The sequence below is a fragment of the Pseudoxanthobacter sp. M-2 genome (assembly GCF_046156265.1).
In the GTDB taxonomy this organism is placed as follows: domain Bacteria; phylum Pseudomonadota; class Alphaproteobacteria; order Rhizobiales; family Segnochrobactraceae; genus CAMDHY01.
Map to the genome: position 1 here is coordinate 1 of NZ_JAWDIR010000003.1, position 57,671 is coordinate 57,671.

The 57,671-nt window shown below is 67.8% G+C and carries 45 protein-coding genes and 5 pseudogenes (1 of these 50 running past the window's edge); 21 read left to right on the forward strand and 29 right to left on the reverse strand.

All coding sequences use genetic code 11. The features are described 5' to 3' along the window. Positions 1–126 precede the first annotated feature (126 nt). The 7 genes from gmd to RUR49_RS01890 all read right to left on the reverse strand — a co-directional run bounded on the left by gmd (position 127) and on the right by RUR49_RS01890 (position 10,421). Positions 127–1,140, reverse strand: coding sequence for a GDP-mannose 4,6-dehydratase (gmd, locus tag RUR49_RS01860; RefSeq protein ID WP_409144638.1), 1,014 nt, complete (start codon positions 1,138–1,140; stop codon positions 127–129). 600 nt (positions 1,141–1,740) lie between these two features. After that, on the reverse strand, positions 1,741–3,171 hold the full coding sequence (locus tag RUR49_RS01865; protein WP_409144787.1) for a mannose-1-phosphate guanylyltransferase/mannose-6-phosphate isomerase: 1,431 nt from the start codon (positions 3,169–3,171) through the stop codon (positions 1,741–1,743). After that, entirely contained in the window at positions 3,168–4,205 is a 1,038-nt protein-coding gene (locus RUR49_RS01870) for a glycosyltransferase (protein WP_409144639.1), read from the reverse strand. Before RUR49_RS01870 ends, RUR49_RS01865 begins: the two co-directional genes overlap by 4 nt. Before the next feature lie 37 nt (positions 4,206–4,242). Then, a complete protein-coding gene (locus RUR49_RS01875) occupies positions 4,243–7,404 on the reverse strand; it encodes a glycosyltransferase (protein WP_409144640.1) in 3,162 nt (1,053 codons plus the stop codon). A 37-nt stretch (positions 7,405–7,441) separates the two neighbouring features. Next, complete coding sequence (locus RUR49_RS01880; protein ID WP_409144641.1) at positions 7,442–9,013, reverse strand: phosphomannomutase/phosphoglucomutase; 1,572 nt, start codon at positions 9,011–9,013, stop codon at positions 7,442–7,444. Positions 9,014–9,041: 28 nt separating this feature from the next. Next, positions 9,042–9,233, reverse strand: coding sequence for a hypothetical protein (locus RUR49_RS01885; protein ID WP_409144642.1), 192 nt, complete (start codon positions 9,231–9,233; stop codon positions 9,042–9,044). Between the two features lie 34 nt (positions 9,234–9,267). After that, positions 9,268–10,421, reverse strand: a protein-coding gene (locus tag RUR49_RS01890; protein ID WP_409144643.1) for an IS3 family transposase whose coding sequence is annotated in 2 segments (ribosomal slippage) — positions 9,268–10,175 and positions 10,175–10,421 — 1,155 coding nt in all. Because the reading frame shifts where the segments join, the coding sequence is not laid out codon by codon here. Positions 10,422–10,475: 54 nt separating this feature from the next. Here RUR49_RS01890 and RUR49_RS01895 point away from each other — a divergent pair. Continuing rightward, positions 10,476–11,103, forward strand: a pseudogene (locus RUR49_RS01895) (IS3 family transposase); the annotation flags it as partial. Positions 11,104–11,778: 675 nt separating this feature from the next. Here RUR49_RS01895 and RUR49_RS01900 read toward each other — a convergent pair. After that, positions 11,779–12,056: pseudogene (locus RUR49_RS01900) on the reverse strand (transposase domain-containing protein); the annotation flags it as partial. Between the two features lie 119 nt (positions 12,057–12,175). Here RUR49_RS01900 and RUR49_RS01905 point away from each other — a divergent pair. Continuing rightward, positions 12,176–12,535: a hypothetical protein gene (locus tag RUR49_RS01905; RefSeq protein ID WP_409144789.1), complete on the forward strand. Its 360-nt coding sequence runs from the start codon at positions 12,176–12,178 to the stop codon at positions 12,533–12,535. A 111-nt stretch (positions 12,536–12,646) separates the two neighbouring features. On the opposite strand, the gene RUR49_RS01910 is transcribed toward RUR49_RS01905, so the two are convergent. Further along, on the reverse strand, positions 12,647–13,057 hold the full coding sequence (locus tag RUR49_RS01910; RefSeq protein ID WP_409144644.1) for a hypothetical protein: 411 nt from the start codon (positions 13,055–13,057) through the stop codon (positions 12,647–12,649). A 104-nt stretch (positions 13,058–13,161) separates the two neighbouring features. Here RUR49_RS01910 and RUR49_RS01915 point away from each other — a divergent pair, with 104 nt between their 5' ends. Together RUR49_RS01915 and RUR49_RS01920 are read left to right on the forward strand one after the other, a co-directional pair. Then, complete coding sequence (locus RUR49_RS01915; protein WP_409144645.1) at positions 13,162–13,728, forward strand: alpha/beta family hydrolase; 567 nt, start codon at positions 13,162–13,164, stop codon at positions 13,726–13,728. Positions 13,729–13,978: 250 nt separating this feature from the next. After that, a complete protein-coding gene (locus RUR49_RS01920; RefSeq protein WP_409144646.1) occupies positions 13,979–14,269 on the forward strand; it encodes a hypothetical protein in 291 nt (96 codons plus the stop codon). A gap of 54 nt (positions 14,270–14,323) precedes the next feature. Here the strand turns inward: RUR49_RS01920 and RUR49_RS01925 are convergent. Together RUR49_RS01925 and RUR49_RS01930 are read right to left on the reverse strand one after the other, a co-directional pair. Next, a pseudogene (locus RUR49_RS01925) lies at positions 14,324–15,089 on the reverse strand (IS5 family transposase). A gap of 51 nt (positions 15,090–15,140) precedes the next feature. After that, positions 15,141–15,928, reverse strand: a protein-coding gene (locus tag RUR49_RS01930) for an IS5 family transposase (RefSeq protein ID WP_409144647.1) whose coding sequence is annotated in 2 segments (ribosomal slippage) — positions 15,141–15,592 and positions 15,592–15,928 — 789 coding nt in all. Because the reading frame shifts where the segments join, the coding sequence is not laid out codon by codon here. A 141-nt stretch (positions 15,929–16,069) separates the two neighbouring features. On the opposite strand from RUR49_RS01930, the pseudogene RUR49_RS01935 reads away from it, so the two are divergent. Further along, a pseudogene (locus tag RUR49_RS01935) lies at positions 16,070–16,543 on the forward strand (NAD(P)/FAD-dependent oxidoreductase); the annotation flags it as partial. Between the two features lie 409 nt (positions 16,544–16,952). Here the strand turns inward: RUR49_RS01935 and RUR49_RS01940 are convergent. The 7 genes and pseudogenes from RUR49_RS01940 to RUR49_RS01970 all read right to left on the reverse strand — a co-directional run bounded on the left by RUR49_RS01940 (position 16,953) and on the right by RUR49_RS01970 (position 23,698). Continuing rightward, on the reverse strand, positions 16,953–17,522 hold the full coding sequence (locus RUR49_RS01940) for a terminase small subunit (protein WP_409144648.1): 570 nt from the start codon (positions 17,520–17,522) through the stop codon (positions 16,953–16,955). A 475-nt stretch (positions 17,523–17,997) separates the two neighbouring features. Continuing rightward, positions 17,998–19,422 (reverse strand): ATP-binding protein, encoded by a 1,425-nt coding sequence (locus RUR49_RS01945; RefSeq protein WP_409144649.1) that lies wholly within the window; start codon positions 19,420–19,422, stop codon positions 17,998–18,000. Further along, complete coding sequence (locus RUR49_RS01950) at positions 19,409–20,320, reverse strand: toprim domain-containing protein (RefSeq protein WP_409144650.1); 912 nt, start codon at positions 20,318–20,320, stop codon at positions 19,409–19,411. The genes RUR49_RS01945 and RUR49_RS01950 overlap by 14 nt, the downstream gene beginning before the upstream one ends. Positions 20,321–20,355: 35 nt before the next feature. Continuing rightward, a complete protein-coding gene (locus tag RUR49_RS01955) occupies positions 20,356–20,613 on the reverse strand; it encodes a helix-turn-helix domain-containing protein (protein WP_409144651.1) in 258 nt (85 codons plus the stop codon). 173 nt (positions 20,614–20,786) lie between these two features. After that, positions 20,787–22,034 carry a hypothetical protein gene (locus RUR49_RS01960; RefSeq protein WP_409144652.1) on the reverse strand — a complete coding sequence of 416 codons (1,248 nt, stop codon included), beginning with the start codon at positions 22,032–22,034 and terminating at the stop codon, positions 20,787–20,789. A 119-nt stretch (positions 22,035–22,153) separates the two neighbouring features. Then, positions 22,154–22,347, reverse strand: a pseudogene (locus RUR49_RS01965) (transposase); the annotation flags it as partial. 151 nt (positions 22,348–22,498) lie between these two features. Beyond that, positions 22,499–23,698, reverse strand: a complete 1,200-nt coding sequence (locus RUR49_RS01970; protein WP_409144653.1) for a tyrosine-type recombinase/integrase — start codon at positions 23,696–23,698, stop codon at positions 22,499–22,501. A 276-nt stretch (positions 23,699–23,974) separates the two neighbouring features. Here RUR49_RS01970 and RUR49_RS01975 point away from each other — a divergent pair, with 276 nt between their 5' ends. Further along, on the forward strand, positions 23,975–24,409 hold the full coding sequence (locus tag RUR49_RS01975; protein ID WP_409144654.1) for a YqaA family protein: 435 nt from the start codon (positions 23,975–23,977) through the stop codon (positions 24,407–24,409). Between the two features lie 7 nt (positions 24,410–24,416). On the opposite strand, the gene RUR49_RS01980 is transcribed toward RUR49_RS01975, so the two are convergent. Next, on the reverse strand, positions 24,417–26,312 hold the full coding sequence (locus tag RUR49_RS01980) for an AI-2E family transporter (protein WP_409144655.1): 1,896 nt from the start codon (positions 26,310–26,312) through the stop codon (positions 24,417–24,419). Between the two features lie 565 nt (positions 26,313–26,877). On the opposite strand from RUR49_RS01980, the gene RUR49_RS01985 reads away from it, so the two are divergent. The 7 genes from RUR49_RS01985 to fabI all read left to right on the forward strand — a co-directional run bounded on the left by RUR49_RS01985 (position 26,878) and on the right by fabI (position 35,793). Further along, complete coding sequence (locus RUR49_RS01985; protein WP_409144656.1) at positions 26,878–27,312, forward strand: hypothetical protein; 435 nt, start codon at positions 26,878–26,880, stop codon at positions 27,310–27,312. 3 nt (positions 27,313–27,315) lie between these two features. Continuing rightward, entirely contained in the window at positions 27,316–28,548 is a 1,233-nt protein-coding gene (locus tag RUR49_RS01990) for an HlyD family secretion protein (protein ID WP_409144657.1), read from the forward strand. Between the two features lie 100 nt (positions 28,549–28,648). Next, positions 28,649–30,328 carry a SulP family inorganic anion transporter gene (locus RUR49_RS01995; RefSeq protein ID WP_409144658.1) on the forward strand — a complete coding sequence of 560 codons (1,680 nt, stop codon included), beginning with the start codon at positions 28,649–28,651 and terminating at the stop codon, positions 30,326–30,328. A gap of 194 nt (positions 30,329–30,522) precedes the next feature. Then, on the forward strand, positions 30,523–32,757 hold the full coding sequence (locus RUR49_RS02000; protein WP_409144659.1) for a DUF3141 domain-containing protein: 2,235 nt from the start codon (positions 30,523–30,525) through the stop codon (positions 32,755–32,757). Continuing rightward, entirely contained in the window at positions 32,754–33,761 is a 1,008-nt protein-coding gene (locus tag RUR49_RS02005) for a phosphate acetyltransferase (protein ID WP_409144660.1), read from the forward strand. The genes RUR49_RS02000 and RUR49_RS02005 overlap by 4 nt, the downstream gene beginning before the upstream one ends. 29 nt (positions 33,762–33,790) lie before the next feature. After that, the gene (locus RUR49_RS02010) at positions 33,791–34,975 is read left to right on the forward strand and encodes an acetate/propionate family kinase (RefSeq protein WP_409144661.1); all 1,185 of its coding nucleotides are present in this window, start codon (positions 33,791–33,793) and stop codon (positions 34,973–34,975) included. A 32-nt stretch (positions 34,976–35,007) separates the two neighbouring features. Next, complete coding sequence (gene fabI / locus RUR49_RS02015; protein WP_409144662.1) at positions 35,008–35,793, forward strand: enoyl-ACP reductase FabI; 786 nt, start codon at positions 35,008–35,010, stop codon at positions 35,791–35,793. A 24-nt stretch (positions 35,794–35,817) separates the two neighbouring features. Here fabI and RUR49_RS02020 read toward each other — a convergent pair whose 3' ends face one another. From RUR49_RS02020 to RUR49_RS02030, 3 genes are all read right to left on the reverse strand, one after another. Continuing rightward, the gene (locus RUR49_RS02020) at positions 35,818–36,291 is read right to left on the reverse strand and encodes a hypothetical protein (RefSeq protein WP_409144663.1); all 474 of its coding nucleotides are present in this window, start codon (positions 36,289–36,291) and stop codon (positions 35,818–35,820) included. Between the two features lie 45 nt (positions 36,292–36,336). Beyond that, positions 36,337–37,983 (reverse strand): hypothetical protein, encoded by a 1,647-nt coding sequence (locus tag RUR49_RS02025; protein ID WP_409144664.1) that lies wholly within the window; start codon positions 37,981–37,983, stop codon positions 36,337–36,339. Between the two features lie 190 nt (positions 37,984–38,173). Then, positions 38,174–39,421: a YcaO-like family protein gene (locus RUR49_RS02030; protein WP_409144665.1), complete on the reverse strand. Its 1,248-nt coding sequence runs from the start codon at positions 39,419–39,421 to the stop codon at positions 38,174–38,176. A 131-nt stretch (positions 39,422–39,552) separates the two neighbouring features. Between RUR49_RS02030 and RUR49_RS02035 the strand changes: the two genes are divergently transcribed. Both RUR49_RS02035 and RUR49_RS02040 read left to right on the forward strand, forming a co-directional pair. Further along, on the forward strand, positions 39,553–42,000 hold the full coding sequence (locus RUR49_RS02035; RefSeq protein ID WP_409144666.1) for an adenylate/guanylate cyclase domain-containing protein: 2,448 nt from the start codon (positions 39,553–39,555) through the stop codon (positions 41,998–42,000). A 98-nt stretch (positions 42,001–42,098) separates the two neighbouring features. Next, the gene (locus RUR49_RS02040; protein WP_409144667.1) at positions 42,099–42,731 is read left to right on the forward strand and encodes a DJ-1/PfpI family protein; all 633 of its coding nucleotides are present in this window, start codon (positions 42,099–42,101) and stop codon (positions 42,729–42,731) included. Here RUR49_RS02040 and RUR49_RS02045 read toward each other — a convergent pair. The 3 genes from RUR49_RS02045 to RUR49_RS02055 form a co-directional block, all read right to left on the reverse strand. After that, on the reverse strand, positions 42,713–43,195 hold the full coding sequence (locus RUR49_RS02045; protein ID WP_409144668.1) for a nuclear transport factor 2 family protein: 483 nt from the start codon (positions 43,193–43,195) through the stop codon (positions 42,713–42,715). The two genes, RUR49_RS02040 and RUR49_RS02045, sit on opposite strands and share 19 nt — an antisense overlap. Before the next feature lie 313 nt (positions 43,196–43,508). Then, positions 43,509–43,979 carry a nuclear transport factor 2 family protein gene (locus tag RUR49_RS02050; protein WP_409144669.1) on the reverse strand — a complete coding sequence of 157 codons (471 nt, stop codon included), beginning with the start codon at positions 43,977–43,979 and terminating at the stop codon, positions 43,509–43,511. 91 nt (positions 43,980–44,070) lie between these two features. Continuing rightward, on the reverse strand, positions 44,071–44,463 hold the full coding sequence (locus tag RUR49_RS02055; protein WP_409144670.1) for a hypothetical protein: 393 nt from the start codon (positions 44,461–44,463) through the stop codon (positions 44,071–44,073). Positions 44,464–44,472: 9 nt separating this feature from the next. Between RUR49_RS02055 and RUR49_RS02060 the strand changes: the two genes are divergently transcribed. Beyond that, on the forward strand, positions 44,473–45,696 hold the full coding sequence (locus RUR49_RS02060) for an RluA family pseudouridine synthase (RefSeq protein ID WP_409144671.1): 1,224 nt from the start codon (positions 44,473–44,475) through the stop codon (positions 45,694–45,696). A 130-nt stretch (positions 45,697–45,826) separates the two neighbouring features. Then, positions 45,827–46,726 carry an RNA polymerase sigma factor RpoH gene (gene rpoH, locus RUR49_RS02065; protein ID WP_409144672.1) on the forward strand — a complete coding sequence of 300 codons (900 nt, stop codon included), beginning with the start codon at positions 45,827–45,829 and terminating at the stop codon, positions 46,724–46,726. 75 nt (positions 46,727–46,801) lie between these two features. Here the strand turns inward: rpoH and RUR49_RS02070 are convergent, their stop codons facing one another. The 4 genes from RUR49_RS02070 to RUR49_RS02085 form a co-directional block, all read right to left on the reverse strand. Continuing rightward, positions 46,802–47,314, reverse strand: a complete 513-nt coding sequence (locus tag RUR49_RS02070; protein WP_409144673.1) for an MGMT family protein — start codon at positions 47,312–47,314, stop codon at positions 46,802–46,804. Positions 47,315–47,508: 194 nt separating this feature from the next. Continuing rightward, positions 47,509–49,770: a sulfatase-like hydrolase/transferase gene (locus RUR49_RS02075; protein WP_409144674.1), complete on the reverse strand. Its 2,262-nt coding sequence runs from the start codon at positions 49,768–49,770 to the stop codon at positions 47,509–47,511. A 178-nt stretch (positions 49,771–49,948) separates the two neighbouring features. Continuing rightward, complete coding sequence (locus tag RUR49_RS02080; protein WP_409144675.1) at positions 49,949–52,210, reverse strand: sulfatase-like hydrolase/transferase; 2,262 nt, start codon at positions 52,208–52,210, stop codon at positions 49,949–49,951. Between the two features lie 152 nt (positions 52,211–52,362). After that, on the reverse strand, positions 52,363–53,664 hold the full coding sequence (locus tag RUR49_RS02085; RefSeq protein WP_409144676.1) for a DUF3422 family protein: 1,302 nt from the start codon (positions 53,662–53,664) through the stop codon (positions 52,363–52,365). Positions 53,665–53,898: 234 nt separating this feature from the next. Here RUR49_RS02085 and RUR49_RS02090 point away from each other — a divergent pair, with 234 nt between their 5' ends. The 4 genes from RUR49_RS02090 to RUR49_RS02105 all read left to right on the forward strand — a co-directional run. Then, positions 53,899–54,771 (forward strand): Hint domain-containing protein, encoded by an 873-nt coding sequence (locus RUR49_RS02090; RefSeq protein ID WP_409144677.1) that lies wholly within the window; start codon positions 53,899–53,901, stop codon positions 54,769–54,771. A 72-nt stretch (positions 54,772–54,843) separates the two neighbouring features. After that, positions 54,844–55,992: a Hint domain-containing protein gene (locus RUR49_RS02095; RefSeq protein ID WP_409144678.1), complete on the forward strand. Its 1,149-nt coding sequence runs from the start codon at positions 54,844–54,846 to the stop codon at positions 55,990–55,992. A 334-nt stretch (positions 55,993–56,326) separates the two neighbouring features. Beyond that, complete coding sequence (locus tag RUR49_RS02100) at positions 56,327–56,941, forward strand: Hint domain-containing protein (RefSeq protein WP_409144679.1); 615 nt, start codon at positions 56,327–56,329, stop codon at positions 56,939–56,941. A gap of 348 nt (positions 56,942–57,289) precedes the next feature. After that, positions 57,290–57,671: the beginning of a (Fe-S)-binding protein gene (locus RUR49_RS02105; protein ID WP_409144680.1), read on the forward strand. 431 nt of this gene lie beyond the right edge of the window; the window shows 382 of its 813 coding nt (coding positions 1–382); it begins with the start codon at positions 57,290–57,292; its stop codon lies beyond the right edge, outside the window.

Below are 57,671 nucleotides of genomic sequence, written 5' to 3' on the forward strand. Positions count from 1 at the left end.
GAGCGATGCCCGCAGCTTCTTCACCGCCTGCGGATATGAACCGGAATGATCCGATTCCGCTCTAGCATGCATTTCTAATTCGGCGTTCTTCGATAAAAGTTAAAACACAAGCCAAAAATCAGTTGGCTAAATTTGCTCGTCATAGTCGCTCCTGACCATCATTTCAGCTAGCTCACGAACACCGACTGTTGAAGTCCACGATAACGTGCGGGCGGCCTTCGCCGGATCACCGACTAGTAAATCAACCTCCGCCGGTCGGTAGAACTTTTCGCTTACCTTTATAAGCGTGCGTCCTGATGCGCGGTCAATTCCACGCTCTGTCACGCCCTCACCTGACCACTCGATCTGCATTCCAAGCTCCGCCCCAGCAAAAGTTATGAAGTCGCGGATTGACGTAGTAACACCGGTTGCTAGCACATAGTCGTCGGCCTGTGGCTGTTGCAGCATCAGCCACATTCCTTCAACATAGTCACCGGCGAATCCCCAATCCCGACGAGCATCCAAATTACCTAGCACTACAGGATCTCCGCCGGAGCGAGCCAATCTTGCTAATCCGAGCGTAATTTTACGAGTGACGAACTCAGTGCCGCGTAATGGGGACTCATGATTGAACAAAATTCCGCTAGATGCATGCATGCCAAATGACTCGCGGTAATTTACGGTAATATAGTGTCCGTACACTTTCGCCACCCCATAAGGTGACCGTGGGTAAAATCGTGTTGTTTCATTCTGTGGAACAGCTTGAACGAGGCCGTACATCTCAGATGTAGACGCTTGATAAAATCTTGTGTCAGGCGAAAAACTTCGCAGAGCATCAAGGATGCGTGCCGGACCGAGTCCATTCACATCTCCGGCGTATATTGGAAGATCCCACGATGACCCCACGAAACTCTGAGCTGCCAGATTATATACCTCATCAAAACGCTGGGCCTTGATGACGCGGTTAATCGAATTCACTTCTGCCAGATCGAACTCATGAAAGATGATGTCACGCTCAATTCGTAATTTCCGAAGCCGTTCATCAATAGGATGAGAAATACGGCGGATGCCACCGTGCACCTCGTAGCCCTTTTCCAGCAACAATTTTGCTAGATAAGCGCCATCTTGACCAGTAATACCAGTGACAAATGCTCGCTTCATTGTGTCGTCCCTCACATTTCGGTACTGCGTGTTATGAAGAGTGATTAGTGAGGCGGCCTGCTTGAGAGGCACTCCGAATTATTCCGGGCATGTATCACACGGATCTCCCTGCTAAGCAGCCTCAATCTGATGAAGAACTGTATATGCGCCGTGCACCGTCGCCAATCGCGCTCCGTCAAGTTTGCTAAACATTCTCACCAGCCTATTCGCCATAGACTACCATGATTGACTAGACTCCAGCGGAGTGGAGAAGCCTACAATAGTCTGGACGGCTCATTTGGATGCGAGGCGGAGCAAAGTGTGCGCGCCACTATCGGTCTTCAATATACTAGCTGTCGACACCCGAATCCATTGCACCGCTAGCTACACCGCGCTTTTAGTCTAGATAGAAAACATATCTGGCTGCACTCACTCTGCTACCGTCATGCGGAATCGCGCGAGTACTTTCATAATGTGGTCCATCTCATTTCGGGCGACGCCTCTGTTTCGCATGTTTCAGACCAGGCTCTATTCGGACACCTGTGACAAATCAGCCGCTCAGATGCTTATACGCAATGTACCTTCAGAGGGGGCAGCATATTAAAGATCAAAATCAAGGGATCACGCCCTCGCATAGACATCCTCGAGGCGGACGATGTCGTCCTCCTCGAGATAGCTGCCGGTCTGCACCTCGATCAGCTCGAGCGGAATCTTGCCCGGATTGGCGAGGCGATGGACCGCGCCGAGGGGCACGTAGACCGACTGGTTCTCCGACAGGACCCGCACATCGTCGTCGATCGTCACCTCCGCCGTGCCGCGCACCACCACCCAGTGCTCGGCCCGGTGCATGTGCTTCTGCAGCGACAGCCGCGCCCCCGGCTCGACGACGATGCGCTTCACCTGGAAGCGGTCGCCGCGATCGATCGATTCGTACGAGCCCCACGGCCGGTAGCAGCGCGCGTGCGAACTCACCTGGTGGTGGTTGCGGGCCCGCAGCCGCTCGACCAGCGTCTTCACCTCGCCGGAAAGCGACCGCCGCGTAACGAGCACCGCGTCGGGCGAGGCGACGACGACGACGTCGTCGAGCCCGATGACGCCGACCACCGGCCCGTCCGAGCGGATCAGGCTGCCGGCGGTATCGACCGCCTCGACCGGGCCGTCGAGCACGTTGCCGGCCGCGTCGGTGCCGCCGAGATCGTAGATCGCCTCCCAGCTGCCGACGTCCGACCAACCGAAGGAGGCGGGCACCACGGCGATGCGGTCGGTCTTCTCCATCACGGCATAGTCGATCGAGATCACCGGGGCGGCGCGGAAGCTCTTCGCGTCGAGGCGCACGAAGCCGAGCGCCGTATCCGTCACCGCACCCGCCGCCGCCGCCCGCGCCGCTTCGGCCACGGCGGGGGCGTAGAGGTCGAGCTCGGCGAGCAGCACGTCGGCGCGAAACAGGAAGTTGCCGCTGTTCCACAGGCAGCCTTCGGCGAGGTAGCGCGCCGCGGTGGCGGCGTCGGGCTTCTCGGCGAAGGCGGCGACGCGGCGCGCGCCGGTCTCGCCGATCGCGGCCCCCGGGCGGATGTAGCCGTAGCCGGTGGCGGGATAGGTCGGCGCCATGCCGAAAGTGACGATGTCGCCAGCCGCGGCGACGGCGGCCGCCGCATCGACGGCCACCAGGAACGCGGCGTCGTCGAGGATGACGTGGTCGGCCGCGAGCGCCAGAACCAGCGCCGCGGGATCCGTCCTGCCGACGAAGGCGGCGGCGGCGGCGAGCGCCGGGGCGGAGTTGCGCCGCTCCGGCTCGAGCAGCACAGTGACCGCTGCGTTGACGTCCTTCGCCTGGTTCTCGGCGAAGAAGCGCAGCTCGGCATTCGTCATCACCACCGGCTGCCCGAAGCGCACCGGATCGGCGACGCGCTTCAGGGTCTGCTGGTAGGTCGACAGCGGCCCGACGAGCCGCTGGAACTGCTTCGGCAGGCTGTCCCGCGACACCGGCCACAACCGCGTGCCGGCCCCGCCGGCGAGAACAACGGGGGTGATGGCTCCGTTCGGCACGCTCAGCGGCTCCCCAGGCCGAGCGTGGCGTCGTAGAGATCGCCCAACTGCAGGGAGATTCGGTGAGGGTGTAGATACCTCGCGCGATCCAAGATTTGCTCCTTGAGCACGGCCCGCTCCTGTTGGGAAATGTTACACGTCTCGGCGACGGCGCGCATCATGTCGTCGTCGTCGCCCGGCTGGAAAAAGAAACGGTGGGTTGCCGGGGGGTAGACCTCTTCAAGCTGTCGCAATCGTGGCCCGACGACGATCGTCCCATAGCTCAGAGCCAGCATCGCCACGCCCGACGTCAGCAGCCGCTCGTAGGGCAGGATCACGCATTCGGCCGACCCCATGATCGGCCCGATCTGCGTGTCAGGAATGTGTTCTTCCCGGAACGTGACATGCTTGCGTCGTGCCGCGAGCGCGCTAATCTCGCTGGGATAGCTGTCGCCCGGCACACCTTTGCCGACGATCTCCAGGCGGCAGCGGTTCTCTCTCGCGAACTTGTCCGAAAAGCTCTCGATTACCCTGTGAATGGCCTTGTACCGGCGGATGAGGCCGAAGACGAGCACGATCTTGTGGTCACCACGCTCCGCCCCCTGGGCACTCGCATCCGCCGGATACATGTCGACATAGCTCGGATGCGGCAGAAGAATGATCTTCAGCGGCTCCTGTATTCCCTGCTCCGCCAGCACCGACACGGCCTCGGGGGTGTGGACCAGGATGCCGTCACTCAGTTTGCCGAGCCTGCGGCGAAATGAGAGGAAGGCATCCGGGTGCTCCATCTCATGCGGCATCACATTGTGCACCGTCCAAAAGATCTTACCGCCGTCTTGCTTGAATTCTTCAATCTGCTCGCACAGGAGGTCGATGATGGCCGTCGCCTCCCTGCGCGTCCGGGCGTTGCGAAGCGAGTGCTCCTCCCAATGAATATGCAGAAGCCGGCCGGTACCCGACCGGAGACGCTCAAGTGCCGCCTCCACGTCTCCACGAACCGCCGTGTATCGCTCTGAAATCGCCGAATACAAGGCCTCATGGTAGGCATTTTGCTTGTACATTACGAAATTGGTTATGATTGATGGAGGCATTACGCACCTATGGAAGAAGGGCAGAGGGCGCGGCGAAGGGCCTTACCTTCATGGGAAACGCATAAAATAAATCATCGGTAGATGCTTGAAATCGCTCCGCCGTCTCGTGATAGAGGCGCCTCGGCTCTGTGAACCCGAAGCGAAGCATCCCGAACTCCTCACTTGCTGTCAGTGAGTCGGAGCGCGCCCTGCCCAGCAGAAGTGGCCACCGGATACGCGAGAAGGCCTGCCGACCGAAATGTCTCGAAATTCTCTGGATGAACTCGAGGTCCGCCGCCACCCGCACACTGTCGAAATACCCGACACCCGCCACGACAGACCTTCGCATTACCAATGATATACAGCAAAGGTGCGTGACCTGCCCCCCCGCCTTGATCACGATGTCCCCGTCAGACGTCATTCTCAGCCAGTCGGTCGTAATCGCCTGCAGTTCGGCCCGCGCAAGAAGCACGTCGATGCTCGCCGCAATCCGATCCGGATGCGACCAGTCGTCGGAGTCCTGCAGCGCCACGAACTCGCCTCGCGCCGCCAGAAGGCCGGTATTCTTGCAGACATAAGTGCCGTCATTCGTCGTCTTCAGTATGATCCGCACTCGCGGATCGATCGACTCAATATCTCTTAATATACGCGCTGTGTCATCATCACTACAATCATCAATCACGATGAGTTCAATATTGCGATAACTCTGATTTAGTATCGATTCGATGGCAGTTCGAACGTATTGCTGCACATTATACGTAGTCATGATAACCGAAACCAGCGGCCCGGTGATCGGGAGCGGCTTCACGCCCGCAGCGTCCGGGTCGGTGGACGCGATGAAGCGGTCGAACATCGGAAGGTGGCTCTTGGCCGCATCAATCGCTAACCCGCGGACGCTTATACGGCGAAAGAGCAGGTTGATCGATGCGACAGCCGCCGCCGTGTTGCCGAGCCTCTTTTGCACGGCATACTGTAGGAGCGGGACTTCCAGTGGAAACTCGCGGAGCGCTCCGTTGCTGCACGCTATTTCAAGGTGCTGTGCGGCCTCGCCGACCCTGTCGAGTTCCAGAAGAGCCGCCGTGGCGAGCAGTCGAAGATCCACGTCGTTGGGAGAGGCCGCGAGAGCCTCGGTCGCTAAGGCGATGCAAGGCTCGAAGCTCGCAGCAAAGAACTCAGTCCGGACGATTTCTCGCTTGATCTCTAGTGTCTTCTCGGCTGCAAGCTTGAGAATTTCCCGCGCGGTATCCAGATCACCGCAAGCCCGGAATGCCTTGGCCGTCGTAATTCTAACGGAATTGTTGTTCGGCGCACTCTCGAGCAACTGCAGACCACGCTTTGCGACGGCCTCGTCCCGCCCGAGCCTTGCTTGGACCTTCTGAAGCAGCGCCAAAACCTCCGGTGTCGGGTTGGCCTCGGCGAGGTCCAGGAGCACCTCCTCGGCTTCTTCGGTATTCTCAGACTGGCGAAGAGCTTGCGCGTACTCCAGTCGCGCCGCGAAGTCTCCGGCTTTGCGGGAGAGTGCGGTCAGTGCCAACTGCAGCTCGCGCTTGCGATAGTCCTCAAGGGCTTGGGATGATCTGAGTGGGTCGGCGGCCACAGCCGCGGACTCGCAGCTGATGATCCGGTTTCGCAGGCTCTTGAGGTCCGGGCGTAGCTCCGAGGCTGCGCGATAGAGGTCGATCGCGGCGTCATACTGCCCGGCTTGTCGTGCCGCATCTGCCGAGACGCTCGTCAGCTCAAAGGACGTCACGAACCTCTGCAGTCCTGCCGTGGCCCACGTCAGGGCGTTCGCCACGAGCCCCCGATCAATCAGCAGCTTCACCAGCGCGACATAGCTTTTTTCATCGCACAGCTCCTGCGGCGGCAGTTCAGAAAGAACCAGAAGTACTTTGTGCCGTTCTCCGTCGTTTGTATATCTCTGCAGAATTTCCGCCGCAGTCAAAACCTCCATCGAGATTGCTTCTGTCGCGATGGACTTGCGGACTGCCAGAGGGATATTCGCACAAAGCGCACCCAGGGCGACGCTTTGGATCAGCGGCAGGGTGTCGTTGCTCACCTGAGCGCAGCGCAGCAGAAGCGGCTCGTCGGATCCCTGCAGCGTCCCCGTCGCGAGCCTGCGCCAGCGTTCCAGAAACCACGTCAGGCCCAAGGGAACAGCGCGCTCGCCGGGACTATCGAACAGCATGGACAATGCCGACAGCCCAACGCCAGAATAGCCGCTTGCGGAAAACTTCGTGAAGAGTTGCTGTGCGGCCTTGGTGTCACCCGACGCGAGAGCGGCATAGGCGTGATGAATTGCGATGGAGTCCGGCGGGCCCTCGCTCGCATTTTCATAATACAACGGTGCAATTGCATACGGCTCGCCGGCGGCGCGAAGGGGAACTATATCGAGAAGGCACTCCTGAAGATATGCCTTCGTGCTCGCTGCAAGCGAAGGAGCGAGCTTGATGACGTCACTCATCCCGAGGTGATTCAGGGCGTCCTTGGCTCGGCCGCTATCGGCTAGACGCAGGGTGCGAGACAGAACTGAATCCACCAAACCCTGAATGGGCGGCGCCTTCCCCTTCAAGGTCGGCTGTTCGCTCTGTTGCTTAGGCGCATCCGCTGCGTCAGGGAGCGGGGCGGCCGGAGAGGCGAAGGTCTCGTTGCTAGCGGGGGCGCTGCCGGCCGTCCGGCTCCCTGCGGTGCTTGCTGTGCGCTCGGTGTGCTTGCGCTTGACCGGAGTAGGCTGCGCCGCTTCGGTGAGGGGGGGCGGCGCCTCTTGCGGCTTCCGCCGGGAGGTCGGGGGTGCAGCGGGTTTCTTGGCTTCCGACGGTGCGGCGTCGACGCCGCCCGCCTTGAGATCGTCGGCCGTGAGAAGGCGCGTTGTCAGCGGTGATGCCTGGCCACGATAATGAATTGTGATGGCATCGCCGCTCTTCAACTTGGTTCCCGAGTTGGCTTTAACGCTGAAGCCGTACTCCCCGTCACCGACGCCGGCTGCCTTCAAAAAGTCGCGCGGCCTGTCTGCTGTAAACGACCCACAAAAAGCACCATTTATACGAAGTTCGCACTTAAGACGCTTGGTTAAATCCGATCTGTCGTAGACCCACCCGTAGATGCGATCCAACGTGATCCGCGATACGCGCGCGACAACGCCGGAACTCAAGGTTACCTGTTTTTGGTTTTCCGGGCGCGAACCTTCATTCATGGGCAGTCTCCGGATAGACCATGCAGCAAAGATTAAATTAATTCGCCAGCACTGGCGGCTCTAGAATTTGTCCTACCGTCAAGGGGCCGCGGTCGACGTCGGAAAGGGTGCTCAGGGACTGATTGTAGTCCCCCACCTCGGCGTTCTCGCGCAGCACGCCATCCACTGCCGCGAACATCTCCCGCATCCGCGCCTCCGACACCGGGCTCTCCACAACCACCACGAGCTCGGGCTTGTTCGAAGACGCCCGCACCAGACCCCAGGTGCCGTCCGCCGTCGTCACCCGCACGCCGTTGACGGTGACGAGGCTCGTGATCGGCTGGCCGCCGACCGGCGCACCCGCCGCCTGCAGCGCCTCGAAGCGCGCCTGCACCCGCTTAGCCACCGCGTACTTCACCTCGTCGGCGCAGTGCGGCGACATTGTCGGCGAGCCCCACGTCTTCGGCAGTGCCCGCTCGAGGTCGGACAGCGACCTGTCCGGATTTCGGTCCAGCATGTCGAGGATGGCGATCGCCGAGACGAGCCCGTCGTCGTAGCCGCGCCCGATCGGCGCGTTGAAGAAGTAGTGGCCCGACTTCTCGAAGCCGGCGAGCGCCCCGGTCTCGCTCACCTGCCGCTTCATGTGCGAGTGGCCGGTCTTCCAGTACTCCGTCACGGCGCCGGCGGCCGCGAGCACCGGGTCGGTGGCGAACAGCCCGGTCGACTTCACGTCGACGACGAAGCGGGCGCCGGGGTGCTCGTGGGCGAGGTCGCGGGCGAGCATGACGCCGACCTTGTCGGCGAAGATCTCCGCCCCGGTGTCGTCGACGACGCCGCAGCGGTCGCCGTCGCCGTCGAAGCCGAGGCCGACATCGGCCCCCGTCTCCAGCACGGCGTCCCGCATGGCGTGCAGCATGTGGAGGTCTTCGGGGTTCGGGTTGTAGCGCGGGAAGGTGTAGTCGAGCTCGATGTCGAGCGGCACCACGTCGACGCCGAGCCGCTCCAGCACCTCCGGCGCGAAGGCACCCGCCGTGCCGTTGCCGCAGGCGCAGACGGCGCGCACCCGCCGCTTCAGCCTCGCCCGGCTCGTCAGGTCGTCGATGTAGCGGGCGCGGAAGCCGTCGATAAAGCGGTAGCCGCCGCCCGCCCGCGGCTGGAAGGCGCCGGAGAGCACGATCTCCTTCAGCCGCCCCATCTCGGCGGGGCCGAAGGTGAGCGGCGGGTTCGCCCCCATCTTCACCCCGGTCCAGCCATTCTCGTTGTGCGAGGCCGTCACCATGGCGACGCACGGCACGTCCAGCGCGAACTGGGCGAAATAGGCCATCGGCGTCATCGCCAGCCCGATGTCGTGCACGGTCACGCCGGCGGCGATCAGCCCGTTGACGAGAGCCTGCTTGATCGAGGCCGAATAGGACCGGTAGTCGTGGGCGGTGACGAGCTCGGGCCTGACGCCGAGCTCGTGGATCAGCGTCCCGAGCCCGAGCCCCAGCGCCTGCGCCCCCATCAGGTTGAGTTCGGAGCCGAACAGCCAGCGCGCGTCATACTCGCGAAACCCCGTCGGCTTCACCATCGGCTCCGCCTCGAAGGCATAGGTGTTCGGCGCGAGAAAGGGCTTCGGCGTCGGAAACATCAGATTGCCCACATCCCACCCTGATTGGTTAGAAGCCTACACGATAGAGCACAAGAAATGCCACCGTGCCTACCGCATTGTCGCTCTGCTGGCGCGTCAGGTGGCCCCAGACGACGAGCGGGCCGCGATCGATCGCCACGTCGGCAAGTTCGACCGACTGACGGATGACCACACCGACCTCGACCGGGTGAACCGCGCCGGGTTTGCCGGAGGCTCCCACTCTTTGGCCTGCTGCCGGTTCCGTGGACAGGCGGTTAAGCTAACAGAGCCTGCCTCTCGTACTCCATGGGGCTGAGGTAGCCGAGCGTGGAGTGCCTGCGAACCGGATTGTAGAAGCGCTCGATGTAGTCGAACACATCGGCCCGGGCGTCGTCTCGAGTGCGGTACGCCTTCCTACCGATCCGCTCCGTCTTCAGCGACGAGAAGAAGCTCTCCATCGCGGCATTGTCCCAGACGTTGCCCGGGCGGCTCACCGAGCAGGTGATGCCGAGGTCGGCCAGCAGCCGCCGGAACGCGTCGCTGGTGTACTGGCTGCCCTGGTCTGAGTGATGGAGCAGGGCATCCGGCTTTCCCCGACGCCAGATCGCCATGACGAGGGCGTCCGCCACCAGTTCCGCCGTCATCTCGGCCTTCATCGACCAGCCGACCACGCGCCGCGAGAACAGGTCGATGACGGCGGCGACGTAAAGCCAGCCCTCCGCCGTCCAGATGTAGGTGAAGTCGGCGATCCACTTGCTGTTCGCCTGCTCGGCAGCGAACCGCCGGTCGAGGACGTTCGGTGCCGCGGCGCCCTTCGCCCGCGGCCCCCCGTCCCGTGGCAGGCCGCGGCGGCGCGGCCGAGCCCGCAGCGCCTGGACGCGCATCAGTCGCTCGATCCGATGCAGGCCGCAATCGACGCCCCCGGCGAGCACGTCCCTCCACACCCGCCTGGCGCCATAGGTGCGAGCGCTGGCGAGGAAGCTCGCCCGCACCTCGGCGCCGATCGCCTCGTCCTCCTGTGCCCGCCTGCTCGGGCCACGATTGAGCCAGGCATGGAAGCCCGACCGCGAGACATCCAGCGCTTCGCACAGCCACGCCACCGGCCAGATGCCCCGGTGCTTCGCGATGAAGGCGAACCTCATGTCGCTTCCCTCGCGAAGAAGGCTGCGGCCTTTTTTAAGATGTCGCGCTCCGCCTTGAGCTTCACCACCTCGCGCCGAAGCCGGTCGATCTCGAGTTGCTCCGGCTTCACCTGACCAAGGCCGGGAAACGCGTGCGCCGGATCGGCCGCCAGCTCCCGCATCCACTTGCGAAGCACATTCTCATGGACATCCAGATCGCGCCCGGCCTGCGCAACCGAGACGCCCCGCTCCTTGATCAGCCGTACCGCCTCGATCTTGAACTCACGAGAGAATTTCCTGCGCGGCATCTCCATCCTCCAGTTCCTTGGACAACCCTATCTCGGTGTCCACGGAACCGGCAGCAGGCCACCGACTACCGCTGGCGAAATGAGTACGGCGGGCTGAAGGGCGACCAGGTGAAGCGCCTGAAGGACCTCGAGGCAGAGAACGCTCGGCTACGGCGTGCGGTGTCGGATCTGACGCTCGACAAGATGATCCTGGCGGAGGCTGCTCGGGGATCCGCGCAAGCGGCTGCGCAGCACAGCTACTGAGCCCCGCCCGCCGCCGTGCGTGTGTCGAGCATGTCGTCAGGTCGGTGGGGGTCTCCGAGAGACGAGCCTGCCAGGTTCTCGGCCAGCATCGATCGGCGCACCGCAAGATCCCCCGCGGGCGGGAGGACGAGGCGGCGCTGACCGCCGACATCGTTGCGCTCGCCATCCAGTACGGCCGCTACGGCTACCGTCGATCACGGCTCTGCTGCGGTCGGCCGGCTGGGTGGTGAATGCCAAGCGGGTCGAGCGGATCTGGCGGCAGGAGGGGCTGAAGGTGCCAGTAAGGCAGCCGAAGCGCGGACGGCTTTGGCTCGCTGACGGATCGTGCATCCGGCTGCGGCCGGAATACCCAAACCACGTGTGGTCCTACGACTTCGTCGAGGAACGCACCCATAATGGACGGAAACTCCGCATGCTCAACGTCATCGACGAGTTCACGCTCGGTTACCGGCCGCCGGCACCCGAGGCCGTGGTACCGAGCGCGCGCCCGCCTGCGCAACCCCGGCCAGCTCCAGCGGGCGCGCTCACCATGGAAACCCGGCCGCCCATGAACTAACAATCAAACCGGACCACCGACGTGGGGCAGGCCAGGCAACATGCCGCTGACCGAAGCCGAGGAACGCTACTACGTTCTTCTCGCTGAGAAGAAGCTGATACCGTGGCTTGAGCTCAATATTATAAAGACAAACTGGGGTTGTCATATATTCATGCAGTATGCGTCTTCGGCGTGGCCTGCCTTTTCATCGATAGCCACTTTGCGAAATTCACGTTCACTAGGCAATATTTTTCTATTTGATGGTCCGAGATCTCTCCTGTTCTCCACAACATGAATATTTCTTCGTACGATAGATTCTTAATATCATTCATTTTACCTGTCTTCCCCCTGCTGACATGATTGTATTGCTCGGCGCGCGACGCCTCAGAACAAATGTACTCATTTAGCAGTGTGAATAAAAGTGGGTCCGACCCGTCCAGCAGCCACGAACGCTCGGCTGCAGTTAACAGTTAGGTCCGGAGGCGGTTTTCTGAATTTTTTCAATGCCTTGGACATCACTCGCGTCGCAACCCAGGCCTTGCTCAGAGCCTGACCCAAAAGTTTGCGTAACCGCTGTTTTCAGCCCAGAGCCTTGAGGGGCGCTGGGGCGTAGGCCCAGGGAAGCAGGTCATCGATCTGGCTTTGAGAGTGTCCGGCAACGATGCGGGCGATGACATCGGCGAGGTAACCTTGCGGCTCGACGGCGTTGAGCTTCGCGGTTTCGACGAGCGAGGCGATCGTCGCCCAGTGCTCTCCACCGCCGTCGGAGCCGGCGAAGAGGGCGTTCTTGCGGTTGAGAGCGATCGGTCGGATCGACGCTTGACGATGTTCGAGTCGATCTCGATGCGGCCGTCGTTGTCGACACGACGGCCCAGACAATCGGCGTGCAGGTCACGGACAAGGCGTCGACGCAGATCGTCTGGGCGGCCGAGGTCGATGGACTGGCGCGGGTCTCCGAGGATCGGGAGTAAGCGGCGTGACGGAGATCGGCGACTTCTATGCCGGCGGCTTGCTGCGCTGCTGGGTGCTGGTGGGCGGCGCACCACGGTGTGTCGAGGATGCTGTGGGGCCGGAAGACATCAGCGAGGAGGTGGCTGCCGCCATCATCGAGGCCAACGCCGGGGTGAGGGCGGCGGTCGAGGCCGTGGAAGCCAATGAGGCGGCGATACGCCCCGTTGCGGGTCCGGAGCCGGACGTAGCACTCGGCGTCGACGACGTGGGCGGCCTGGTCGTCAGCCCGGCACGCATCGCCTTGATAGCGGCCGCAGATCTGATCGCAGCGGCAGGCCCGGACGTGATCGCGCTTGCGGTACTGAGGTCGGATGAACCGGAGTGACGCCCGCAATTCCGCGGCGGGTGTCAGCGTAGAAGCGTTGCGCCTGCTGTTGACCCGGCGGTTTGGCCCGCGCTCCCAGCGCCAGATGGTGGGCGGATCTCAGGCGGCTTCCTACTCCGCCGCCTGCGCGGCTGCTGGCTCGCTTCCCGGTGCTGGGAGCTCCACGACAGGGAAATGTTCGAAAAGACCGGTCTCTGGCGACCACCGGGAGATCCACCGGTCGATGGCGGGCGGCTCCGCCCAGCCACGATAGCTCAGGCGGTCGGTCCGTCGGATGACAGGCTCGCCTTTGGCTGCTTTGGTCAGGAAGCGGCCGGAATCGATGACTGCCGTCCAGAAGGCGTCCTGATCGTCGCGGAACTTGATGTATGGCAAGCACCGCCACCGAAGCTCGAGACCGAGCGAGACGAGGAACAAGCCGTCACCGCGCGCCTGCGCCCGCATCCGCCGGCCGTTCCAGGCGCGGAACGAGATCCACCGTTCGTCCGGGCCGCTCGGTGCGTTGGAAATTTGCGGATGCATCTGGACTCTCTGCGGAAAGCCGACAACTTAATGGCGATCCCGCGATCCGCAACCCCAAAAACGGGTGGATGGGCTGGGGTTAGGGCCCGGCCGTCGAGCGAACGATGCTTTTCGAAACTGCGATGTACCTCGCCGGCGACGGCTATCCCAAGTGCGCTCGGATCGAAGCGGTCGTGCGTGAACATTGCGCTCCGCTGTTCGGGACGTGGCTCGGGCACCAAGACATCGCTCGGATGTGTCGCTTCGACGGGAAGATCGGCACCGTTTCGTTGCGGGCCGATCGGCTGGCGCGCCACATTGAAGCAAGGCATGGGGTGCAGAGCATCGTTCTTTTCGGGCGATCGTCAGGTGCCCGGGTCTCAACTTTGGTTTCCGAGCGGACGGGTGCGGCGGCCGTTGTTTGTCTCGGCTACCCGTTTCGGCATCCGAAGCGCGATCGTGAGCCCGAGCGGGTCGCCCATCTTGCAGCCATCACAACGCCGACGCTGATCGTGCAGGGGCGTTCAGACGAGTATGGCGGCGAGGCAGACCTGGGGACCTACGAGCTGTCGCCCGCGGTGCAGACGAGGGTGGTCGATGGAGGCCACGACCTTCGAATTTCCCGGGCCGAGTGGGCGCAGACCTGCAAGGCCATCCACCAATTCCTGAGGAAGGTCCGCGACGACAGCTGACCGGCCGTCGGTCCTTTTTCAACAACCACCTCTTCGGCGGTGATCGCCCCTGGCTCTTCGCCCGTCGACAACATGCGGCGCCCGCCCTGGGGCCCCGGGTGAGCGGCGAGTGGCGAGTGGCGAAGACCCAATCAACCGCGCGCGGAGTATCAGTCGTGGCGAAGCGCATTGGCGAGGACCAGCGCCGGGCGATCTGGCGCACTCTTGCAGACGGCAGTGGGAAGTTGCCGGGCGATGAGATGCCGGAGGCGTGAGCGGCCTCGAAGGTCTCGGCTCACCGCCGTGGCGGGTGGTCGGCTCGGCGGAGCGGAAGCCGCGCATGCTCGGTGTGATCGACGTGCCGGTGGTGGTTGTCGGCATGTCGACCGCCGACGGGGTGATCGACGGTGGCGAGGCGCCAGTGCTGCCAGGGATGGCAATCGGCAACGGCACGATCATGTGTCGGCGGTTTCCTCACGGCGGATCCGGCGAGCCTCTTGTTCGGCGCAGTCGACGTCGGAGCGAGTTCGGCCGCCCTCGGAGTGGCGATCGCCAACGCTAGGTCACCGACTCATAAAGCGCATCCATATCCTTGCGGCTGCGAGCTTGACGAGGGCTAGGTCGTGTGGACAAACCTGATCCAGTATCGGATCGTTGCGATCTGGACGAAGCCGAGGAAGCTTGAGGCGAGCTTGTCGTAGCGGGTGGCGACGCGGCGCGCGAGTGCTTGAGCTTGTTGAAGAAGCGCTCGATCCGGTTGCGCAGGGCGTAGGTCGGCTTGTCGACCGGACGCTGTACCTTTCGGTTGGCCTTCGTGGGGATGACGGGCGCGATGCCTCGCATTTCGAGGTCGGTGCGGATGGCGTCGCTGTCGTAGCCTTTGTCGGCGAGCATCGTTGTCGGCGGCGGCACGTCCTCGGCCATCAGATCCTCGTAGGAGGCCATGTCGGAGGCCTGGCCCGGTGTCACGACGAAGCCGACGGCGAGCCCTTCCGCATTCGCTCGGGTATGAACCTTGGTCGTGAGGCCGCCGCGCGAACGGCCGACAGCATTGCAGTGAATCCCCCCCTTCCGCCGGCTCCGTGCTGATGCACCCGGACGATTGTGGAGTCGATCATTTGCAGAGCGTTGTCAGAGGCGTCGCTCTCGGCCAGCGCCGCCAGCATGACGTCCCAGACGCCGGCTTCCGTCCAGCGGCGAAACTGGCGGTGGACGGAGTTCCAGTGGCCGAACTCCGCCGGCAGGTCGCGCCACGGCACGCCGGTACGCGTCACGTAGAAAATGCCGTCGAGAACCCGGCGATGATCCTGTGGCGGCCGCCCGCCCTGCGATCGGTTCTCGACCAGGAACGGTGCGAAGAACGCCCATTCCTCGTCGCTCATCAGCCCGCGAAGCACCGCTGCCCTCCTCAAAGAGCAGCGTTGAATCACGCATCAGCCGATTTGGGAATCCTGTTTGTCCACACGAGCTAGGTAGTTTTCCGGGTCCTTCTCGAAGCGCGTCGCGATGGCGCGGAAGTGCTTGAGCTTGTTGAAGAAACGCTCGACGAGGTTGCGCTGGCGGTAGAGGAAGGCGCTGAACGCCGGGCGCTGCTTGCGGTTCGGCATCGGCTTGACGCAAGCCCATGCGCCGCGCGCGGCGAGGGTCTGGCGCAGGGCGTCGCTGTCGTAACCGGCATCCGCGAGGAGCATCTGGCCGGCCAGGACCGTGCCCAGAAGGTCGCGGGCGCTCGCCCCGTCGTGGGCCTGCCCTGGCGTGAGCTGGAGCGCGATCGGCAGGCCGTCGGCGTCGACTACGGCGTGGATCTTCGTCGTCAGCCCGCCTCGCGAGCGCCCCAGGCATCTGGGGTCAGGGTTGTTCCCGGCGGTGGTCAGCGGCGGGAACAGCCCCCTTTTTTGCCGTTCGCACCGTGCTGGTGGACGCGGATGGTGGTGGAGTCGACCATCTGGATGTCGCCGTCGTAGGCCTTCGACACCGCCTCAAAGATGCGGTCCCACACGCCGATCTTCCGCCATCGGACGAAGCGGTTGTAGCAGGTGGTGGACGGGCCGTAGCGGTCGGGGATGTCCGCCCACGGCGAGCCGGTGCGCAGCCGCCAGTAGACGCCGTTCAGCACCGCCCTGTCGTCAGCCCGCGGCACCCCGCGCGGCTTGTTCGACAATAACGGCTCTATGATCGACCACTCAAAGTCGGTCAGTTCGTAGCGGCGCGGTGATCCCATCGGCGGCTCCTCCCGCCGAAACGGAATCACCTCGGGGCCAAAATGGGAATCCCCTTCGCGATTTATGAGTTCGTGACCTAGCGGGGCGACCGTGACGGTGTCGGCGATCACAGCGTCGGGTGGCGCGCGCGGGCCGGTGCCCGGCTCTTCGTTCGGTCCCCGGTCGGCCGGCTCGTGCGCGAGGGCGGCGGGTGGCGGGTCGCGACGGCGGACGGCGCCGTGCGGGCGCGCCACGTGGCGGTGCTGACCAACGCCTACACAGATCGCCTGGTCCCCGGGCTCCAGGCGAGCCTGCTGCCGGTCAACAGCTTCCAGATCGCCACGGCCCCCCTCGGCGCGGCGGCGGACGGCATCCTGCCCGGCGGCGAGACGGTCTACGACAGCCGCCGCCTCGTGCTCTACTTCCGCCGCAGCCCGGACGGCCGGCTGATGCTGGGTGGCCGCGCCTCCTTCCGCTCGCGCGAAAGCGGCGGCGCCGCGCCGGACTACACCGTGCTCGAAGGCGTGCTGCGCGACCTCTTCCCCGCGATCGGCTACGCGTCCGTGACCCATCGCTGGACCGGCCTCGTGGCCATCACCCTCGACCACCTGCCGCACTACCACGTGCCCGACTAGGGGCTGCACGTCCTCGTCGGCTTCAACGGGCGGGGCGTCGCCCTCTCCCATGCGGCTGGCGCCTGGCTCGCCGGCCGCATCGCGGGGGATCCGGCGCCGGGGCATGCCCGCCACGCCGATCCTACCGATCCCGTTCCAGAGGCTGCGGACCCCGCTCCTGCATCTCGCCATGCGCTGGAACCACCTCCTCGACCTCGTAGGGCGGTAGTGTTCCGGGCCGGCGGACGCACGTTATTTCAGCCCCGACTGATGAGTTATGGTCCGCTGCGGGCCTTCGGGTGAGGAACATGACGGAGCGGGCGTTTTGGGGAGGCCAGCATCGCCCCCCGGTCCAGACTTTGATTGTGCGAATGGCCGCGGATGCGGCGGTGAGAACTTTGGCGAGGTAGTTCTTACCGAAATCGATTGGCTAATCCGCGTCCTCGTCCTCTTCGTCGTCAGTCGGTGGGTTTGCGACGATCGGCAGGGACGTCCCCTGCACTTCGCGGATGAGACGGGCGAGCGGGTTCTCGACATCTTGCTCTCGCTTGACGTCGAAGATGCCAAGATGACGACCGAGGTCCACAAGAGCGGCGCGCTTATCGGCGAGCTTGATCCGCGCGGTCTTGGTGAGTTCGCCGCCGTCGTGCTCGGCGAGGCGCACCTCCAGGCTCACCACCGCGGCGGACGTGTCGTCGTCGAGTTCGTGGACGGCCTTTAGCGAGCCGTCGGCGCTGAACAGCTTGCGCACATCCAGAAAGGCGATCTTGGCCAGTTCCTGGATGACCCGGTCCGCAGTCACCTCGGTCCGGACCTGCATTTCGGCACGCGCCGCATCGATTGCCGCTGCGATCTCAGGTTTTCTCAGGTTCTCGTTCGCGATGGAGGCGGCCGTCCGCGGGCTGTAGCCCGCGCGGATGGCAGCGCGCGTGCCGTTGAGGTCGACGAGGTACTCCTGGACGAAGCGCTGCTGCTTCGGGCGGAGGCGGGTACTCGGCATCGCTCGCCCTCCTTGTGGACGCTAGATGATGTGATTGTCACAACCTGTACCACAACATCTGGGGCTTCGCGAGCCAGAGAAGCATGCTGGTGAGCGTTTCGCGGCCGAGCGCGCAACTCATAGCTGCCACCTCTAAACGCTCTCCACAGGGCTTCCCAGAGGCGTTGAGAGGCATCTCGGCCTCAGCCTCGTTCTCCATCGTGGTGCACGGGTCAGATACGGACGTAAGATATGGGTGGGTGTGCGCCATGAGTGAGTTCTACGGAGCATCAGCACCCACACATCGCTCCGGGGCATCACCTACACAATTCCTCCAACCGCCCCGAAAAGTCGCGGGTCAGCCGCGCACGCGCACCCCCTCCCCCCTGAAGGGGGGAGAGGGGGATGCCGTGCGTGCGCGTGCGCTTCCCTTTCCCGCCAGCGCACGCGTGCACGTCAAAAGCGCACGTGCACCGCGTGCACCGCGTGCACCGCATCAATCCTTCGCCCAAATCCACTCCTGACCATCCCAGCTGCCAGCGTAAAACTCGGATTTGACGAGGTCTTTCTGCATGGCGCTCCAGGCAGCTCGTCTGGCAGATTCTTGCTTCTTCGGGTTCGGTTCGCCGCCGGTCACGTAGAAGCGCCAAAACGCATCTCGCACCTTCGTCAGGCTCACCATCTTCACCCGGGGGCCGTCACCTTGGATGGCTCGCGTTTCTCCGTGGCTGATAAGAGCCTCGTTGAACGCTTGGCGGAACGCTTCAGGCCTCTGCCCGGATGCCCGCTTCGGCAACCCTGCCTTGGCACCCATCGGGTTCCCGAGAGCGCTCTTCGGCACCGTCATCACCGGCGGCGTGGTGAGGTCCGGAACGACAATGCATGCGCCCTCATCCTCGCCATCTTCATCGACGCCGGTCTTGATGAACTTCAGGCTGAACGGCGCAATGGGCCCCTCGGGCCCGGTGCGGTTCTTCTCGAGGATGAGTTGGCGTTGGCCGACGATGCCGGAGGTGTGGTCTCGGTCGGCGATCGTTGCGAGCACACCGTCGACGTTGCCGCGCCACGCGGACCCGCCCCGTAGGCCGGTGCTCTGATCCTTTCCATAGTGATGCACGCCGATAACCAGCGCTCCGACTGCATTCGCAATCCTGTAGAGCGCGTTCGTGGCTTTGGTGACCTCCGAATTGCTGTTTTCATCCTTAAAGCCAAACGATGCTGCAACCGCATCGATGATAACAGCGCCTAGCCGAACCTGGAAACGACGCTCCATCTCTGCACTGATTTCAAGAAGCTGCTGGATGACGCTTCGCTCATCGCTCGGTTTCATGAGATCGATAGTGACGGAGGCATGCGTGATTGGAAGCTTTCCTCCGTACGCTATCTCGTCGCCCGCCACCTTCAGCCGCATCGGCAGCGTGGCTGCACCCTCCGCGGCGAGGATCGCAACGCCAACCCTCTCCTTGACGCGCCGCCCAAAGAAGTCGACGCCGGTAGCGAGGCACACAGCGAGGTGGCAGACGGTGAAGGTCTTGCCCGCGCCCGACTGCCCTCCGAGTAACACCACACCGTCACGCGGCAGGGTGTGCTTGATGAGCTGGGGCGGCGGCTCCGGCAGCGCCTCGCCGTGCCAGATGAAGCGGTCGAGAAGGCCGGGGCGCGTCTTCGCCGTGTTCTCTCTCCCTTCGGGGACGACCTGGCTCCGGTCTTCGTTTGCGGCGCTGCTCCCGCGTGCCGCGCCCATCTCATCGGTGTCGAAATTCGGCGGCAGCACGGGCGGCTGGTTCATGCCGTCGCGCGATCCGGAGGTGATCTTGCTCCGCGTCGCCAGGATCTGGCTTACGTCCGCCTCGTCATTGGAAGGCGAGTGGGGAATCTTGCCGTCCCCCTCGTAAACGGAGTACCGATTACGCAGCGTCATCGCTGGGCGCCTCCGCGACGATATCGTTGAGATCGTGGCCCCACTGGTCCGGCACGACGCGGCGCACGTCACGCTCTCGCCAACGCTCGGCGGTGACCTGAGCCGCCGCACGACCGGCCTCCTCGTTGTCGACGGCGATCCAGAGGGACTCGATGCCCGAGAGCAGCGGGAAACCCGCCAACAGGCCGGCGCTGAGGGCGGCCCACACGGGCGTATTGCCGAATTCCGGGAGCTTCTGGAGGGACAGGGTCGATTCGATGCCCTCGCCGATGCCCAGCGCCAGCGTGACCTCGGCATCGCAAGTCAGTTTCACCACGCCGCCGGCCGCACGGCCGAGCATCATCCGGCCACCGGAGCCGAGGTCGCCTCGCTTCATGCCGTCGGCGGTGATCGCCGTGCGGTGGAGGCCGATGGGTTCATTGGTCTCGATGTGGCGAACAAGGGCCAGCATGGCGCCGCAGCGGTGGGGGCCAAAGGGGCACGCCGCGTGCCAGCGGATCGCTTTACCCGCTGCGCCCTCGGGGAAGGTCAGGCCACGGCGGGAGAGGTACGTCTCGACCGGCGTGCCGGACGGCGACTGCCCGGCCTTCCAGAGCGAGAGGGCGCGAGCGGTCCTGCCGGCGTCATCGCGGTCGTCGCGGCCAGCGTCCGTCCGCATCCCGAAAACGAAGACGTTCCGCTGGTCGCCGAGCCCGAGGCGCTCGCGGATCTGGTCCCGGCAGGCGCCCCAGTCGTCGTTGGCGAAGGAGTACACAACGAAACCGTCGGGCGCCTTCGAGTCGAAGCGGATGGAGAGCGAGCGGTCGGCGCGCGAGTGGCCGGGGCCGGGGGCGATGATGCGGTCCCTGCCGACGACAATGCCGCCGAGGAGAGCCGCTGCCCTGCGGATGTCGATCATGCTGCGCCCTCCGAAGCGAGCCCGGGAGGTCGTGCTCAGGCGGACGCGAGCGAGCGGAGGTAGGCGAGCAGGTCGCTCTCGGCGACGAAAGTGCGCGAGCCGATCTTCCTGGTGACGAGGCGCCCCTTGGCGATCTCGTTGTAGACCATCGTCCGGCAGATGCCGGCCCTGCCCTTCACCTCGGCGATGCTGTTGAGGCGCTCGACGAAGGTCGGGTTCATGATGATCTTGCGGCGCTCATCCTCGCGCTTGGCGATGAACTGCGTGAGGTCCGTCTGCGACGGCGTGATCATTGTGAGTCTCACTCTCGTGGTGAATCGACCGCGAGAGCGTCTCTCTGTGTACGGCTGTGAAATAGAACACGCAGGGCGATTGCACGGACATTCCCGCGATCCCATTCCCTTACGCGTTCATACTCAAATACTTAGGCATTGGAGCGGCTCGACGAGGCGACGGCGCGGGGCAGTCACGCGCGCCCGTTTGGCCGTCGCCCCTGCTTGAAGACATACCCCGTACGTTCGCACGCTTGTATGCATACCCTCTTGAACACCGAACCCTTTTTGTTCCTTCCAATGCAGGCAGCCGCCTCATCAAGGGACGGATTTCCTTTGCTATGGATCAAGTCAACCAGCTTCTGGATCATTATTTTCTCTTGATTCGATGTGGTTCGGGTCCCGGGCTCCGTCTTGCTATCCTGCTGTCTAAGAAGCGTCCGAAACTGCTCAGCATCCACCGTTACATTCGACCATGCATTGAATTCGCTCGAGTCGATTTCTGGCTGTCTGGTCAGCGCAGAGCCGAGCTCATCGACAAAGGCCATATATTCCTCGCTACCCTCTGAAACCGGATAAATCCGATCCGCTTCCATGTCGAAACCAACTTTCTTGGCAAAGCATGATGCTGGAATTAGCTGCGGCCTGCGCCCAATCCCGAGTGCACTTCGGGCACCGACGATCAATTCGCCCGAAGGCACGCCGCTGAAGGCCAAGCGACCGTCTCGACCGTGCTTCCGAAGCCACTGCTCCGTTGCGGGCGTGGGCGAGTCGTGGTCAGCCGAATGGTCGTGGAAGCATGCGAACCCCGCAGGCGTGACACGATCCCGATGGGGTCCACGGAGGATGCGGGAATAGGGCGTTTTGCGTGAAGGCGAGGGCGGCGGGTCGACATAGGTCTGACCGTCTTGGAGCTTCTGCTGTATCGCCAGCAGGCTTTGCTCGTACGTCCGGAAGTCGTTGAAGCTATCTCCCAGTTCCCCGACGGCGTCCTGCAGATCGGCATCAGCCGGGGCATCCTTGATGTAGAAGGCCACCCGCAGCCGCTGCAGCGCACTTGAGAACTTCACTGCCATGTACGAGCGGTTAGCCTCCCATTTGGGGCGTGCCTTTTCCCAGAGCGCTTCGTTTTCAGCTTTCACGGCAATGGCGCGCAGTTCGTGCTGGCGCACCCGCAGTTCCCAGTCTTCATCATCGCATTCGACTGTGTGTTCGTCGGATGACTTCGGGAGGATGCCGAGGCGGTAGGTACTGTCCGGTCCCAGAAACAGGTGCGTTCGGCTGAGCTCTTCGGCCGTCAGTTCACCACTTTCGATCTCAAAGCCGACGCATCCGTAGGACAGTGCCATCATGGCTAAGCCGAGCGGGATATCCGCCGCATCGACAGGCAGTTCCAATGGCTTGACTTCGAACTGCAATGAAGCCCGCAGCGAGATGGGCATAACCAAGGCGCTCCCATTCGTGAATCACCCGGAATGATGCACGATGTAGTGGACCTTGCAGACCCCGGTCCCAGCATCCCCGCCGCGACACTGGTGCCCACAGCAGCCGCCCAGTTCAGCCAGCGGCTGAACCAGCCAAAGGCGATGCTCTTCGGCTGCACGTCATACATTATTCGGCTGGAGGCGCCATCCGATGCCTCTGCGCAGGACGTAGAAGATCGCATTCAGGATCCCGCCCCGGCTTCACCGCGCCGGGTGGCCGCGCGGGCGCCGCCATCAGCGACTCGATCACCGTCCACCTCTGGTCCGTCAGGCCAGTTTGGTCGCGTAGGCCTCCACGTCAGTACTGCCGCCGGTTGGCCAAGGTCCATGGTAAGCATTCAGCTCATGGGTGAAGAAACCTCCAAATGAATCACCGCAATCCCCGCCGATACACTCCTTTCGGGCCGATCACAAAACGTCCGTCACCTTCCCTCGGTACAAAAGGCCGCCCAGTCCGCCATGAGTTGCCGCCTTTTCACCAATGCATCGCCGCGCCGGTACGCCCGCTCGACCTCATTTCCGACGACGTGCGCGAGCGCTGCCTCAGCGATCTCGCGCGTGTGATGTGTCTCCTCGCCTGCCCAGTCGCGAAATGAAGACCGGAAGCCGTGAGCTGTCACATTCGCACCCAGGCGCCGCAGTACCATCGACATTGCCATGATGGACAGCGGCTTGTCATTCTTCATCCCCGGGAAGACGAACGCCGAGACATCATCATTGTCCAATCGCAGCGGAGCGACGACGGAGAGGAGTTGGAGTGCCTGATCGGAGAGTGGCACGCGGTGTTCGCGCCGGGCCTTCATACGTTCCCTCGGCACTACCCAAACCTTTGCCTCGAGATCAAACTCCCCCCACTGTGCTCCGAGTACCTCTCCACTACGGGCGGCGGTTAGAATGGCAAACCGCAGCGCGAGGGCGCTGACGCCATCCACCGCCTCCAGGCTTTTCATGAACGCAGGCACATCGGCATAGGGCATCGCTTTGAGATGGCCCCGGGTAAGCTTCCGTCTCTTTGGGAGGAGCTTGTCAAGATGTCCTCGCCAAAGCGCCGGGTTCTCGCCAAAGCGAAGCTTCCTAACCTTAGCAGCATCCAAAACGCGTTCGATGCGCCCGCGAAGTCGCGAGGCGGTTTCGGACTTGGTCAGCCAGATCGGTTCAAGAATGGAGAGCACGTCCTCCGTGCTCACCTCGTCAATCGGCTTCCTGCGTATGGCAGCGCAGTAGGCGTCACCGAGGGTCGCCTTCCACTGGTAACGATGCTTCGCGTTCGTAAAGCCTGCCTCAATCCCATCAACGTAAGCGTCCGCAAACTCACCGAACGTCGGCACAGTGACATCGGCCTGCGCAGCCGTCGACGCGCGCCTGATGGCGAGAGGGTCCTTGCCGTCGGCGAGCAGCGCGCGGGCTTCAGCCGCCTTCTCGCGAGCCACGGCAAGCCTCACATCGCGGAGGCTGCCTAGGCCCATTTCGCGCTGCTTGCCCTCGCGCTTGAACATGAAGAGCCAGGACTTGGCGCCGTTCGCCCCGACCTGAAGATACAGGCCCCCGCCGTCGGCATGCCTTCCGGGCTTGACGATCGTCGCGATCGACCTCGCGCTCAGCTTGTTCAGAACCGTCGCCATCCTACGCCCTACCCATCTACCCCAGCGTCTACCCCAGCGCCCCGGACGGATGGAGGTAAGCATGGGTGGACGCCAGCGGACAAGGAGCGATCAGCTTTCCCAGTTTTTCTGGCTTTTTTATGCTCAGCTCGGATGTGCAGGAGCGTCTGTGAACCTTAGTGTGGTGGACCTCGGCTCCACCAGTTCCCCGAAGGACATACCCGACATTGCATTAGATCGCCGCAGGTGCCGTCGGGCTGCCTGCGCCGTCGGGATCGCGCTTCCGGCCGGATCGCGATGATCGACCTGTCCGTCTATGCGGGGCTGTTCGCCGCCGCCTTCCTGGCGGCGACGCTGCTGCCGGCCCAATCGGAGGCGGCGCTGGCGATGACGGTGGCGGCCGGCTACCCGGCCCTCACGGCGATCACCGTCGCGAGCGTCGGCAACGTCCTCGGCTCCGTGGTGAACTGGGTCCTCGGCCGGTTCATCGGCCGCTTCCGCGATCGCCCCTGGTTCCCGGTCAGCGAGCGGCACCTCGTGCGGGCGGAGCGATGGTACCGCCGCTTCGGCAAGTGGTCGCTGCTCCTGGCGTGGGTGCCGATCATCGGCGATCCGCTCACCGTGATCGCCGGGGTGCTGCGGGAGCCCCTGCCGGTCTTCCTTCTCCTCGTCGCAGTGGCGAAGATCGGGCGCTACGTGGTGGTGGTGCTCGCCACCCAGGGGCTCGTCTGACCAACCCTCAGCCGGCGGCGGCCGGCAGCGGGGCCGGCGTGGACGAGACGGCGGGCGCCGGCGCCCCGGACACGGCGGGCTCGCCCGTGAGCGCGCCACCGACCGCATCGGCCATCGTGTGGGCGACGAAGTCGCAGCCGATCGCGGCGCTCTGCTTGACGTCCTCTATGGCATCGCCGGCGCTCGCCCAGAACACCACGCCGACGCGCAGCGACCGGCGCACCCGCTTGAGGCGGCGCACCATGTAGCGCGCGTGCATCTCGGAGGAGGCATTGAGGAAACCGATCACGACACAGTCGACGCCATCGAGATCGAGGCCGCCGAGGCGCGCGCTGACGAGGGCGCGATGGCCGACGCTCCGTACGCTCGCGCCCTCGCACGCCAGCACCTGGCCCAGCATGAGGGCTGCGGCATCGTCGAGCTCGCCGCGGCCGCCGGCACACAGCACCGTCCTGCCCTCGCCCCGGAGAGGCCGGGAGAGGTCGGCGGCGGCCGGAGCTGCCGCGGTGTCGGGAGCCTCCCCGTTGGCCGCAGTCGGGGCCGCGCCCTCGGCCGGCCCGACGACGGCGTAGTCCTCGAGATTGTCGACGAGGTCCGCGGCGCATTCGGCGACGCGCTGCCGGCGCTCGTCGGTGAGCACGCCGCGGGACCGGTCGGCTTCCCCCAGCGCCAAGGCCGGAATGGCGACCGTCGCATAGAAGGCGGCGAGGGACTGGTCCGCCAGGAAAACCTCCGCCCGGTCCGTCGCCTCGTCCGGATCGCCGGCGAGCAGCCGCTGGTAGAGCTGCTGGTGCGGTTCGAGCACCGGTTCGTTGCCGAGCAGTACGTCGAGGAATTCGAACTGCGGGACGTGCCGTCCGAGCACGACGAGGCAGACCGTCAGCGGCGTCGACAGCAGCAGCCCGAGCGGCCCCCAGAGCCACGTCCAGAAGATCGCCGAGACGATGATCGCCAGCGCCGAGAGCCCCGTCCGCGAACCGTAGAGCCACGGCTCGACGACATTGTTGCTGATGAGCTCGAGGACGATGAACAGCGCCGCGGTCCACAGCAGCATCGTCCAGCCCGGGTCGACCGCCAGCGCCAGGGCGAGCGGGAAGATCGTCGCGATGACCGGGCCGATATAGGGGACGAAGCGCAGAACGAGGGCGAGCAGCGCCCAGAGCAGCGCGTTCGGCACGCCGATCAGCCACAGCCCGATGCCGACCGGGATCGCATAGGTGACGTTCACCACCAGCTGCATCAGCAGGTACTGGCCGACGCGCCGGCCGGCGTCCTGGATGGCCGCCGTGGTGCGATGCAGGTCGCCGGCGCCGACGAGGCGGATGAAGCGGTCGCGCAGATCCTCCCGCTTCAACAGCATGAAGATCACCACGACGACGATGATGCCGCCGGTGGCGAGGGGCTCGATCAGCGGGCCGACGAGGGACTGCAGCACCTGCAGCGGCTGCGCCGACGGTTCGATGACACGGACCGGCAGCGGCTGCACCGTGTCCCTGTCGGTCGAGACGGTCCCCGGCCGGCCGTCGTCGTCGTCCGCCTCGATCTCGCGGCCGAGCCGCTCCAGCAGCACGGAGACGCGGTCGAAGACGCTCTCGCCGATGTTGGCGTCGCGGATGGTCTGAACCTTCGTCTCGATGTTGTACTGATAGAGGGGGAGGTTCTGGGCGAGACTGCTCAGCTGGCCGGCGACGACCGCGCCGAACAGGATGATGGCGGCGAACGCCGCCACGACCACCGTGATCACGGCGGCGATCCGCGGCACGTGCACCTTGCGCAGCCACGCCACCACCGGCGCGAGCGCGAACGTCAAAAGCACAGCCACCGCCAGCGGAAGCAGGACGTCGCGGCCGAAATAGAGCGCCGCCACCACCGCGACGATGCCGAGGAGCTTCGTGCCACCCATCGACGGGGTAGCGATCGGCGCAAGCGTCGGTGAGGCGGCGCTTCGCGGCGAAACTTCCGACGGACGGCCTTCAGTCGAGGTCACCATGTGCGCGCCGCCTTCGCGGCCCCCAGCGTCACGCCGCATCCCACAATAGGAGAACTCGCACGTTGGTTCCTCCCCGTCGCCGTGATTGCGGCGCGCTGCGCGTTGGCCGCCCCGCTCGCTGCCGCTCCGGCCGACGCCTTTCGTCACCGCGGGACGACGGTCGCCCGTTCGATCACGCCTTCGTCATCCAGCACCATCGACGCTCCGCCGACGAAGCGCGATGGCGTAGCCTCGGGGCGCTGCGTCGCGCCCCGCGATTCCCGCGGGCGACGCAGCCGAGGGACCGCCGCCGAACACGCCGCTGCCGGGCGCTGCTACTTGATCTGGCGCAAGCCGGTCGGTGCCCGCGGCAACTAGGTTCCGCGGTGGAACGACGCGCGTGGCATCCGCGCACGAGCGCCAACAGGCGAGCCAGGTCCGCAGTCGGGCGTGGCCTGTGGCGGCAGGCCGGATGCGATCAACGAGACCGGGGGCCGCGATGGCGGACGACGTGCATCCTGCTGCGATCGAACACCTGCCTTTTTTCCTGCCGGGGCCGGACGGATCGGACACTCTGTTCACCGTGATGACGGTGTTCCTGATCGTCGTCCTGTTCCTGTTCGGCACCTTCTATCTCCGCCTGCACTCGCTGCCGGAGCAGCTGGCGCACGGTGCCAGCAAGGTGCAGCTCCAGCTCGTCGGCGTCCTCGGCCTGCTCGCGCTGTTCACCCACAACCACGTCTTCTGGGTGGCCGCGCTTTTGATCGCGCTTGTGCCGTTCCCGGACTTCGCCCGGCCGCTCTATTCGATGGCGGACTCGCTGGAGAAGCTCGCCGGACGCGCGCCGCCGGTCGGAGCCGGCCCTGCGCCGCCGGCGGTGGAGCCGCACGCCGCGACGCCCGTCGTCGCCGATGCCCCCATGGCGAAGGGCTGAGCGATGCTTGAGTTCCTCATCTGCTCGATGCTGACGATCCTCCCCGATTTCCTCTATCGCCGCTACGTGCAGGGCAAGCGGGTCGGCCGGGAGATCAACCTCTACTCGATGTGGTTCGAGCTGCGCTGGGGCATCACCGCCTGCGTGATCCTCACCTTGTCGCTGATCACGCTGATCTTCTACTTCCACCCGTCGACGACGAACGTCACCTCGATCTTCCGCACGGTGACGATCCTGCCGGAGATGGGCGGCCGCGTCGCCGAGGTCTACGTCACCACCAATGACCGGGTGGTCGCCGGCCAGCCACTGTTCCGGCTCGACGACAGCGAGCAGCGCGCCGACCTCGACACCGCCAACCGGCGGGTCGCCGAGCTCGACGCCGAGACGACAGTGGCACAGTCCGAGCTCGCCGGCGCCGACGCCGCCATCCAGCAGGCCCGCAGCGCCTACCAGCAGGCCCTCGACGAGCTCGAGACCAAGCAGGAGCTGATGAACCGCGGCTCCAACACCGTCTCCGCACGCGAGATCGAGCGGCTGCAGAACGTCGCCGACGGTCGCCTGGCGGGCATCGATGCGGCGATGGCGGCGAAGCGCACCGTCGAGATCCGCATCGCCACGCTGTTGCCAGCCCAGAAGGCGAGCGCCGAGGCGGCGCTGCGGGAGGCGGACGTCGAGCTCGCCAAGACCCTCGTCACCGCCGGCATCGACGGCACCGTGCAGCAGTTCGCCTTGCGGCCGGGCGACGTCGTCAACCCGATGCTGCGGCCGGCTGGCATCCTGGTGCCGGCGGAAGCCGGCAAGGTGGCGCTGGTTGCGGGCTTCGGCCAGATCGAGGCGCAGGTGCTGAAGCCCGGGATGATCGGCGAGGTGACCTGCATCGCCAAGCCCTTCGTCATCATTCCGATGGTGGTGACGGAGGTGCAGGACGTCATCGCCTCCGGCCAGTTGCGACCGACCGACCAGCTCATCGACGTGCAGAACCTCGCCCGCCCCGGCACGCTGACCGCCTTCATGGAGCCGCTCTATCCCGGCGGCCTCGACGGCATCCCGCCCGGCAGCAACTGCATCGCCAACGCCTACACGAACAACCACGACCGGCTCGCCGCCCCCGATATCGGCACGCTCGAGTGGTTCTACCTGCACGTCATCGACACCGTCGGCCTCGTCCACGCGATGATCCTGCGCCTGCAGGCGCTGCTGCTGCCGGTGCAGACGCTGGTTCTCGGCGGCCACTGACGCGGCCGCGACAGGCGACTGCCGCGGCGCCCGCAACCGAAGAGGCGTGCCGACCGTGTCCACTCCCGCCGACCACGCTTCCCCGCCCCCGGCGGGTGGCGTGTGGCGCCTGATCCCGCCCGGTCTCGCCGCCTTCCGGCCCGCACTGCTCGGCCGCGACGTCTCGGCGGGGCTCGCCGTCGCCGCCGTCGGCCTGCCCTCGGCGATCGCCTATCCCGCCATCGCCGGCCTGCCGGCCGAGACAGGCCTTTATGCGAGCATCGCCGCGGCGCTCGGCTATGCGCTGTTCGGCGCCTCGCGGCGGCTCTGCATCGGCCCCGACGCGGCGACGATGACGATGCTCGCCGGCGTGCTGGCGACCGTCGTCGCCGCCATTCCGGAGAGCGCCACCGCCGGCCGCACCGACGCCGCGGCGGCGATCGCGCTCATCGTCGGCGTGCTGTGCCTCGTCGCCCGCCTCCTGCGCCTCGGCGTGCTCGCGACCTTCCTGTCGCGACCGATCCTGATCGGCTTCTTCGCCGGCATCTCGCTGTCGATCCTGATCGGCCAGATCGGCCGCGTCACCGGCGCCTCGATCGCGGCGGGCGGCCTCTTCGCCCCGCCGGCCGAGCTCCTGCGCGAGGTGGAGACGATCCACTGGCCGACGGTGGCGCTCGCCGCCGCCCTGTTCGGGCTGCTGCAGCTGCTCCGACGCTCGCCGGTGCCAGGGCCGATCGTCGTCGTCGCCCTGTCGGTGCTGCTGTCCTGGCTCTTCGACTTCCGCGGCATGGGCATCGCCGTAGTCGGCGAAGTGCCGACCGGGCTGCCGGCGCTCGCCTTGCCCTCCCTTGACGGGATGCCGCTCGGCCCGCTGCTGCTCGGGGCCGGGGCGGTCTTCCTCGTCGCCTTCGGCTCCGGCATCGTCACCGCCCGCTCGTTTGGCGACCGCAGCGGCGACCGCGTCGACCCGAACGCGGAACTGATCGGCTTCGGCGGCGCCAACCTCGCGGCGGGCTTTGCCGGCGGCTTTCCGGTGACGTCCTCGGACTCGCGCACCGCCATCAACATCGCCGTCGGTGGCTCATCGCAGGTCTCCGGCCTCGCCTCGGCCGCCGCCCTGGTCGTGACGCTGCTGTTCCTCGGCGAGCCGCTCGCGCTGCTGCCGATCCCGGCGCTGGGGGCGATCCTCGTCTCCGCCGCCCTCGGCATGATCGACGTTTCGAGCCTGAAGCGGCTGTGGCGGGTGAGCCGGATCGAGTTCGCCTTCGCCATGATCGCCTTTGCCGGCGCCGTCAGCTTCGGCGTGCTGAACGGCGTCGTCGTCGCCGTCGTGGCGACGCTCGTCTACCTGCTCGTCAAGAGCATGTACCCGCGTGACGCCCTGCTCGGCCGCGTCGAAGGCCGTGACGGCTTCTACAAGCTGCACCGCGTGCCGGAGGCGCGGCCGGTGCCGGGGCTCACCCTCTGCCTCGTCGAGGGGACGCTGCTCTTCTACAACGCCGACTATGTCGTGGGTCGCCTCGGCACGATCGCCGACGGGCTCGGGCCGGACGCGCGCTGGTTCGTGCTCGACGCGAGCGCGATCGTCCAGATCGATTCCACCGGCGCCGCCGCCCTCGACGACTTCGCCGGCCGGCTCGAGGCGCGCGGCATCTCCCTCGGCATCGTCGAACTCCACGCCGAGGCGCGGGCGCTGCTCGAGCGAACGGGCTTCGTCGAGCGCATCGGCCCGACCATGCTGTTCGACGACCTGCAGGACGCGCTGACCGCCTTCCACAGGGCAACGCTCACTGACGCGTGATCGCCGCCATCACGCGGCCGTCACGGCTCCGCGCCAACGCTCGCCAGGCGGCTTGTCCAGGCGGCTTGATCCGGGTGGCTTGATCAAGATGGCTTGATCCAGGTGGCTTGATCTCGGTCAACGCCGCCCTGCAGGCGTCATGCTGTGGTGCAGCATGACCGTGCGGCCCACTCCGCTTGCGGGAGACACGAACGATGCCCGACGCAGCTGACCCGAAACGCCCGGCCGCCGCGCCGCCGAGCCCACTGCAAAGTCTGGCGCAGGCCTCCGACTATCTCGCCGACGCGGCGCAGCGCTCGGTGCTGTTCCTCGACGTCATGCGCAAGCGCTCCGAGCAATATCGCGCGCACATGGCGCAGACGGCGCCGCATGTCCTCGACTATGCCGCCGAGCTCGTCTGCGACGGCCGTACGCTGCCGCGACCGGTGAACTACGGCCTCGTGCGCATCGTCCCGCCCGACGGCGTCACAATTGACCCGGCCCGCCGTCCGTTCGTCGTCGTCGACCCCCGCGCCGGCCACGGCCCGGGCATCGGTGGCTTCAAGGCCGACAGCGAGATCGGCGTGGCGCTCAAGGCCGGCCACTCCTGCTATTTCATCGGCTTCCTGCCCGATCCGATGCCCGGCCAGACGATCGAGGACATCGCGCGCGCCGAGGCCGTCTTCCTGGAAACCGTCATCGCCCGCCACCCGCAGGCGCGCGAAAAACCCTGCGTCATCGGCAACTGCCAGGCGGGCTGGGCGGTGGCGATCCTCGCAGCGCTCCGGCCGGAGCTGTTCGGCCCGATCATCCTCGCCGGCTCGCCGCTCTCCTACTGGGCGGGCGTCACCGGCGCCAATCCGATGCGCTATTCGGGCGGGCTCCTCGGCGGCAGCTGGCTGACGGCGCTCACCGGCGATCTCGGCGCCGGCATCTTCGACGGCGCGTGGCTGGTGCAGAACTTCGAGAACCAGAACCCGGCGAACACCCTCTGGTCGAAGCAGTACAACCTCTATTCCAAGGTCGACACCGAGGCGGAGCGCTATCTCGGCTTCGAGCGCTGGTGGGGCGGCCACGTCACCCTCAACGCCGAGGAGATGCAGTTCATCGTCGACGAGCTGTTCGTCGGCAACAAGCTCGCGAGCGGCGAGATCCGCACCACCGACGGCATCGCCGTCGACCTGCGCAACATCCGCTCGCCGATCGTCGTGTTCTGCTCGAAGGGCGACAACATCACGCCGCCCCAGCAGGCGCTCGACTGGATCCTCGACCTCTATGACAGCGTCGAGGACATCCGCACCTGGGGCCAGACGATCGTCTACACCGTGCACGAGAGCATCGGCCACCTCGGCATCTTCGTCTCGGCGGGCGTGGCGCGGAAGGAGCACGGCGAGTTCGCCTCCAACATCGACATGATCGACGTGCTGCCGCCCGGCCTCTACGAGGCGACGTTCGAGCCGCGCGCGGTGGCCGCCGGCGAAGCCGATCTCGCCACCGGCGACTGGGTGATGCGCTGCGAGGCGCGCAGCCTGGACGACATCCGCGCCATGGGCGGCAACGACGCCGCCGACGAGCGTCGCTTCGCCACCGCCGCCCGCGTTTCCGAGATCAACCTGTCGCTCTACCGTGCCTTCGCGCAGCCCCTGATCAAGGCGATGGTGACGCCGCCGATGGCGGCGGCGATGCGCAAGCTGCACCCGCTGCGCCTCTCCTACGAGGCCTTCGGCGCCGCCAACCCCTTCCTCGCCTGGCTGCGCCCGACCGCCGAGCGGGTGCGCCGGGATCGGCGGCCGGTCGACCCCGACAACCCTTTCCTCAAGCTGCAGCAGCAGATCTCCGACCAGATCGTCGACGGCCTCGACGCATGGCGGGAGACGTGCGAGCGGCTGTCGGAGGAGACCTTCCGCGCCGTCTATGGCAATCCCGTCCTGCAGGCCGCCGTCGGCATCGACCCGCAGGCGGCGCGGCCGCGGCGCGCGGCCCGCAGCCTCGCGCACCAGGCGCTGGTCGAGCGCCGCGTCGCCGAGCTCAGCGCCAAGATGACGACCGGCGGCGTGCGGGAGGCGATGATCCGCGCCCTCATCTATGTCGGCATGGCGCGCGGCACGGCGAGCGAGCTCGGCTTCGCCGCCATCCGCCGCCGCTACGAGCAGACGGGCGCCACGGCGCCGCTGCCGATCGACACCTTCAAGGCCCTCGTGCGGACCCAGTTCTTCCTCATCGTCCTCGACGAGGCGGCGGCGCTCGCCGCCATTCCCGAGATGCTTCCGGCGGACATGGGCGAGCGGCGTGCGGCGTTTGCCGCGCTCACCGAGGTCGTCGAAGCGACGGGCCCGCTCACCGCCGCCCCGGCGGCGCGCCTCGCCGAGATGGCGAGGCTGTTCGGTCTCGGCTCCGAGCCGGTGCGGCTGGTCGCGGCCACCGACCGTCCCGCCCGGAAGGCGTCGTGATCGATCCCGCCAGCGTCGTCACCGGCGCCAGACAGGAGTTCGCCTTGGCCGACGTGCCCATGCCCCCGGAAGCCCCGTCGAAATACGACCGGCTGATCGCCAGTGCCTCAGGCGGCGATCCCGCTATTACCATCGTCGCCCATCCCTGCGACGAGAGCTCGCTCCGCGGCGCCGTCGAGGCGATGTCGATGGGACTGATCGTGCCCGTCCTCGTCGGCCCGCTGGCGAAGATCCGCGCGGTCGCGGACCAGCACGGCTTGTCGCTCGAAGGCTGCACTCTGGTCGACGCGCCGCACAGCCACGCGTCCGCGGCGCAGGCGGTAGCGCTGATCCGTGAGGGCAAGGGCGAGCTCCTGATGAAGGGCAGCCTGCATACGGACGAACTGATGCGCGAGGTCGCCGCCGCGGCGACCGGCCTGCGCACAGCGCGCCGCATCAGCCACGTCTTCATCATGGACGTGCCCGGCCACGCCGAGACGCTGTTCATCACCGACGCGGCGATCAACATCTTCCCCACCCTCGACGACAAGCGCGACATCGTCCAGAACGCCATCGACCTGTGGGCCGGCATCGGCCTCGGCGTGCCGCGCGTGGCGATCCTCTCGGCGGTGGAGACGGTGACGACCAAGATCCCCTCGACGATCGAGGCCGCGGCCCTCTGCAAGATGGCCGATCGCGGCCAGATCACCGGCGGCCTCGTCGAGGGGCCGCTCGCCTTCGACAACGCCATCGACCCCGAGGCCGCCCGCATCAAGGGCATCGTCTCGCCGGTCGCGGGCCAGGCGCAGATCCTCGTCGTGCCCGACCTCGAGGCCGGCAACATGCTGGCGAAGAACCTCACCTTCCTCGCCCATGCCGACGCCGCCGGGATCGTCGTCGGCGCCCGCGTGCCGATCGTGCTGACCTCGCGCGCCGATAGCCTGCGCACCCGCCTCGCCTCCTGCGCCGTCGCCTCGCTCTATGCGAAGGCGCTGCGGCGGGCGGCGGCGGTGCCGGCGGTCTGAGCCCTGCCCCCTCGCTTCCGGAGCCGCCCGTGCGATCCATCCTCGTGATCAACGCCGGCTCGTCGAGCCTGAAGTTCCAGGTCTTCGCCATCGTCGAGGGCGGCCTCGAGCGGCGGGTGCGCGGCCAGATGGACGGCGTCGGCGGGCGCCCGCGCCTGAAGGCATCGGACGGCGACGGCGAGAGCCTCGTCGACCGCGCCTATGACGCTGCCGAGGTCGCCGACCTGCCGGCCGCCATCGACGCCGTGCAGGCCTTCCTGCGCTCGCTCGGCGGCTTCACGCTCGCCGCCATCGGCCACCGCGTCGTCCACGGCGGGCCGGACTTCACCGACGCCGTGCTGATCGACCCCGCCGTGCTCGACAAGCTCTCGCACTACCAGGACCTCGCGCCGCTGCACCAGCCGAACAACCTCGCGCCGATCCGCCTCGCCATGGAGATCGCGCCGGACCTGCCGCAGGTCGCCTGCTTCGACACCGCCTTCCACCGCGGCCACGCCGCCCACACCGATTGCTACGCCATCCCGCGCAAGCTCTATGACGAGGGCGTGCGCCGCTACGGCTTCCACGGCCTCTCCTACGAGTACATCGCCGAGCGTCTTCGCGCGGTGGCGCCCGACATCGCCGCCGGCCGCGTCGTCGTCGCCCATCTCGGCAGCGGCGCCTCGATGTGCGCGCTTGCGGGCGGCCGCAGCATCGAGAGCACGATGGGCTTCACGGCGCTCGACGGCCTGCCGATGGGCACGCGCCCTGGCCAGCTCGATCCGGGCGTCGTGCTCTACCTCCTCGACCAGAAGGGCATGAGCGTCGGCGCCGTCACTGACCTGCTCTACCGCGGCTCGGGCCTGAAGGGCCTGTCGGGCCTCTCCAACGACATGCGTGACCTCGTCGACAGCGACGACCCCCGCGCCGCCTTCGCCATCGACCACTTCGTCCACCGCGCCGCGCTGTCGGCCGGCCAGCTCGCCGCCGCGCTGGGCGGCCTCGACGCCTTCGTCTTCACCGCCGGCATCGGCGAGCATTCGCCCGTCATCCGCGCCCGCATCGCCGAGCGTCTCGCCTGGCTCGGCGCCGAGCTCGACCCCGCGGCGAACGAGGCCGGCGAACTGGTGATTTCGACGGCGGGAAGCCGCGTCGCGCTCATGGTCGTGCCAACCGACGAGGAGCTGATGATCGCCCGCCACACGCTGGCGCTCATCGGCGATCCCGTCGCCTGATCCCGTCGCCTGATTTCCTGGAGACCGCCGCGATGGCCCTGCCCGACGTCAAACTGAAGCTGCTGGAGGGCCGCAAGGGCCTGATCGTCGGCATCGCCAACGACCGCTCGATCGCCTGGGGCTGCGCCCGCGCCTTCCGCGCGCTCGGCGCCGATCTCGCCATCACCTATCTCAACGACAAGGCGAAGCCGCACGTCGAGCCGCTGGCGAAGGAGCTCGAGGCATCGATCTTCCTGCCCCTCGACGTCTCGGTGCCCGGCGAGATGGAGGCGGTGTTCGCGCGGATCACCGAGGAGTGGGGCGCGCTCGACTTCGTCGTCCACTCGATCGCCTTCTCGCCGAAGGACGCGCTCGGCGGCCGCGTCACCGACGTGCCGCGCGACGGGTTCCTGAAGACGATGGACGTCTCCTGCTGGTCGTTCATCCGCATGGGCCATCTGGCCGAGCCCTTGATGAAGAGCGGCGGCACCCTCTTCACCATGACCTACTACGGCTCGCAGATGGTGGTGGAGAACTACAACATCATGGGCGTCGCCAAGGCGGCGCTGGAAAGCGCCGTTCGCTACATGGCGGCCGAGCTCGGCCCGAAGGGCATCCGCGTCCATGCCATCTCGCCCGGGCCCCTCGCCACCCGCGCCGCCTCCGGCATCCCCGAGTTCGACGAGCTGCTCGCCAAGGCCAAGGTGAAGGCGCCGGCGCGCGAACTCGTCGGCATCGACGACGTCGGCGCCGCCACCGCCTTCCTTGCGCTCGACGCCGCGCGCCTCATCACCGGCCAGGTGATCTATGTCGACGGCGGCTACCACATCATCGACTGAGCCGCCGCCGACCGTTCCGTCGCCTCAGCGGCAGCGCTTCAGGAGCAGCATGCCGAACAGGAACTGCTTGTTCCGCTTCTCGTTCGTGCCCGCCTTCATGGCGTTCACCGCGTCCGCCAGATAGGCCGCGTCGGCCGTCACGTCGCGCTTGTACGGCACAACCATGTAGATCACGTCGTCGTCGTCATCGTCCTGCACGACCTTCAGGTCGATCGGCAGCTCCTCGCCGTTCATCTCGTAGTACAAGATCTTCTTGCCGCCCGCCTTCACCGCCTTCACCGGATAGTTCTGCCCGTCCTTGTTGTACTCGACGGCACAGCCCTTGTCGGTGATGACCGTGTAGATCAGCTCCTCATAGATCTGTCCAGGCTTGATCGTGTACTTGCCATTGGGCTTCTTCTTGCCCCACAGCTCGCCGAACACCTCGCCGGCGATGGCCGTTCCCTTGTACTCGGCGTCATAGTCGTTGCCGCCCTTGAAGATCCTGAAAACCGACATCGTCGTCCCCTCCTCCGGTCACAAACTCGAGCTTGGCAGTCTCGCTCACACCTCCGCCGCCACCGTCGGCAGCGGTTCGAGCAGGCCGGCGAACGCGACGAGGTCGCGCAGGCCGTAGTGGTCCGGGCGCGATGGCCGCAGCCGCGGATCGGGGCGCCAGGACAACCCCGGCCGCCCCTCATCACCGGCCAGCATCGACGGCGACGCCGCGGCGATCGCCGCGTGCAGGGTCTCGCCGACGATGCGGCTGCCGAAGGCGCCGAGGCGGCGGCCGCCCTGCTGCGCCTCCGCCTCCTTCAGCACATAGAGCCACATCGGCGTCTCGTCGCAGAGCCGAACGCCGCCCGGCCCCTCGGCGAGGAGCAGGGCGCGGGCTTCATCGTCTTCGCCGGCGAGGATGTCGTCGCGCGACAACAGCGGCACCGTCGGTCGCCCCGACGCGACGAGCCGTTCGTTCATCCGCCGCACCGCCGCCTGCCCGCTCGCAAGCCGCAGCGACTGCGCGCGCTCCAGCGAGCGGGTGGCGAGGTTCGCCGACAGGGGCGCCTGGCCCGGTCCGCCGGGCGGCAGCGCCGCCTCCGGCATCCGCTTCAGCGGGTCGGCGAGCCGGCTCGACAGCGCCGCCGCCCGCAGCGGGAAGCGCGGCTCGCCACGGGCGGCCGCCTCGTCCTCGGCCGGCAGGAGCCGCGCCCAGTCGGTCACCCAGCTCCAGTCGAGCATCCGCATGGGATAGGCGGTGCTCGAATAGGTGCTCTCCCAGAAGGCCGGCGCGCCGGCGCCCGGATGGTGGGTATTCCAGTCGTAGCGGTACTTCACCATCGCGTGGCCGAAGCGGCCGCAGGCGGCGACGAACTCGAGCGGCACCAGGAACGGCGCGTCCGATGCACCGTCAGGCCAGACGATCGCCCGACCGTTCTCCATCACGTCACGATGGACGTCCGGGTCGAGGATGCGTGGCAGGTAGTCGCCGAGGACCACCGCCTGCACATGCGTGGCGGCGAGCGCCGCGGCCCCGCCACGCGGTCCGACGGCGGCGACCACGGCGTTGGCGAAGGCGGTCATCGCCACGTGCACCTGCGCGAGCGCCAGGTTGTCGTCGTTGCGGCCATCGGCGATCAGCGGCGCGCCGCAGGGCGAGCGCGGCAGGTCCGCGGCGAAGCTGCAGCCGGAGAGGTCGCGCGTCGTCGAGCCGAGTGGCAGCGGCGTCGTCAGGTTTGGGTTGCCGTGGGCGGTGTCCGACGGCTCGAAGCCGAGCACGCTGTCGAGGTCGAGCGCCGCACCGCGCAGCCCCGCCGCCGGCCCATCGCCGACGGGCGGCTTCCAGTGGGTGATGTCGTGGAAGACGAACTGGCCGAAATAAGTGTAGGCGGCCGGGATGTCGGTCTCGCGGTCGTGGGCGTCGTCGTGCTCGCGGAAGGTGAGCGCGTCGCCAAGGCGGCGCAGGGCGTCGAGGTCCGGCAGCCGCTCCGCGTCCGTCTCGGGAAACAGCCGCTCGAACGGTACGGCGCGGATGCCGCGGACCTCGCCGCCGGCGTCCGGGTCAGCGATGCGGACCACGCCGGCCGTGGCGTCGAACGTCGCCGCGCCGCGCTCGAGCCGCCCCCAGTCGCCATGGACGGAGAACGCACGCCCGTCCCCGCCCGTGGCGGGCTCGGCGACGACGCGCAGTCCTCCACCATGACGAGCGGCCATCGTGCTTCGTCCCCGAGGGGGTGCACCGCAGGCGCCGGTGCCGCGGGTGCCGGGCGCGCCAGAAACCGCCGAGCACCGAGAGAACGGCCGCACTATCGCACGGCTTGCGTGTAGCGGAAACGACGTTGTCCGCCGTCGCCGGTCACGGCATGGCGAGCCGCAGCCGCCGTCCGGCGTCGGCTGCGGGCGCTCACACCAAGAGCGGCACCCGCCGCTCGCGCCCCACCGCGACGCGCTCGACGTCGCGTGGATCGGCGCTGCCGAGCCGCCGACGGGCGAAGCGCGGCTTCGCATGACAGAGCGCCGTCGACAGCGCCCGCACCACCGGCACGCCGATCGCCGGCCGCGTCAGGTCCACCGTCCACAGCGGGATCGCTGCGCGGTCGAGGGCTTCCAGCACGGCTCCGAGCCCGTCGTGCGACCGCCCCCCGTCGCGGCGGCCGCCCGCGAGCCTTGCCGCCGGCAGTCGATTGGCGGCGTCGAGCGGCGGTAGCGCCATCGCCACCCGCCGCCGCCACGTCCACCAGTCCGCCGCGTCCCGGCCGAGCTCACGGGCGGCCTCGAGCGCCACCTCCATCTGCAGCATCTCGGTCGCCGCCGCGCACGCGGCCGCCGACGCGTCGAGCCGGGCGGCGAAGCCGAGCGCCACGTCGGCCCCGTCCGCCTCCGCCGACACCGCCACGACGACCGGAATGCCGATATCCGTGGTGATGTCGAAGAGCACCGTCCGCCGCGCCCGCTCCGTGAGGAACCGCGCGAGCGCCGCCGGCAGCTCTGCCGCTTCCGGCGTGACCGGCGACCGCCGCCGGCCGCCGTACCACCACCGCCCGGTGGCGTCGCGCTCGATGAGCTCCAGCACCGCCGCGAGCGTCGCAGCCTCCACCGTCTCACCCGCCGCGCAGCCGCTGCTGTCGCCGATCGCCACCGCGTCCGCGTCGCCCGCCTCTCGCCGGCCGATCAGCACGGCGTCCGCCGGCGCAAAGGCCGGCGGCCCGCCGAAGGCGTCGGTGACCTCAATCCAGCCGATTGCCCGGCTCTCGTCGAACGGCGGCGGCTGCCAGTCGAAACCGGCGTGGCGCGCGTTCCACGCCTCGCGCGCGGCGAGTTGGCGCGCCGTGAAGCCGGTGAGCGCCGCCGGCGCGAGTGCCGCCGGACCGATCGCAGCCATCGTCGCCGTCACCACCGCCTCGTCGCCCCAGGCGCAGGCGCTGACGAGTTCCGCCGCCTCGCCCAGCGCGCTCCGCCGGGCCGCCGCCACCGTCAGGCCACGCCCGCTGGCGAGCCGCCCCGCCTCCGGCGTGGCAGCCACCGGAAACCCCGGCAGCGCCCGCAGCCTCTCGCCCGGCAGCGCCACCGCACACCGCACGGGCCCGCCGGTGTCCGGCAGGTCGACGACCTCGAACAGGCCCGTCCAGCCGGGCCGTCGCGCGGTCGTCATGGCCACGTCGCTCGCGCCTGCGTTGTCTCCGGACGCCCCACCTGTCGCGGCCTCGTTGCTTGCAAATTTCGCCGAAAGTGCAGACACTTGGCCAACGCCATCGACAGTCTGGCCCAGCCTATCAGCGGACCATGGAACGTACCAAGCTCCGGGCGATCCTCTTTGCCGATCTGCAGCAGTTCAGCCGCCTGACCGCGGCCGACGAGCTGACGACGATCAACTTCGTCACCCGCTGCTTCGCCGTCTTCCAGGAGCTCTGCCCGGACTATGGCGGCGTCTTCGTCAAGAACACCGGCGACGGCGTTCTGATCCTGTTCGACAGCGCGCTCTCCGCCGTCGACTACGCCATGACCATCCAGGAGCGGATGCGCGAGGCCGGCGCCGGCACCGTCTCCGGCCGCTTCCGCATCGGCCTGCACATGGGCGAGGTGCGCCTGCGCGGCGGCGACGTCTTCGGCCACGCCGTCAATCTCGCCGCCCGCATCGAATCCCAGGCCGAGCCCGGCGGCGTCTGCGTCACCGAGGAGGTCTACCAGGCGGCCCGCAGCAACTCCGGCTACGGCTTCCGCTTCGGCGGCCGCGCCGCCCTGAAGAACATGCCGGAGCCGGTATCGATCTACCACGTCTTCGTGCCGGAGGAGGGCGCCGTCCCCCGCACCGCGGCCCATCTCGCGGTGGCCGTCGTCGACGGGCTGGCGCTGTCGACCGAGCGCGGCGACCCGGTGATGCTGCGCTCGCGCAAGGCGCAGGCGCTGATCGGCTATCTCGCGCTCGCCGGCCGCCGCCAGGAATCCCAGGACCGCGTCGCCGCCCTGATCTGGCCGGACCGGCCGCTCGCCGAGGCGCGCAAGGCGCTCGCCGGCTGCGCCGCGCTGGTCGACCGCGCCACCGCCCCCGGCAACGCCGCCTGCGTCGTCCGCCGCGGCGGCATGATCGGCCTCGACCCCACCCGCACCGACATCGACTTCGCGCAGGTCCTCGACAACCTCGACAAGGGCAAGATCGACAGCCTGCTGCTCGATCGCGCCGACTGGCCGCGCGCCATCCTGCGCGGGCTCGAGACGGCAAGCCCGCTGTTCGCCGCCTGGCTGGAGGTCGCCCGCCACAGCCAGCGCTCGAAGGTGAGCGCGGCGCTCGAACAGATGCTCGACCGCTTCGCCCCGGCCGAGCCCGTCGTGCGCCAGGCGGCGTCGGCGCTCCTCCTGCTCGAGCCGAGCCACGAGGGCGCCGCCCAGGCGCTGATCCGCCACCACATGGCGCTCGGCAACGTCTCGGCCGCGATCGAGGTCTACGAGACGCTGCGCAAGGTGCTGCGCAAGCGCTACCGCCTCGCCCCGAGCCCCGCCACGGCGGCGCTGCTCCGGCCCCCTGCGAGTGCCGCCCCCGCCGCGCCGCCCGAGCCGGAGCCGCCGCTGCGCCGCACCGGCGCGCCGCGCGTCGCCGTCGGGCCGTTCCGGCCGCACCGCGACGACCTCGGCGCCGCCGTCTCCGGCTTCCGCGCCGACCTCATCGCCAACCTGTCGAAGTTCCGCGCCTTCGCCATCGTCGAGACGGCCGACGACACCGACACCTCCAGCTTCGACTACCTGCTCACCGCCGTCTCGGCCGGCGGGGAGGCCGACGTCGAGGTGTTCGTGACGCTGGCCGAGCCCGCCGCCCGCCGCGTCATCTGGAGCCAGGCCTTCGCCCTGTCGCTCGCCGGCTGGACGGAGACGCAGAAGCGCCTCGTCGGCAAGATCGCCGCCTCGCTGCAGATCTACCTGTCCCAGGACCGCCTCGCCCGCGCCCTGCAGCAGCGTGCCGGTGCCCTCGACGGCTACGACGCCTGGCTGCGCGGCGAGCACCTTCTGACGCGCTGGACGGCCGAGGCCGACGACGAGGCGACGCGCCTCTTCGAGCACGCTATCGCCCAGGACCCGAACTTCGCCCCCGCTTACGCCAGCCTCGCCAGCGTCTACACCTCCCGCCACCTCGTCCGCCCGGGCGCCCGGCTCGACACGGCCGGCACCCGGCGGGCGCTGGAGCTCGCCCAGCGCGCCGTCGCCGCCGACCCGCTCGATGCCCGCAACCACCTCGTCGTCGGCTGGGCGGCCGCGATGGCGCAGCGCTTCGACCAGTCGGAGGTGCACTACGAGCTCTCCGCCGAGCTCAACCCGAACAGCCCGTCGACCCTCGTCTCCGCCGCCCTCGGCCTCGCCTTCATGGGCAACGGCGACGAGGCGCGCCGCCTCGTCGCCCGCGCCACGGCGCTGACGCCGATGTTCCTCGACTACCAGTGGTCGCACATGGCTGCCGTGCAGGTGCTCGCCGGCGAGTTCGAGCCGGCGCTGCGCTCGGCCGAGCGGTCGAACGACGTCATCCTCGACACCCCCGGCTGGCGCGCCGCCGCGCTGCTGGCCCTCGGACGGCGTGACGAAGCGGCTGCCGCGCTGGCGGCGCTGAGGGAGGCGGTGGCGGCGGTCTGGGAGGGCGAGGCGCCGGCCACCCGCGACGTCGTGCTCGACTGGTTCCTCGGCGCCTTCCCGATCCGCCGCGACGCCGACCGCGCCCCGCTCGCGGCCCTGCGCGGGCTGCTCTAACGGCGGCCACGGCCCCGCCCCTCCCACCCCGCGGCACCGATCCGCTACACTCCTCGGAATGACGCCCCGCCCGCCGGCGGGCGCGACGGGAGGACGAGATGGCGAGACGGGTGGCGGCGCTGCTGTTCGATGACGTCGAGGTGATGGACTTCGCCGGACCCTTCGAGGTCTTCGCCGTCACCGGCCAGCGCAGCGGCGCCGGCCTGTTCGAGGTCTTCACGGTGGCGCGCGAGAGGCGCCCGGTGCTCGCCCGCAACGGCCTCAGCATCAACCCCAATTTCGACTTTGCTGAAGCGCCGGAGGCCGAGATCCTCGTCGTTCCCGGCGGCTACGGCACCCGACGCGAGATGCACGACGCGGCGACGCTCGCCTTCGTCCGGGCTCACGCCGAAAGCGCCGAGCGCGTGCTTTCGGTCTGCACGGGCGCGCTGATCCTCGGCCGCGCCGGCCTTCTCGACGGGCTCTCGGCCACCACCCACCGCGGCGCGCTGCACGAACTGCGCGAGCATGCGCCGGCGACGACGGTGCTCGACACCGCCCGCGTCGTCGACAACGGCCACATCGTGCTGTCGGCCGGCATCTCCGCCGGCATCGACGCGGCGCTCCACCTGGTGGCCGAATTGCACGGCGTCGAGCAGGCGGCCGAGACAGCCGCCTACATGGAATACGACTGGCGCCACCGCACCGTCGACGGCACGTCCGTTGTGAAGGTTCAGCGCGCCGCCGGATAGGCGGCGTGCGCCACGACGAGCCAGCGGCCGTCGACCTTGCGGAACACGGTGAGCCGCGGCGCCGCCCCGACGATCGTCTTGCCATCGGCGATCTGCTCGACCTCCATGACGTAGCGCACGACCAGCACGCCGTCGGCCTCGGTCGCGATCAGATCGCGCGCCACCGGCGCCTTCACCTGCCGCGTCCGGCCGCCGGCGAGGTACTCCTCGCGCGTGAAACCGCGGTTGTCCGAGCGCTGCACCTGGAACTCCGGCGCCAGCACGGCGGTCACCGCCGCCGCGTCGTTGCTGGCGAGCGCGTCGAGCCACGCCTTCACCGCATCGTCGGCATCGGCGGCGAAGGCCGGCGCCGGGAGGGCGAGCAGGACCGCCCCGGCGACAGCGAGACGGAGACGGCGGGCCAGCGACTGGCCGGCTTGGCCGGCGCCCGACCTCGCGCCGGCCCGGATGGTGTCTTTGGACATGCCAATCCTCCCCATCGATGATCCGCCGTGCCGCAACTTCGGAGGCGTGGTGCCGCGTGGCCCCCCCTCCCTACCCTCCCCCGCGAGGGGGGAGGGTTCGCGCCGAGACTTTGGGGATGTCGGTACCATCCTGAAACGTCGATCATTCTCTCCGTCAGGGACGTTAAACCACCGACGAAAACCCTCCCCCCTCGCGGGGGAGGGTAGGGAGGGGGGGGCCGCGGATTCGGCGCCCGGGGCTTTGCCGCCATCCCGATGCCGCACAGGCCTGCGGACGGAGGGTGTTGCCGCCCCGCCCCTGCCTTCTGATCGGCTACTTCCCGATCGGCGCGAAGTTCGCGTGCGCCACCACCAGCCAGCGGTCGCCCTCCTTGCGGAACACCGTCAGGCGTGGCGCCTCCCCGACAACGGTGCCGCCGTCGATCGTCTGCTCGACGTCGAGGACGTAGCGCACCACCAGCACGTCGCCGGATGCCGTCACCACGAGGTCGCGCGGTACCGGCGGGCGCGCCTGGCGCGAGCGGCCGGTGCCGAGATAGTCGGCGCGATCGTAGCCGCGCCCGTCCGAGCGCAGGATCTGGAACTCCGGCGCCAGCACCGCGGCGAGCGCGGCCTCGTCGGGGCTCGACACCGCGTCGAGCCAGCCCTTCACCGCATCATCCGCGTCGGCGGCGAAGGCGGGCACGGCCAGGACCATCGCCACGGCCAGTCCCGCGACGGGGCCGATCGAGCACAGGGCGACGCCACGGCGGCGGCAGCGATCGAAGAAGGGTTCAGTCGGCATGGGCATCTCCTCGCGGATCGGCCGCCACTCTAGCCTGAGGCGCGCGTGGGGGAAGATGCCGCGCGTGCGGACGCCGGCGAAATCGGGCGTCTCAGTTGCCCGCCGGAGCCGTGGCGCCGCCGGCGATCAGGCGGACGCGGGCGATCACCTCGCCGCTCGCAAGATCGACCACCACCGCCATCCGGCCGCCGCCGGGCTCGTCGACGACGAGGGTCAGCCGGTCGCCGTCGGCGCTCGCCGAGGCGATCGAGGCGCCCGTCGGCGCCGGCACCGTCACGTCGCCGAGCGGACGGCCGCTATCGCCATCGCGCGTCACGCGGTAGAGGATCGCGGCGAACACGGCGATCAGGCCGGCGGCCATCACCAGCGTCGAGACGCGCAGGAGGCCGCGCAGCTTCTGGTGGACACGCTCCACCGCCGGATCGAGCGGCGGCTCTTCCGGATCTTCCAGAGCGGGGGAGGGGCGCGGGGACAGGAAGGACATCGGCGCCTTATGGCACGAGCCCGGAAGCTTGGCGAGACGCGCGGACGCACTGCGGACGGTCGCACGCGCAAGGACGCGGCGGCACCGGACGCGGAGGTCGAGCGCCGTCCGCAGCTGCCGTCTGCCGCGTCCCGATCCCTCGAGGTCGAGCCGGACGCCTTCGAGGACGCGGACGACGAGGTCGTCGCCATCGCCGAAGCGGCCGTCCCTGACGACGGCGCGGCCCCGGCCGACGCCGCCCGCACCGTCGAGGCCGTCGTCGCCGAGACCGACGCCCGCGTCCGCCTCGACGTCGCCTTCGCCGCCGCCTCGGGCCTGAGCCGCGCCCGGGTGCAGGCGCTCGTCAAGGCCGGCCACGCCCGCATCGACGGCCGCACCGTCGACAACGCCTCGCTGAAGCTCAGCCCCGGCGCGCGGCTCTCCCTCGACATCCCCGCCCCGGCCGACGCGACGCCTCTCCCCGAGGCGATCCCGCTCGCCATCGTCTTTGAGGACGCCGAACTCGTCGTCGTCGACAAGCCGGCCGGCCTCGTCGTCCACCCCGCCCCCGGCAACGCCACCGGCACGCTGGTCAACGCGCTGCTGCACCACTGCCGCGGCCAGCTCTCCGGCATCGGCGGCGTGCGTCGGCCCGGCATCGTCCACCGCCTCGACAAGGACACCAGCGGCCTCCTCGTCGTCGCCAAGACCAACCGCGCCCACCAGAGCCTCGCCGCCCAGTTCGCCGACCACGGCCGCACCGGCGACCTCGAGCGGCGCTATCTCGCGATCGTCTGGGGCGTGCCGGCGGCGGCGGCCGGCACGATCGACGCCGCGCTCGCCCGCGATCCGCGAAACCCGATGCGCCGCGCCGTCGGGAAGGGCGCCTCGGCGAAGCACGCCGTCACCCACTGGCGCCTCCTCGAGCGCTTCGCCGGCGCCGACGGCTCGGCCATAGCGAGCCTCGTCGAGTGCCGGCTGGAGACGGGCCGCACCCACCAGGTGCGCGTCCACATGGCCCACCTCGGCCATCCCCTCCTCGGCGACGCCGACTATGGCGCCGGCTTCCGCACGAAATCGGGCAAGCTCGCCGAGCCGGCCCGCACGCTCGTCGCCGCCCTCGACCGGCAGGCGCTGCACGCCGCGGGCCTCACTTTCACCCATCCCGTCACGGATTCCGTGCTGTCGTTCGAGAGCCCGCTGCCCCCCGACCTCGCCGCGGTGGTGGAAGCCCTGCGCAAGCCGCAGGGCTGAGGATACGGAACAACGGGGCGGGGTCGCGATTTCGACACGAAGACCCATATCAATGGGTTCGCGTGCCCCGCGTGGGACGCCGCCCGAACGGCCATGAGGCGACGGGCGACAGAGGAGGAGGGTGCCTTCGATGGCCCGATCCGCATTGCCTGCCATCGCCTCCGGCGAGGCCGGCCTTTCGCGTTATCTGACTGAAATCCGCAAGTTCCCGATGCTGGAACCGCAGGAAGAATTCATGCTCGCCAAGCGCTACGCCGAACACGGCGACAGCGCGGCGGCCGAGCGGCTCGTCACCTCGCATCTCCGGCTCGTCGCCAAGATCGCCATGGGCTATCGCGGCTACGGCCTGCCGATCGGCGAGGTCATCTCCGAGGGCAACGTCGGCCTGATGCAGGCCGTCAAGCGCTTCGAGCCCGACAAGGGCTTCCGCCTCGCCACCTACGCCATGTGGTGGATCAAGGCAGCGATCCAGGAGTACATCCTGCGCTCGTGGAGCCTCGTGAAGATGGGCACCACCGCCAACCAGAAGCGGCTGTTCTTCAACCTGCGCAAGGTGAAGGGGCAGATCCAGGCGCTGGAAGAGGGCGACCTTCGCCCGGATCAGGTGGCGGTGATCGCCGAGAAGCTCGGCGTGCCGGCCGAGGACGTCATCTCGATGAACCGCCGCCTCGGCGGCGACACCTCGCTCAACGCGCCGATCCGCGCCGAGAGCGAGGGCGGCGAGTGGCAGGACTGGCTGGTCGACGATTCCGCCAGCCAGGAGGACGTGCTCGCCGAGAGCGAGGAGCTCAACGCCCGCCGCACCATGCTGAAGGGAGCGCTCGGCGTGCTCAACGAGCGCGAGCGCCGCATCTTCGAGGCGCGCCGCCTGTCGGAGGACCCGATGACGCTGGAGGACCTCTCCGGCGAGTTCGGCGTCAGCCGCGAGCGCGTCCGCCAGATCGAAGTGCGCGCCTTCGAGAAGGTGCAGGACGCCGTCCGCAAGGCGGCGGTGGAACACGAGCGCCCGCGCGCCGACGCCCACGTCTGAACCGACGTCTGGGTCCAGTCTTTCCGCCGATCCGGGAGGCGCCCTTCGTGGGCGCCTCTTTTTTTTGTCCCGGCTTCAGCGGCTCGCCGGCGCCTCGTCCTCGATGGCGCGCGCCGGCCGGCGCGCCTCGTAGTCGTAGACGGCGAGTTGCCGGCGCAGCGGCGAGACGCGCAGCCCTTCCGCCTCGAGCAGCGCCGCCTGCCGCTCGACCCCGCCGGGCAGCTTCGGATTGAGGAAGCCACCCTTGCGCAGCACGCGCCACCACGGCGTCAGCTCGCCCTGCGGCACCCCGCCAGCACGACGCTCCTCGGCGGCGCGGGCGGCAAGGTTCGCGAAGATCGCCGTCGACACCGGGCAGGCGACCGCCACCTTGTAGCGCCGCGCCAGCGCCGCGCGCAGGTCGTCGAGCGTGACGACCTCGCCGGGCCCGACGGCGCGGATGAGGCCGTCCACTTCGGCCGGGCTCGACACCACCATGGCGCCGCCCTTCGCCTCCGAATAGCCGGGCGCGCCCGGCGGGATGAGGTGGACGATGTGCGGTTCCCGCCCGCCGTCCAGATGGTCGATGGCCGATTTCTTCCGTGGCATGGCGTGCACCCGTGCTTCGTGGTCCGGGTCGAACCAGCTAGCGCACGATGGGCCGTTTGAGAACAAGGCCGGTTTGTTCGAGCTTTGTCCCGCGATCGCTCTCCTGTCACCGGCCAGCAAAAAGGCGCCCTCTCGGGCGCCTTTCCATGTCGCTCTCGGTGGTGGGGAGGGAGGTCCCCTCTCCTCGCCAGTGGTCAGCGCAGGGCCGCGGCCCGCTTCAGCACCCTGCCGGCTTCCGCCGTGCAGTCGGTGCCGAGGTTGTCGTTGATGATCTGCAGGTCGGCATCGTTGGTCAGCCCGTCGACGTTGATGTCGTAGCGGCTCGGCCCCTTGTCCTGGAACGAGGTCCAGCCGGCGACGTCGAGGTCGTCGACCTTCATGTCCATGTTGCCGTCGCCGATCGCCGTGCAGGCGTTCTGCGGGTCCGCCGAGGCCCGGATCGATTCCAGTTCGGCATAGAGCGCCTGGAAGCGGGCGAGGTTCTTGTCGGACAGGCACTCGGACGGATCGGAACCGCAGTCGGCGGCGAGGTTGGCGTTCGCCTTGTCGAGGCCGGTCGGGTTCGTCTTCGTCACCTTGACGTTGTAGAGTTCGTAGGTGGTGGCGAGGTTGTATTCCGCCCACGGGAACGCCGGCGTGTCCCCCTCCTGCAGCGGCGCGGCGCAGTTGGTGTTCTGCATCTCGACCAGCTTGAAGTTCGCGTCACGCACCGCGGCCTGGTTGACCGGGAAGATGGTCTGCCCCTGCGACGGGTCGATCACCGCGCAGCACGAGGTCTGCTGCACCGGGGCGCCCGGGCCGTACCAGGTGCCGTTGTTGTTGACGCAGAGCGACTCGGTCGGGAACAGCACGTCGTTGCAGCTGTTGCCGATGTAGCAGGGCCAGCTGCGCTCCTCGGGGTCGGGCGTGAACACGCCCGGGCCGAGTTCCGCATAGTTGGTCTTGCGGATCGGCGCCTGGTCCGGCCGGCGGACATAGGGCAGCAGCGGCTTCGAATCGAGGATCGTCGTTGCCGGCACCGCCTGGTTGACGTTGACGTTGGCGAAGGCGCCGAAGAGGTGGAAGAGGTCGGCGATGTTGACCATCGCGTCGACGTCGCGGTTCGGCTCGACCACGAAGTCGCCCGAGATGATCAGCGGCACGCGCACGCCGGTCTCGTAGACGAAGCCCTTGGCACGCGTCAGCGAGAAGTCGGACTCGGTGCGCACGGTCGGCCCAAAGCTGCCGTTGTCACCCACCAGCACCAGCGCGATGCCGGTGAGGTCGAGGGTCTCGATGGTCTTGCGGTTCTTCGACAGCTTGGCGCGGCCGATGCCCTCGAGGAAGCGGCCGATCTCGACGTCGGCGGACTCCAGCATGCCGTTGATCAGCCCGCGCGGCGACACCGCGGCGAGGCAGTTGTAGGGGTCCTGCATGCCGCCACGAACCAGCTGGTTCGGCGCCGGCTGCAGCGGCGTGTGCATGGAGTTGTAGCTGACCGTGAGCATCTTCTTGCCCTTGGTGGTGGTCCACCAGTCGACGGCATTGTCGCTCTGCACGGTCGTCATGTACTTGCGGATGGTCTCCTGGTCCGTGCACTGCGGCGCGGCATAGGGAGAGCGCGCCCTGTTCAGCGTCACCTGCGGCCAGACATAATAGGCGTTGTCGACGCTGAAGGCCGACTTCTCCGGCTTGTCGGCGCCGCAGCGCTCGCCCGGCGTGAAGATGCCGCCGGTCTGAAGGCAGGTCTCGGACGGCGTCGTCTGCGGCCGGGCGTTCTTCTCGCGGATGTACTCGCAGGAGATCCTGTTGTTCGCCCCGAGCGAATAGCAGGCGCCGTTCTGGGTGGTCTGGAAGAAGCCGCAGGTCTGGCTGCCCGTCGGATCGACGCCGCCGGCCGTGTAGTCGGTCGACGGTGGCCCGGGGGTCAGGTTGCCGATGAAGGCGTCGAAGCCGCGGGTCGAGGGGGCGCAGGTGCCGGCCGGGTCGTTCTCGTCACCGAGGTGGTACTTGCCGACCATCGCGCTCTTGTAGCCGACGTCGCTGAGGAGCCGCGGCAGCGTCGCCTCGAAGGACGACAGGTATGTCTGCGGGATGTGGTTGTCGACGATCGCGTTGGTGACGCCGGTGCGCAGCGGATAGCGGCCGGTGAAGAAGGTGGCGCGGCTCGGCGAGCACTGCGGCATCGCCCAGGCGTTGGAGAAGCGCACGCCCTGCTCGGCGATCTTGGCGAGGTTCGGCATCTTCGGCGGCGTCCTTCCGCCATAGCCGAACAGGCCGAGCTGGTCGATGCCGACGTCGTCGAGGATGATGAAGATGATGTCCTTCGTGGCGCCGCCCGGCAGGCCGACGGGCGTGGCCGCGTCGGCGGCCGAGGTCGCCGCGGCGGCGGGCAGGACGGGCATCGCCGTCATCAGCGCCGCCACCATCGCGGTCCCTGTCAGGAGCCCGCGTCCGCATCGTCCCAAGATCGTCATGGCGTTCTCTCCAGTCTGCGGCGCTTCTGATCGCCGTCTTCGATTCTCGCCGCCTGAGACGAACGTTTCACCCGACTGCGCGCGCAGCAGGTTACGGCATAGGCAAGCCCCGGCGGAGCAGCAACAGGAGACTGCTCCGGAACGGACCGAACCCCGCACACCGCGCCCCGCCGGCGCATCAGGGCAAGGCGGCGGCGCGCTTCAGCACCGCCCCCGCATCTGCCGTGCAGTCGGTCCCGAGGTTGGCCTCGATGATCTGACGGTCCTTGCCGTCGGTCAGACCGTCGACGTTGATGTCGTAGCGACTCGGCCCCTTGCCGCGGAACGCCTTCCAGCCGGCGATGTCGAGGTCGTCGACCACCATGTCCATATTGCCGTCGCCGATCGCCGCACAGGCGTTCTGAGGCTCGGCAGAGGCGATCGTCGCCTTCATCGCGTCATAGAGCTTCTGGTAGCGGCCGAGGTTGGCGCCGGTAAGGCAGGTGGTCGGATCGTCGGGGCAGGCGCTGGCGAGGTTGTCCTTGTCGAGACCGGTCGGGTTCTTCTTCGTCTTCCGGACGTCGTAGAACTCGGTCGCCGTCTTCAGCCCGTACTCCGCCCACGGGAACGGCTTTGGATCACCCTCCGCGAGCGGCGCCGCGCAGTCGGTGGTCTGCGTCTCGACGACCTTGAAGCTCCGGTCGCGCGTCGCATACTGCTGCATCGGGAATATCGCCTGGCCCTCCGACGGGTCGATGACCTGGCAGCACGAGGTCTTCGCCTCCTCGATCGGCGTCGTCGCGGACGGGCCGTACCAGGTGCCGTTGTTCTCGATGCAGACCGCCTCCGACGAGAACAGCACGTCGTTGCAGGTGTTGCCCGCCAGGCACGGCCAGCTGCGCTCGGACGGCTCCGCAGAGAAGACGCCCGGCCCGATCTCGGCGAAGCTCGTCTCGCGGATCGGCTGCTGGTCCGGCCGGCGGACGTAGGGCAGCAGCGGCTTCGCGTCGAGGATCGTCGTCGCCGGTACCGCGTCCTTGACGTTGACGCCCGCGAGCGCCCCGAACAGGTGGAACAGGTCGACGATGTTGACGATGTCGTCGACGGTGCGGTTCGGCTCGACGACGAAGTCGCCGGCGACGATCAGCGGTATGCGCACGCCGGTCTCGTAGACGTAGCCGGCGGCGAACGCGAACGAGAAGCCGTCGGCGGTGCGCACCGTCGGGCCGAAGCTGCCGTTGTCGCCGATCACCACGACCGCGAGACCGCTGAGGTCGAGGGTCTCGATGGTCTTGCGGTTCTTCGACAGCGTGGCGCGGCCGATGCCCTCGAAGAAGCGGCCGATCTCGATGTCGGCGGCTTCCAGCATGCCGTTGATGAGCGGGCGCGGCGAAATGCCGGCGAGGCAGTCGTAGGGATCCTGCATGCCGCCGCGGGCGAGCTGGTTCGGCGCCGGCTGCAGCGGCGTGTGGATGGCATTGTAGCTGACGGTCAGCATCTTGCGGCCCTTGGTGGCTGACCACCAGTCGACCGCGTTTTCGCTCTGCACCGTCGTCATGTAGCGGCGGATCGTCTGCTGCGCGTCGCACTGTGGTGCCGCGTAGGGGGAAAGCGCCTTGTTCAGCGTCGTTTGCGGCCAGACATAGTAGGCGTTGTCGACCGCGAACGCCGACTTCGCCGGCTTGTTCGCGCCGCAGCGCTCGCCGGGCGTGAAGATGCCGCCGGTCTGCAGGCAGGTCTCCGACGGCGTCGTCTGCTTGAGGGCGTTCTTCTCGCGGATGTACTCACACGAGATCCTGTCGTTCGCCCCGAGCGAGTAGCAGGCGCCGTTCTGGGTGGTCTGGAAGAAGCCGCAGGTCTGCGTGCCCGCGGGGTCGACGCCGCCGGCGGTGTAGTCGGTCGACGGCGGTCCGGGGGTCATGTTGCCGATGAAGGCGTCGAAGCCGCGCGTCGCGGGCGCGCAGGTGCCGGCGGGGTCGTTGACGTTGCCGAGGTGGTATTTGCCGACGAGTGCGCTGACATAGCCGGCGTCGGAGAGGATGCGCGGCAGCGTCGCCTCGAACGACGACAGGTAGGTCTGCGGCAGGTGGTTCTCGGCGATGGCGTTGGTGACGCCGGTGCGGCTCGGGTAGCGGCCGGTGAAGAACGCCGCCCGGCTCGGCGAGCACTGCGGCATCGACCAGGTGTTGGAGAACATCACCCCCTGCTGGGCGATCCGGGCGATGTTGGGCATCTTCGGCGGCGTGTTGCCGCCGTAGCCGAACAGGCCGAGCTGGTCGACCCCGACATTGTCGAGAACGATGAAGATGATGTCCTTCGTGGCGCCGCCCGGCAGGCCAACCGGCGCCGCCGCGGTGGTCGCCGAGGTCGCCGCACCGGCGGAAACGGCGGGCAGCGCGGTCGTCAGCGCCGCCACCAGGGCGGTTCCGCCGAGAATCCCGCGTGCCCATCTGCCCAGCATCGTCATCGCCTCCCCTCCAGACCGCGGCCCGTCCGGTCGCCGTCTGTGCAGCTCTGTTACGGTGCCCCCGGGACGATCCTTCGCCGACTCGCGATCCTACGTCACCTCGCAGGCTCGTGACCCGGGAGGGCCCCGCCTGCGCCCGGCCGCCGTCAGACCTCGCCGTCGCCGCGATCCTCGTCGGCATGGCGGCGGCGGATGCGCCGCACCACCAGCCACAGCAGCAGCATCACCGGCACGACCGCGATCGCCGCCGCAACCGACGGCTCCGGCATCGGCAGGCCGGCGTCCTTCGCCCCCTTGGCGAGGTAGGCGACGAGGCTGACGACGTAGTAGCTGACCGCCGCGATCGACAGCCCCTCCACCGTCTGCTGCAGGCGGTACTGCATGCGGGCGCGCAGGTTCATCGAGCGCAGCAGGTTACGGTTCTGCTGCTCGATCTCGACGTCGACGCGGGTGCGCAGCAGGCTCGTCGCGCGGGCGAGTTTGGTGGCAAGCTGCGACTGGCGGTCCTCGATCGCCTGGCAGGTGCGCATCGCCGGGCCGATGCGCCGCTGCAGGAAGGCCGAGATGCTCGAATAGGCGGCGATGCGCTCCTCGCGCACCGAGTCCAGCCGGTCCCGGACGATGCCGTAATAGGCGCGCGTCGCGCCGAACCGGTAGGCGCTGGCGGCGACGTCCGCCTCGAGCGTCGCCGCGTACTCGCTGAGCTCGTCGAGGAGGCGGCTGTCGTCCTCGAGCCCCTTGCTCTCGCGCATCGCCGCCGAGGCGTGCGCCAGCCCCTCCTCGATGCGCCGGACCGACGGTCCGAGCCGCTGCGCCTCCGGCAGGCCGAGGAGGGCGAGCGTTCGGTAGGTCTCGATCTCGAGCAGCCGCTGCACGGTGGCGCCGGCGCGAGCCGGGGCGAGGCCGCAGTCGAACAGGCGATAGCGTGTGAAGCCGTCGGCGTCCTCGCGGAAGTCGGTGGCGGCGATGGCGTTGCCGTCGACGACCCGGACCACGCAGAGGCTGACGGGATCGAAGTCGGCGAGCGCCACCTCGAGGTCCGCCGGCTCGGGCAACAGGTCGAGACGCGTCGCCACCATCAGCGGGCCGGGCTGTCGGAAGCCGGGGCCGAACGGATGCGGCGGCAGTGTCCGCGCGCTCCAGCGCACGTCGAAGGTCCAGGTCGAGAACTCCGAGTGCTGCTCCCAGCGCAGCGTGCCGCCGAGGATCGGGATGGCGACGTGGCGGGCGTCCGGCCCCGGTCCCGGCAGTCCGAGGCGCGTCGACATCTCCGACAGCAGCGCCCTATCGGCGGTGATCCCGGCGGCGTCGGTGAGGAAGGCGAGATGCAGCACCGTGCGCGGCGGCTCGATCAGCTGGAACGGCCGCGCGTGCACCTCGCCGAGCACCGCCGCGCGCAACGGATGCACCTGAAACCGCGGCGCCTCGCCCTGAGCCGGCCCGTCCATCCGATCCCCCGCCGCCATCGCCGATCCCAGTACGCCCGCTGTCCCCGCGCGGACCATAGCCGAGACGCGGCGGCGGCGGGAGCGGTGGCAGTGAAGACGGAGCGGATCCCGGCGCCGCCGGGGCCGGAGACCAACCCGAAGTCGTGCCCGAGCCATCTCCACCGCGTTTGCGAGCTGCGCTATGGTTCCGGTCGCCTTCGAACGATCCCGAAGGCTTTGATTCCGAGGGGAACAATGGCGTCCTACAGCGCACAGTATTACTACACCCTGACCATCGCCGATGGCGTCGCCACGATCGCAGGCGGTCCCTTCTCGATGGGGGACCCCTACGTGCTCGTCTCCCAGGAGGAGCCGGGACCCGGCGAATTCTCGCCCGGTGACCTGATCGACGCGAGCGGAAGCGCGGAGACCTATACCGGATACACGTCCGAAGGACCGGTGACCGACGATCAGTTCCTGTACACTGACAATGGTAGCCTGACCGCCGGTCAGGAGCTCGCCTACACGGACGCGGCCTTCACCGTCTGCTTCCTGGCCGGCACGATGATCGCGACGCCCGCCGGCGAGACGCCCGTCGAGAGCCTCGCCATCGGCGACCTCGTGCTGACGGCCGACGGCCGCGCCGCGCCGGTGCGCTGGGTCGGCGTGCAGACGGTGGTCACCCCCTTCGCCGACCGGCTGCTCTCGTACCCGATCCGCATCACGGCCGGCGCTCTCGGCGAGGGCCTGCCGGTGCGCGACCTGCTGGTCTCGCCCGACCACGCCCTCTTCCTCGACGGCGTGCTCGTCCAGGCCAGCGCCCTCGTCAACGGCACCACCATCGTCCGCGAGACGGCCATGCCCGACCGCTTCACCTGGTTCCACGTCGAGCTCGACGACCACGCCCTCATCCTCGCCGAGGGCGTGCCGGCCGAGACCTTCCTCGACACCGTGACGCGCCGCCGCTTCGACAATTTCGCCGACTACGTGGCTCTCTATGGCGACGCGGATCCGCGGCTGGCGGAGATCGCCGTGCCGCGCGTCAAGTCCGCGCGCCAGTTGCCGCGGGCGCTGCGCGAGCGGCTCGCTCTCGCGGCCGGCGGCGCGGTGGCGAAGGCCGCCGCCTAACGGCAGGAGCGGCGCCGGCTGGGGGGCCGGCGCCGACGCCCCATTCGGGCGCGGGAGGAGGGGGGTGGAGGAATGACGACCTACAGCGGCCTGACGGCGCTCGAGGGCACGCTCGACCCGGCGACCGATACCTTCACCACCGACGAAGCCCTCAACATGCCGACGCACGCCACCGGGGACTTCGCCCCCGGCGGCACCGTCACCGTACCAGAATACGACCCCGGTGACTTCACCTATGTCGGCTACGGCCCGGACGGCTGGATCGGCACCAGCACCACCTGGGGCACCGTCTACTTCACCAAGACCGCCTTCGCCGATGCCCCGTCGAGCTTCACCTACGAGACCGGCGCGTTTCCCTATTATGCGGCCAACGTCACCGCCACCGGCACGATCGACCCCGACACCCAGACCTTCACGGTCGATGAAGTGGACAACATGCCGACCGAGGTGATGGGCGACTTTGCCCCGGGCGGCGTCCTCGACGTCCCCGAGTACGTTCCCGGCGAGTTCGACTATGTCGGCTACGGCCCGAACGGCTGGATCGGCTACAGCGACACCTGGGGCTACGTCTACTTCACCACGGACGCCCTCGAGGATGTGCCGGCCACCTTCACTTACGAGACCGGCGCCTTCGTCGTCTGCTTCCTAGCCGGCACCATGATCGCGACGCCTTCGGGCGAGGTGGCCGTCGAGGACCTCGCAATAGGCGACCATGTGCTCACCGCCGACGGGCGCATCGCGCCGGTGCGCTGGATCGGCTTGCAGACGGTGGTCGCCCTCTTCGCCGATCGGCTCCGCAGCTTTCCAGTCCGCATCACGGCCGGCGCGCTCGGCGAGGGCCTGCCGGTGCGCGACCTCTTTGTTTCGCCCGACCACGCCCTTTTCCTCGAAGGCGTCCTCGTCCAGGCCGCCGCCCTCGTCAACGGCACGACCATCGTCCGGGAAGCCGCGATGCCGGAGCGGTTCACCTGGTTCCACATCGAGCTCGACGACCACGCCCTCATCCTCGCCGAGGGCGTGCCGTCGGAGACCTTCCTCGACACCGTGACGCGGCGCCGCTTTGACAACTTCGCCGAGTACCAGGCGCTCTACGGTGACACCGGCGCCGTCATCGCCGAGCTTCCCGTGCCGCGCATCAAATCCGCCCGCCAGTTGCCGATGGCGCTGCGCGAGCGGCTCGCGGCGCGAGCATCTCAGTTGGTGGCAGTAGCTATCGCATAGCGCCGGCAGATCTGGTTCATTCTTTGGGGGAAAGCCGATGGCAGACTTTACTCTCTCGCAGTCCGTATTGTATTCCGGCGGAGACAAACTTGCGGGCGAGACCTATGATCCACCGACATTTATCACCAATACGTTCGATGATAACCAGTTTCTCTTCAGCGATGAAATTCTCATAGACGTCGATGGAAGCTTGGTCATCGTTGGAACTTTTGCTGGCACGACGAGCGTCTCTGGGTCCTTGTTCGTCGTGATCGATGCTGGGGATGGGGACTATATTCTGTTCGGCCCTTCGACCCCCGATTATGCGGATTTTCCTGACGAATTCGCCGATCTGGTGATTGACGGGAGCCCCTTCACCGTCTGCTTCCTTGCCGGGACGATGATCGCGACGCCCACCGGCGAGACGCCCGTCGAGAGCCTCGCCATCGGCGACCTCGTGCTGACGGCCGACGGCCGCGCCGCGCCGGTGCGCTGGGTCGGCGTGCAGACGGTCGTGAGTGTCTTCGCCGACCGGCTGCGCAGCTTCCCCATCCGCATCACCGCCGGCGCCCTCGGCGAGGGCCTGCCCGTCCGCGACCTCTTCGTTTCGCCTGACCACGCCCTCTTCCTCGACGGTGCCCTCGTCCAGGCCGGCGCTCTCGTCAACGGCACGACGATCGCCCGCGAGAAGGCGATGCCGGAGCGCTTCACCTGGTTCCACGTCGAGCTCGAGGATCACGCCCTCATCCTCGCCGAGGGCGTCCCGGCGGAGACCTTCCTCGACACCGTCACCCGCCGCCGCTTCGACAACTGGGCCGAGTATGAAGCCCGCTACGGCGACACCGGCCCGGTGCTCGCCGAACTCCCCGCCCCCCGCATCAAGTCCGCCCGCCAGCTGCCGCAGGCGCTCGCGCGGCGGCTCGCGGCGCGGGCGGCGGCAACGCGTGACGACTTCGCCACGGTCGCGTGATCCGCACGGCAGTGTGGGGGTGGCTCACGCTGACGTGCCGCTCGCGGCCCCCCCTCCCTGCCCTCCCCCGCGAGGGGGGAGGGTTTGCGCCGAGATATGGGAAGCGACAGCTCCATCCTGAACGCCGAACGCCTCTCCCGTCAGGAGCGCAAAACGGCTGGCTGAAACCCTCCCCCCTCGCGGGGGAGAGCCTGCCCCGGACCTAATCCGGGGGTAGGAGGGCGCGCCGCGATCTCGGCGAAGGCCGTCGCGCACGAAACACGCCACACCCGTCGCATCGCCACGCTGCTGCGCTATCTGCTACCGTCGCCCCACCGGCGAGACCGGTCGCAGTCGCAGGAGTTCATCGTGCCCGCAGCCGGACGTCCGGCCCCCGCCACCACCGGCCCCAGCGCGTCCACGCCAGGACCCCGCGTCGGCCTGTTCGTCACCTGTCTCGTCGACCTGTTCCGCCCGACCATCGGCTTCGCCGCGGTGAAGCTGATGGAGGACGCCGGCTGCACCGTCGCAGTCCCGCGGGCGCAGACGTGCTGCGGCCAGCCGGCCTACAACTCCGGCGACCGTGCGGACGCCCGCGCCATCGCCGAGCAGGTGATCCGCGCTTTCGAGGGCTTCGACTATGTCGTCGCCCCGTCCGGCTCCTGCGCCGGCATGATCTCCCACCACTATCCGAGCCTGTTCGAGGGCGACCCCGCCTGGCACGGCCGCGCCGAGGCGCTCGCCGGGAAGA

What these genes read in the sequence shown, in the direction of transcription:
- RUR49_RS01975 (WP_409144654.1), top strand. Translation starts at nt 23,975, where the DNA reads ATGATCGACCTGTCCGTCTATGCGGGGCTGTTCGCCGCCGCCTTCCTG.
- RUR49_RS01880 (WP_409144641.1), bottom strand. Translation starts at nt 9,013, where the DNA reads ATGTTTCCGACGCCGAAGCCCTTTCTCGCGCCGAACACCTATGCCTTC.
- RUR49_RS01980 (WP_409144655.1), bottom strand. Translation starts at nt 26,312, where the DNA reads ATGGGTGGCACGAAGCTCCTCGGCATCGTCGCGGTGGTGGCGGCGCTC.
- RUR49_RS01915 (WP_409144645.1), top strand. Translation starts at nt 13,162, where the DNA reads ATGCTTTTCGAAACTGCGATGTACCTCGCCGGCGACGGCTATCCCAAG.
- RUR49_RS02025 (WP_409144664.1), bottom strand. Translation starts at nt 37,983, where the DNA reads ATGGCCGCTCGTCATGGTGGAGGACTGCGCGTCGTCGCCGAGCCCGCC.
- rpoH (WP_409144672.1), top strand. Translation starts at nt 45,827, where the DNA reads ATGGCCCGATCCGCATTGCCTGCCATCGCCTCCGGCGAGGCCGGCCTT.
- RUR49_RS02080 (WP_409144675.1), bottom strand. Translation starts at nt 52,210, where the DNA reads ATGCTGGGCAGATGGGCACGCGGGATTCTCGGCGGAACCGCCCTGGTG.
- RUR49_RS01940 (WP_409144648.1), bottom strand. Translation starts at nt 17,522, where the DNA reads ATGCCGAGTACCCGCCTCCGCCCGAAGCAGCAGCGCTTCGTCCAGGAG.
- gmd (WP_409144638.1), bottom strand. Translation starts at nt 1,140, where the DNA reads ATGAAGCGAGCATTTGTCACTGGTATTACTGGTCAAGATGGCGCTTAT.
- RUR49_RS02060 (WP_409144671.1), top strand. Translation starts at nt 44,473, where the DNA reads ATGGCACGAGCCCGGAAGCTTGGCGAGACGCGCGGACGCACTGCGGAC.
- RUR49_RS01990 (WP_409144657.1), top strand. Translation starts at nt 27,316, where the DNA reads ATGCTTGAGTTCCTCATCTGCTCGATGCTGACGATCCTCCCCGATTTC.
- RUR49_RS01950 (WP_409144650.1), bottom strand. Translation starts at nt 20,320, where the DNA reads ATGATCGACATCCGCAGGGCAGCGGCTCTCCTCGGCGGCATTGTCGTC.
- RUR49_RS01875 (WP_409144640.1), bottom strand. Translation starts at nt 7,404, where the DNA reads ATGAATGAAGGTTCGCGCCCGGAAAACCAAAAACAGGTAACCTTGAGT.
- RUR49_RS02020 (WP_409144663.1), bottom strand. Translation starts at nt 36,291, where the DNA reads ATGTCGGTTTTCAGGATCTTCAAGGGCGGCAACGACTATGACGCCGAG.
- RUR49_RS01945 (WP_409144649.1), bottom strand. Translation starts at nt 19,422, where the DNA reads ATGACGCTGCGTAATCGGTACTCCGTTTACGAGGGGGACGGCAAGATT.
- RUR49_RS02075 (WP_409144674.1), bottom strand. Translation starts at nt 49,770, where the DNA reads ATGACGATCTTGGGACGATGCGGACGCGGGCTCCTGACAGGGACCGCG.
- RUR49_RS02000 (WP_409144659.1), top strand. Translation starts at nt 30,523, where the DNA reads ATGCCCGACGCAGCTGACCCGAAACGCCCGGCCGCCGCGCCGCCGAGC.
- RUR49_RS01870 (WP_409144639.1), bottom strand. Translation starts at nt 4,205, where the DNA reads ATGTACAAGCAAAATGCCTACCATGAGGCCTTGTATTCGGCGATTTCA.
- RUR49_RS01970 (WP_409144653.1), bottom strand. Translation starts at nt 23,698, where the DNA reads ATGGCGACGGTTCTGAACAAGCTGAGCGCGAGGTCGATCGCGACGATC.
- RUR49_RS01955 (WP_409144651.1), bottom strand. Translation starts at nt 20,613, where the DNA reads ATGATCACGCCGTCGCAGACGGACCTCACGCAGTTCATCGCCAAGCGC.
- RUR49_RS02095 (WP_409144678.1), top strand. Translation starts at nt 54,844, where the DNA reads ATGACGACCTACAGCGGCCTGACGGCGCTCGAGGGCACGCTCGACCCG.
- RUR49_RS02090 (WP_409144677.1), top strand. Translation starts at nt 53,899, where the DNA reads ATGGCGTCCTACAGCGCACAGTATTACTACACCCTGACCATCGCCGAT.
- RUR49_RS01960 (WP_409144652.1), bottom strand. Translation starts at nt 22,034, where the DNA reads ATGCCCATCTCGCTGCGGGCTTCATTGCAGTTCGAAGTCAAGCCATTG.
- RUR49_RS02050 (WP_409144669.1), bottom strand. Translation starts at nt 43,979, where the DNA reads ATGCCGACTGAACCCTTCTTCGATCGCTGCCGCCGCCGTGGCGTCGCC.
- RUR49_RS02085 (WP_409144676.1), bottom strand. Translation starts at nt 53,664, where the DNA reads ATGGACGGGCCGGCTCAGGGCGAGGCGCCGCGGTTTCAGGTGCATCCG.
- RUR49_RS02040 (WP_409144667.1), top strand. Translation starts at nt 42,099, where the DNA reads ATGGCGAGACGGGTGGCGGCGCTGCTGTTCGATGACGTCGAGGTGATG.
- RUR49_RS02070 (WP_409144673.1), bottom strand. Translation starts at nt 47,314, where the DNA reads ATGCCACGGAAGAAATCGGCCATCGACCATCTGGACGGCGGGCGGGAA.
- RUR49_RS01985 (WP_409144656.1), top strand. Translation starts at nt 26,878, where the DNA reads ATGGCGGACGACGTGCATCCTGCTGCGATCGAACACCTGCCTTTTTTC.
- RUR49_RS01910 (WP_409144644.1), bottom strand. Translation starts at nt 13,057, where the DNA reads ATGCATCCGCAAATTTCCAACGCACCGAGCGGCCCGGACGAACGGTGG.
- RUR49_RS02045 (WP_409144668.1), bottom strand. Translation starts at nt 43,195, where the DNA reads ATGTCCAAAGACACCATCCGGGCCGGCGCGAGGTCGGGCGCCGGCCAA.
- RUR49_RS02030 (WP_409144665.1), bottom strand. Translation starts at nt 39,421, where the DNA reads ATGACGACCGCGCGACGGCCCGGCTGGACGGGCCTGTTCGAGGTCGTC.
- RUR49_RS02035 (WP_409144666.1), top strand. Translation starts at nt 39,553, where the DNA reads ATGGAACGTACCAAGCTCCGGGCGATCCTCTTTGCCGATCTGCAGCAG.
- fabI (WP_409144662.1), top strand. Translation starts at nt 35,008, where the DNA reads ATGGCCCTGCCCGACGTCAAACTGAAGCTGCTGGAGGGCCGCAAGGGC.
- RUR49_RS02055 (WP_409144670.1), bottom strand. Translation starts at nt 44,463, where the DNA reads ATGTCCTTCCTGTCCCCGCGCCCCTCCCCCGCTCTGGAAGATCCGGAA.